Annotated in this window: 61 protein-coding genes and 1 riboswitch (2 of these 62 running past the window's edge); of the genes, 9 read left to right on the forward strand and 52 right to left on the reverse strand. The window is 46.7% G+C overall.

The annotated features are described in order from the left end of the window. Positions 1 to 100, reverse strand: partial view of an arginine ABC transporter substrate-binding protein ArtP gene (locus tag BTA31_RS18430; RefSeq protein ID WP_043927819.1) — the 5' end (the start) only. Its footprint begins 668 nt before the window's first position; 100 of the gene's 768 nt are visible here — the first part of the coding sequence; the start codon lies at positions 98 to 100; its stop codon lies beyond the left edge, outside the window. 226 nt (positions 101 to 326) lie between these two features. Further along, positions 327 to 764: a BrxA/BrxB family bacilliredoxin gene (locus BTA31_RS18435; RefSeq protein WP_043927820.1), complete on the reverse strand. Its 438-nt coding sequence runs from the start codon at positions 762 to 764 to the stop codon at positions 327 to 329. Between the two features lie 183 nt (positions 765 to 947). On the opposite strand from BTA31_RS18435, the gene BTA31_RS18440 reads away from it, so the two are divergent. Then, positions 948 to 1,850, forward strand: a complete 903-nt coding sequence (locus BTA31_RS18440) for a YegS/Rv2252/BmrU family lipid kinase (protein WP_043927821.1) — start codon at positions 948 to 950, stop codon at positions 1,848 to 1,850. 26 nt (positions 1,851 to 1,876) lie between these two features. Here the strand turns inward: BTA31_RS18440 and BTA31_RS18445 are convergent, their stop codons facing one another. From BTA31_RS18445 to BTA31_RS18480, 8 genes are all read right to left on the reverse strand, one after another. Further along, positions 1,877 to 3,157, reverse strand: coding sequence for a dihydrolipoamide acetyltransferase family protein (locus BTA31_RS18445; protein ID WP_076793456.1), 1,281 nt, complete (start codon positions 3,155 to 3,157; stop codon positions 1,877 to 1,879). Positions 3,158 to 3,180: 23 nt separating this feature from the next. Then, a complete protein-coding gene (locus tag BTA31_RS18450; RefSeq protein ID WP_076793457.1) occupies positions 3,181 to 4,164 on the reverse strand; it encodes an alpha-ketoacid dehydrogenase subunit beta in 984 nt (327 codons plus the stop codon). A 12-nt stretch (positions 4,165 to 4,176) separates the two neighbouring features. Further along, entirely contained in the window at positions 4,177 to 5,169 is a 993-nt protein-coding gene (locus BTA31_RS18455) for a thiamine pyrophosphate-dependent dehydrogenase E1 component subunit alpha (RefSeq protein ID WP_094777452.1), read from the reverse strand. Between the two features lie 22 nt (positions 5,170 to 5,191). Beyond that, the gene (gene lpdA / locus BTA31_RS18460; RefSeq protein ID WP_043927825.1) at positions 5,192 to 6,613 is read right to left on the reverse strand and encodes a dihydrolipoyl dehydrogenase; all 1,422 of its coding nucleotides are present in this window, start codon (positions 6,611 to 6,613) and stop codon (positions 5,192 to 5,194) included. Next, positions 6,603 to 7,709 carry a butyrate kinase gene (buk, locus tag BTA31_RS18465; RefSeq protein ID WP_043927826.1) on the reverse strand — a complete coding sequence of 369 codons (1,107 nt, stop codon included), beginning with the start codon at positions 7,707 to 7,709 and terminating at the stop codon, positions 6,603 to 6,605. Before buk ends, lpdA begins: the two co-directional genes overlap by 11 nt. Positions 7,710 to 7,747: 38 nt before the next feature. Next, entirely contained in the window at positions 7,748 to 8,842 is a 1,095-nt protein-coding gene (gene bcd, locus BTA31_RS18470; protein ID WP_043927827.1) for a branched-chain amino acid dehydrogenase, read from the reverse strand. Positions 8,843 to 8,845: 3 nt separating this feature from the next. Then, positions 8,846 to 9,757, reverse strand: a complete 912-nt coding sequence (gene yqiS, locus BTA31_RS18475) for a phosphate butyryltransferase (protein WP_043927829.1) — start codon at positions 9,755 to 9,757, stop codon at positions 8,846 to 8,848. Between the two features lie 125 nt (positions 9,758 to 9,882). Then, complete coding sequence (locus BTA31_RS18480) at positions 9,883 to 11,949, reverse strand: sigma-54 interaction domain-containing protein (RefSeq protein WP_076793501.1); 2,067 nt, start codon at positions 11,947 to 11,949, stop codon at positions 9,883 to 9,885. 153 nt (positions 11,950 to 12,102) lie between these two features. Here BTA31_RS18480 and BTA31_RS18485 point away from each other — a divergent pair, with 153 nt between their 5' ends. Continuing rightward, positions 12,103 to 12,357 carry a DUF2627 domain-containing protein gene (locus BTA31_RS18485; RefSeq protein ID WP_076793458.1) on the forward strand — a complete coding sequence of 85 codons (255 nt, stop codon included), beginning with the start codon at positions 12,103 to 12,105 and terminating at the stop codon, positions 12,355 to 12,357. A 54-nt stretch (positions 12,358 to 12,411) separates the two neighbouring features. On the opposite strand, the gene BTA31_RS18490 is transcribed toward BTA31_RS18485, so the two are convergent. From BTA31_RS18490 to BTA31_RS18645, 31 genes are all read right to left on the reverse strand, one after another. Then, on the reverse strand, positions 12,412 to 13,137 hold the full coding sequence (locus BTA31_RS18490; RefSeq protein WP_076793459.1) for a glycerophosphodiester phosphodiesterase: 726 nt from the start codon (positions 13,135 to 13,137) through the stop codon (positions 12,412 to 12,414). Positions 13,138 to 13,271: 134 nt separating this feature from the next. Beyond that, a complete protein-coding gene (locus BTA31_RS18495; protein ID WP_076793460.1) occupies positions 13,272 to 13,892 on the reverse strand; it encodes an N-acetylmuramoyl-L-alanine amidase family protein in 621 nt (206 codons plus the stop codon). 35 nt (positions 13,893 to 13,927) lie between these two features. Next, on the reverse strand, positions 13,928 to 14,248 hold the full coding sequence (locus BTA31_RS18500) for a membrane lipoprotein lipid attachment site-containing protein (RefSeq protein ID WP_043927928.1): 321 nt from the start codon (positions 14,246 to 14,248) through the stop codon (positions 13,928 to 13,930). 497 nt (positions 14,249 to 14,745) lie between these two features. Next, entirely contained in the window at positions 14,746 to 15,315 is a 570-nt protein-coding gene (locus BTA31_RS23170) for a serine O-acetyltransferase (protein WP_043927929.1), read from the reverse strand. Positions 15,316 to 15,592: 277 nt separating this feature from the next. After that, complete coding sequence (spo0A, locus tag BTA31_RS18515) at positions 15,593 to 16,393, reverse strand: sporulation transcription factor Spo0A (RefSeq protein WP_003183361.1); 801 nt, start codon at positions 16,391 to 16,393, stop codon at positions 15,593 to 15,595. Positions 16,394 to 16,685: 292 nt separating this feature from the next. Further along, the gene (gene spoIVB / locus BTA31_RS18520; protein WP_043927930.1) at positions 16,686 to 18,002 is read right to left on the reverse strand and encodes a SpoIVB peptidase; all 1,317 of its coding nucleotides are present in this window, start codon (positions 18,000 to 18,002) and stop codon (positions 16,686 to 16,688) included. 148 nt (positions 18,003 to 18,150) lie between these two features. Next, positions 18,151 to 19,881, reverse strand: coding sequence for a DNA repair protein RecN (gene recN / locus BTA31_RS18525; protein ID WP_076793461.1), 1,731 nt, complete (start codon positions 19,879 to 19,881; stop codon positions 18,151 to 18,153). A gap of 31 nt (positions 19,882 to 19,912) precedes the next feature. Beyond that, on the reverse strand, positions 19,913 to 20,362 hold the full coding sequence (gene ahrC / locus BTA31_RS18530) for a transcriptional regulator AhrC/ArgR (RefSeq protein WP_003183369.1): 450 nt from the start codon (positions 20,360 to 20,362) through the stop codon (positions 19,913 to 19,915). A gap of 163 nt (positions 20,363 to 20,525) precedes the next feature. Next, positions 20,526 to 21,371, reverse strand: a complete 846-nt coding sequence (locus tag BTA31_RS18535; protein WP_076793462.1) for a TlyA family RNA methyltransferase — start codon at positions 21,369 to 21,371, stop codon at positions 20,526 to 20,528. Next, positions 21,368 to 23,269, reverse strand: coding sequence for a 1-deoxy-D-xylulose-5-phosphate synthase (gene dxs / locus BTA31_RS18540; RefSeq protein ID WP_076793463.1), 1,902 nt, complete (start codon positions 23,267 to 23,269; stop codon positions 21,368 to 21,370). The genes BTA31_RS18535 and dxs overlap by 4 nt, the downstream gene beginning before the upstream one ends. 233 nt (positions 23,270 to 23,502) lie before the next feature. Then, entirely contained in the window at positions 23,503 to 24,393 is an 891-nt protein-coding gene (locus BTA31_RS18545; RefSeq protein WP_076793464.1) for a polyprenyl synthetase family protein, read from the reverse strand. Further along, on the reverse strand, positions 24,383 to 24,643 hold the full coding sequence (locus BTA31_RS18550; RefSeq protein WP_043927838.1) for an exodeoxyribonuclease VII small subunit: 261 nt from the start codon (positions 24,641 to 24,643) through the stop codon (positions 24,383 to 24,385). Before BTA31_RS18550 ends, BTA31_RS18545 begins: the two co-directional genes overlap by 11 nt. Beyond that, positions 24,636 to 25,985 carry an exodeoxyribonuclease VII large subunit gene (gene xseA / locus BTA31_RS18555; protein ID WP_076793465.1) on the reverse strand — a complete coding sequence of 450 codons (1,350 nt, stop codon included), beginning with the start codon at positions 25,983 to 25,985 and terminating at the stop codon, positions 24,636 to 24,638. The genes BTA31_RS18550 and xseA overlap by 8 nt, the downstream gene beginning before the upstream one ends. Positions 25,986 to 26,067: 82 nt before the next feature. Beyond that, entirely contained in the window at positions 26,068 to 26,916 is an 849-nt protein-coding gene (gene folD / locus BTA31_RS18560; protein ID WP_076793466.1) for a bifunctional methylenetetrahydrofolate dehydrogenase/methenyltetrahydrofolate cyclohydrolase FolD, read from the reverse strand. 16 nt (positions 26,917 to 26,932) lie between these two features. Continuing rightward, positions 26,933 to 27,322 (reverse strand): transcription antitermination factor NusB, encoded by a 390-nt coding sequence (gene nusB / locus BTA31_RS18565; RefSeq protein WP_043927843.1) that lies wholly within the window; start codon positions 27,320 to 27,322, stop codon positions 26,933 to 26,935. A gap of 292 nt (positions 27,323 to 27,614) precedes the next feature. After that, on the reverse strand, positions 27,615 to 27,998 hold the full coding sequence (locus tag BTA31_RS18570) for an Asp23/Gls24 family envelope stress response protein (RefSeq protein ID WP_031304734.1): 384 nt from the start codon (positions 27,996 to 27,998) through the stop codon (positions 27,615 to 27,617). 47 nt (positions 27,999 to 28,045) lie between these two features. Continuing rightward, positions 28,046 to 29,398, reverse strand: a complete 1,353-nt coding sequence (accC, locus tag BTA31_RS18575) for an acetyl-CoA carboxylase biotin carboxylase subunit (RefSeq protein ID WP_003183389.1) — start codon at positions 29,396 to 29,398, stop codon at positions 28,046 to 28,048. 11 nt (positions 29,399 to 29,409) lie between these two features. Next, positions 29,410 to 29,889: an acetyl-CoA carboxylase biotin carboxyl carrier protein gene (accB, locus tag BTA31_RS18580; protein WP_076793467.1), complete on the reverse strand. Its 480-nt coding sequence runs from the start codon at positions 29,887 to 29,889 to the stop codon at positions 29,410 to 29,412. A gap of 173 nt (positions 29,890 to 30,062) precedes the next feature. Beyond that, positions 30,063 to 30,698 carry a SpoIIIAH-like family protein gene (locus BTA31_RS18585; protein ID WP_193427265.1) on the reverse strand — a complete coding sequence of 212 codons (636 nt, stop codon included), beginning with the start codon at positions 30,696 to 30,698 and terminating at the stop codon, positions 30,063 to 30,065. 3 nt (positions 30,699 to 30,701) lie between these two features. Then, complete coding sequence (gene spoIIIAG / locus BTA31_RS18590; RefSeq protein ID WP_076793469.1) at positions 30,702 to 31,391, reverse strand: stage III sporulation protein AG; 690 nt, start codon at positions 31,389 to 31,391, stop codon at positions 30,702 to 30,704. Then, on the reverse strand, positions 31,384 to 32,013 hold the full coding sequence (gene spoIIIAF / locus BTA31_RS18595) for a stage III sporulation protein AF (RefSeq protein WP_076793470.1): 630 nt from the start codon (positions 32,011 to 32,013) through the stop codon (positions 31,384 to 31,386). The genes spoIIIAG and spoIIIAF overlap by 8 nt, the downstream gene beginning before the upstream one ends. Before the next feature lie 10 nt (positions 32,014 to 32,023). Then, a complete protein-coding gene (gene spoIIIAE, locus BTA31_RS18600) occupies positions 32,024 to 33,229 on the reverse strand; it encodes a stage III sporulation protein AE (protein WP_076793471.1) in 1,206 nt (401 codons plus the stop codon). A gap of 21 nt (positions 33,230 to 33,250) precedes the next feature. After that, complete coding sequence (gene spoIIIAD, locus BTA31_RS18605) at positions 33,251 to 33,646, reverse strand: stage III sporulation protein AD (RefSeq protein WP_275667507.1); 396 nt, start codon at positions 33,644 to 33,646, stop codon at positions 33,251 to 33,253. A 12-nt stretch (positions 33,647 to 33,658) separates the two neighbouring features. Beyond that, the gene (gene spoIIIAC, locus BTA31_RS18610) at positions 33,659 to 33,865 is read right to left on the reverse strand and encodes a stage III sporulation protein AC (protein WP_003183409.1); all 207 of its coding nucleotides are present in this window, start codon (positions 33,863 to 33,865) and stop codon (positions 33,659 to 33,661) included. Between the two features lie 21 nt (positions 33,866 to 33,886). Continuing rightward, positions 33,887 to 34,402 carry a stage III sporulation protein SpoIIIAB gene (gene spoIIIAB / locus BTA31_RS18615; protein WP_043927851.1) on the reverse strand — a complete coding sequence of 172 codons (516 nt, stop codon included), beginning with the start codon at positions 34,400 to 34,402 and terminating at the stop codon, positions 33,887 to 33,889. Then, positions 34,396 to 35,319 (reverse strand): stage III sporulation protein AA, encoded by a 924-nt coding sequence (gene spoIIIAA, locus BTA31_RS18620; RefSeq protein WP_043927852.1) that lies wholly within the window; start codon positions 35,317 to 35,319, stop codon positions 34,396 to 34,398. Before spoIIIAA ends, spoIIIAB begins: the two co-directional genes overlap by 7 nt. Positions 35,320 to 35,410: 91 nt before the next feature. After that, complete coding sequence (locus BTA31_RS18625; RefSeq protein ID WP_003183412.1) at positions 35,411 to 35,692, reverse strand: YqhV family protein; 282 nt, start codon at positions 35,690 to 35,692, stop codon at positions 35,411 to 35,413. Positions 35,693 to 35,856: 164 nt separating this feature from the next. Further along, entirely contained in the window at positions 35,857 to 36,414 is a 558-nt protein-coding gene (gene efp, locus BTA31_RS18630; protein ID WP_043927854.1) for an elongation factor P, read from the reverse strand. 31 nt (positions 36,415 to 36,445) lie between these two features. Further along, positions 36,446 to 37,507 carry a M24 family metallopeptidase gene (locus BTA31_RS18635; protein ID WP_076793473.1) on the reverse strand — a complete coding sequence of 354 codons (1,062 nt, stop codon included), beginning with the start codon at positions 37,505 to 37,507 and terminating at the stop codon, positions 36,446 to 36,448. A gap of 15 nt (positions 37,508 to 37,522) precedes the next feature. Continuing rightward, positions 37,523 to 37,960: a type II 3-dehydroquinate dehydratase gene (aroQ, locus tag BTA31_RS18640; protein WP_043927933.1), complete on the reverse strand. Its 438-nt coding sequence runs from the start codon at positions 37,958 to 37,960 to the stop codon at positions 37,523 to 37,525. A 79-nt stretch (positions 37,961 to 38,039) separates the two neighbouring features. Continuing rightward, entirely contained in the window at positions 38,040 to 38,576 is a 537-nt protein-coding gene (locus tag BTA31_RS18645; RefSeq protein ID WP_076793474.1) for a YqhR family membrane protein, read from the reverse strand. Between the two features lie 253 nt (positions 38,577 to 38,829). Between BTA31_RS18645 and BTA31_RS18650 the strand changes: the two genes are divergently transcribed. Beyond that, positions 38,830 to 39,783, forward strand: a complete 954-nt coding sequence (locus tag BTA31_RS18650; RefSeq protein WP_076793475.1) for a DUF1385 domain-containing protein — start codon at positions 38,830 to 38,832, stop codon at positions 39,781 to 39,783. Positions 39,784 to 39,821: 38 nt separating this feature from the next. Then, entirely contained in the window at positions 39,822 to 40,208 is a 387-nt protein-coding gene (locus BTA31_RS18655) for an SA1362 family protein (RefSeq protein ID WP_043927858.1), read from the forward strand. Here BTA31_RS18655 and BTA31_RS18660 read toward each other — a convergent pair. The 3 genes from BTA31_RS18660 to BTA31_RS18670 form a co-directional block, all read right to left on the reverse strand. Continuing rightward, a complete protein-coding gene (locus BTA31_RS18660) occupies positions 40,205 to 41,080 on the reverse strand; it encodes a patatin-like phospholipase family protein (protein ID WP_076793476.1) in 876 nt (291 codons plus the stop codon). The two genes, BTA31_RS18655 and BTA31_RS18660, sit on opposite strands and share 4 nt — an antisense overlap. Positions 41,081 to 41,212: 132 nt before the next feature. Continuing rightward, a complete protein-coding gene (mntR, locus tag BTA31_RS18665) occupies positions 41,213 to 41,641 on the reverse strand; it encodes a transcriptional regulator MntR (protein ID WP_076793477.1) in 429 nt (142 codons plus the stop codon). A 91-nt stretch (positions 41,642 to 41,732) separates the two neighbouring features. Further along, positions 41,733 to 42,569 (reverse strand): lipoate--protein ligase family protein, encoded by an 837-nt coding sequence (locus BTA31_RS18670; RefSeq protein WP_043927861.1) that lies wholly within the window; start codon positions 42,567 to 42,569, stop codon positions 41,733 to 41,735. Between the two features lie 154 nt (positions 42,570 to 42,723). Here BTA31_RS18670 and BTA31_RS18675 point away from each other — a divergent pair, with 154 nt between their 5' ends. After that, entirely contained in the window at positions 42,724 to 43,137 is a 414-nt protein-coding gene (locus BTA31_RS18675; RefSeq protein ID WP_043927863.1) for a rhodanese-like domain-containing protein, read from the forward strand. 204 nt (positions 43,138 to 43,341) lie between these two features. Here the strand turns inward: BTA31_RS18675 and BTA31_RS18680 are convergent, their stop codons facing one another. The 6 genes from BTA31_RS18680 to gcvT all read right to left on the reverse strand — a co-directional run bounded on the left by BTA31_RS18680 (position 43,342) and on the right by gcvT (position 50,622). Next, positions 43,342 to 44,226, reverse strand: coding sequence for a glycine betaine ABC transporter substrate-binding protein (locus BTA31_RS18680; protein ID WP_076793478.1), 885 nt, complete (start codon positions 44,224 to 44,226; stop codon positions 43,342 to 43,344). Next, a complete protein-coding gene (gene opuAB / locus BTA31_RS18685; protein WP_076793479.1) occupies positions 44,226 to 45,080 on the reverse strand; it encodes a glycine/proline betaine ABC transporter permease subunit OpuAB in 855 nt (284 codons plus the stop codon). The genes BTA31_RS18680 and opuAB overlap by 1 nt, the downstream gene beginning before the upstream one ends. Beyond that, a complete protein-coding gene (gene opuAA, locus BTA31_RS18690) occupies positions 45,080 to 46,336 on the reverse strand; it encodes a glycine/proline betaine ABC transporter ATP-binding protein OpuAA (RefSeq protein WP_043927868.1) in 1,257 nt (418 codons plus the stop codon). Before opuAA ends, opuAB begins: the two co-directional genes overlap by 1 nt. A gap of 364 nt (positions 46,337 to 46,700) precedes the next feature. After that, positions 46,701 to 48,158: an aminomethyl-transferring glycine dehydrogenase subunit GcvPB gene (gene gcvPB / locus BTA31_RS18695; RefSeq protein ID WP_076793480.1), complete on the reverse strand. Its 1,458-nt coding sequence runs from the start codon at positions 48,156 to 48,158 to the stop codon at positions 46,701 to 46,703. After that, complete coding sequence (gene gcvPA / locus BTA31_RS18700; RefSeq protein WP_076793481.1) at positions 48,151 to 49,497, reverse strand: aminomethyl-transferring glycine dehydrogenase subunit GcvPA; 1,347 nt, start codon at positions 49,495 to 49,497, stop codon at positions 48,151 to 48,153. Before gcvPA ends, gcvPB begins: the two co-directional genes overlap by 8 nt. A 30-nt stretch (positions 49,498 to 49,527) precedes the next feature. Then, positions 49,528 to 50,622: a glycine cleavage system aminomethyltransferase GcvT gene (gcvT, locus tag BTA31_RS18705; protein ID WP_076793482.1), complete on the reverse strand. Its 1,095-nt coding sequence runs from the start codon at positions 50,620 to 50,622 to the stop codon at positions 49,528 to 49,530. A 244-nt stretch (positions 50,623 to 50,866) separates the two neighbouring features. Continuing rightward, positions 50,867 to 50,956: riboswitch (glycine riboswitch) on the reverse strand. 242 nt (positions 50,957 to 51,198) lie between these two features. On the opposite strand from gcvT, the gene BTA31_RS18710 reads away from it, so the two are divergent. The 4 genes from BTA31_RS18710 (at position 51,199) to sinR (ending at position 54,416) form a co-directional block, all read left to right on the forward strand. After that, positions 51,199 to 52,878, forward strand: a complete 1,680-nt coding sequence (locus BTA31_RS18710; RefSeq protein WP_076793483.1) for a DEAD/DEAH box helicase — start codon at positions 51,199 to 51,201, stop codon at positions 52,876 to 52,878. 6 nt (positions 52,879 to 52,884) lie between these two features. After that, on the forward strand, positions 52,885 to 53,679 hold the full coding sequence (locus BTA31_RS18715; protein WP_076793484.1) for a YqhG family protein: 795 nt from the start codon (positions 52,885 to 52,887) through the stop codon (positions 53,677 to 53,679). A 191-nt stretch (positions 53,680 to 53,870) separates the two neighbouring features. Further along, entirely contained in the window at positions 53,871 to 54,047 is a 177-nt protein-coding gene (sinI, locus tag BTA31_RS18720) for an anti-repressor SinI (RefSeq protein WP_043927875.1), read from the forward strand. Positions 54,048 to 54,080: 33 nt separating this feature from the next. Further along, positions 54,081 to 54,416 (forward strand): transcriptional regulator SinR, encoded by a 336-nt coding sequence (sinR, locus tag BTA31_RS18725; RefSeq protein ID WP_006637528.1) that lies wholly within the window; start codon positions 54,081 to 54,083, stop codon positions 54,414 to 54,416. 104 nt (positions 54,417 to 54,520) lie between these two features. On the opposite strand, the gene tasA is transcribed toward sinR, so the two are convergent. Together tasA and sipW are read right to left on the reverse strand one after the other, a co-directional pair. Then, positions 54,521 to 55,315, reverse strand: a complete 795-nt coding sequence (gene tasA, locus BTA31_RS18730; RefSeq protein ID WP_076793485.1) for a biofilm matrix protein TasA — start codon at positions 55,313 to 55,315, stop codon at positions 54,521 to 54,523. Between the two features lie 72 nt (positions 55,316 to 55,387). After that, positions 55,388 to 55,737, reverse strand: the 3' portion of a protein-coding gene (sipW, locus tag BTA31_RS18735; protein WP_076793486.1) for a signal peptidase I SipW. It continues 235 nt past the right edge of the window; only the last 350 of its 585 coding nucleotides appear in the window; the start codon falls outside the window, past its right edge; its stop codon occupies positions 55,388 to 55,390.

The raw sequence follows: 55,737 nt of genomic DNA on the forward strand, positions 1-55,737 counted from the left end.
TCACCAATGTTTTTTTATCATCAGAGCTGCTGCTCGTCCCGCAAGCAGTCAATGCAAATGTGACACATGCTGTCACTACCAGTAACATCCATTTTTTCATGTTGTGTATCCCCCTGAACCTGTTTGTTTGAATATTTATTCGTTGTTATGTATTTTAAACATTTTCCGAGGCGGATGCAATACCATTTTGAAAAATAACTTAAAACCTTTAAATAAGCCTTTAAATACCAATTAAACGCCTGTGTCCTGATCTTTCCGATTGCATATAAAAAGCATTTTTATACACAAAAAAAGCCTGCCATATGTTTTGGCAGGCGGTATTTCCCTTATACTTCTTCACAGTATTCTTCAAACAGTCCTTGAAGCTTGGTGATGACAGCCATCGGCTCATAGCCTTCAATTTCATGGCGTTCTACCATTTTTAAAATCTTGCCGTCTTTTAAAAGGGCGAATGACGGAGAAGAAGGCGGATATCCTTCAAAATATTCCCTTGCTCTGGCCGTCGCTTCTTTGTCTTGTCCGGCAAAAACGGTGACGAGATAATCCGGGCGCTTATCATAATGAACTGCATGATGGGCGGCAGGTCTTGCAATCCCTCCTGCACAGCCGCAGACGGAGTTGACCATCACAAGCGTAGTGCCTTTTTTCGTGAGTGCTTCATCAACCTCTTCAGGCGTTTTCAGTTCGGTGTAGCCGGCAGCCGTTATTTCCTGTCTGGCCTGGCGCACGACATCGTTCATAAACAGATTAAAATCCATGTTCACTTTAAGATCTCTCCTTTTTAGCCGCTTTCAGCATCATGCTAAAGCCGCTGTTTGCTCATCTGTTCTAATGATACTTTGAAACCGTCCGGACCGCAAATCAGGCGATTCGTGTTCCTTCAGGTTTATGGCACGGGCAGCCCGGGGAAAAATAAGTAAAGACCCTATAAAATAAAGGAGTACTTTATGAATCGAAAGAAAGCAATGCTGATATACAACGGTAATGCAGGGCAAAAAAATGTTAAAAAAACACTCGGTGCTGCCGTACCGATTCTTTCACAAGCTATAGACGAACTCATCGTGAAACCGACGAGAAAAAAACGCGATGCGTTCGAATTTTGCCGGGAGATCGGGGAGGATATCGGGCAATTGTTTATATTAGGCGGTGACGGGACGGTACACGAATGCATTAACGGCATCAGTCAGCTTCACACCAAGCCTGATATCGGCATTCTCCCGGGCGGTACATGCAACGACTTTTCCAGAGCGCTCCGGATTCCCCAGAACATTGAAAAAGCGGCGGAAGCGCTCGTCAATGGAAGTCCCGTCCCGGTCGATGTTTTAAAAGCAAATGATCATTATTGTCTCAACTTTTGGGGCATCGGATTGATCACGGAAGCTTCGAGCCATATCAATCAAACGGAAAAAGCGCTGCTCGGAAGAATCAGTTATTTTACGAGTGCACTGCGGACAATCTCCAATCTTGAGCCCTTCTCTTTCCGCCTATCGATTGACGGAGAAGAGTTTACTGACGAGGCGGTCATGGTGGTCGTGCTGAACGGACCATTTATCGGAACGAACAAGATCCCCCTTCCGCAGCTGAGCATTAACGACGGAAAAGCGGACATCCTTGTCTGCCGGAATACGAATCTGGCTGCATTGAAAGAGCTTTTTGCAATGGATGATCCCGAATGGGAATCCTTTGAAGGCGAGCTCTCCTATTATCAGGGGCAAAGTGTTCAAGTTGAAACCGCCCATCCAATGGAAGCCGATACAGACGGCGAAATCAGCACAACAACGCCGGCTTCAATCGAGGTCCTAAACGGGCATCTCCGTATGCTCGCCCCCTTAGAAAAAGAAAAAAGCTGACCCTTAACGGGCCGGCTTTTTCTTTTTTAATAGATGGACGTATGATCATCGATTTGTTCCAGAATCTCTTTCACACGGGCAAGGAATCTGCCGCAAATGAGGCCGTCAAGCACTCTGTGATCGAGGGATAAGCACAGGTTCACCATATCCCTGACCGCGATCATGCCATGCTCCATGACGACGGGACGCTTGACGATCGATTCAACCTGCAGAATGGCCGCCTGCGGATGGTTGATGATCCCCATCGACTGAACCGATCCGAACGAACCGGTATTGTTGACCGTAAACGTACCCCCGCTCATATCCCCGCCGGTCAGCTTGCCGCTTCTGACCTTATGAGCCAGTTCGGAGATTTCTCTTGCGATGCCTTTAATCGTTTTTTCATCGGCATGCTTGATGACAGGAACGTATAACGCATCCTCAGTCGCTACTGCAATTGAGATGTTGATGTCTTTTTTCTGAATGATTTTATCTCCGGCCCACATGCTGTTCATTTGCGGGAATTCCTTCAGCGCCTGTGCGATCGCTTTGACAAAGAACGCGAAAAAGGTCAGGCTGAAGCCCTCTTTTTTCTTGAATTCGTCTTTTATTTTGTTACGATAGCTCACAAGACTAGTGACATCCACTTCCATCATCGTCCAGGCATGAGGGATTTCATGCTTGCTTCTGACCATGTTGGTCGCAATCGCATGACGGATTCCAGTCACAGGAATCTCGACGTCTCCGGCTGCACTTTGAGGCGGTGCAGCTTGAGGGGCGGCTTGCGCCGGTTTTTGAGCAGGTTCGCTCATTCCCCCGGCATTTGCATCCGGCTGTTTTTCCGGCGTTGCATCAGCTTGAGGAACAGCTCCGGTAGCAATGATACGCTGGATGTCTTTTCTTGTGATCCGTCCGCCCGCACCGGTACCTTCCACCTGCTCCAAATCGATGTTGTGCTCTCCGGCAAGTCTCAGCACCGCCGGAGAAAAACGTTTTTTCTGAGATGTATCTTTCGCCTCCGGTTTGGCCGGCTCCGCTTCCGCTTGATCTGGCTTTGAAACAGCCTCAGCCTCCGGTTTCGCATCTTCATTTGTTTCGACTTTGCAGATGACGTCTCCGACTTGCAGAGTTTCGCCTTCCTTCCCGACAAGCTCGGTAATCGTTCCCGTGAACGATGAAGGGACTTCAGCATTGACCTTATCCGTCATCACTTCAGCAATCGGATCGTATTTGTTGACGTGATCTCCGACGCTGACGAGCCATTTGCTGATGGTTCCCTCAGTCACGCTCTCTCCGAGCTGCGGCATTGTCATTTGTTCCACTGCCATACGATATGTCCTCCTTCGCTATATTAAAACTCGGCCAATTCTCTCATCGCTGTTTCTGCTTTATCCGGATTGACCATAAAGAATTTTTCCATTGTAGGAGCATACGGCATTGCCGGGACGTCAGGGCCCGCCAACCGCTTAATCGGCGCATCCAAATCGAACAGGCAATGCTCTGAAATGATCGCGGCTACTTCACTCATAATGCTGCCTTCCTTCGTATCCTCGGTCATCAGAAGCACTTTGCCCGTTTTGGAAGCCGCTTCAATAATCGCTTCCTGATCGAGCGGATATACCGTTCTTAAATCAAGGATATGTGCGGAAATCCCGTCTTTGGCAAGCCGCTCGGCAGCCTGAAGGGCGAAATGGACGCACAATCCGTATGTGATGACGGTAATGTCGTCGCCTTCCCTCTTCACGTCCGCCTTTCCGATCGGCAACACATAGTCGTCACTCGGCACTTCGCCTTTGATCAGCCGGTATGCACGTTTATGTTCGAAGAACAGCACAGGATCATCATCGCGGATGGCCGCTTTCAAAAGCCCTTTGACATCATAAGGCGTCGAAGGCATGACGATTTTCAGTCCGGGCTGGTTGGCAAACACGGCTTCAACCGACTGTGAATGGTACAGCGCACCGTGCACGCCTCCGCCGTAAGGTGCGCGGATGACGATCGGACAGTTCCAGTCATTGTTGGAGCGGTAGCGGATTTTTGCCGCTTCCGAAATAATCTGGTTGACAGCCGGCATGATAAAATCAGCAAACTGCATTTCGGCGACCGGTCTCATCCCGTACATGGCAGCCCCGATTCCGACGCCGGCAATTGCGGATTCCGCCAAAGGTGTGTCCATCACCCGCTCTTCGCCGAACTGGTCGTAAAGACCGGCTGTCGCCTTGAACACACCGCCTTTTTTGCCGACATCCTCCCCTAAAACAAAGACGCGGGGATCCTTTTCCATTTCTTCTTTCAAAGCCAAAGTGACAGCATCTATATATGACATAACTGGCATTGTTCTTCCCCCTTACTCCGCATAAACATGCCGCAGCGCATCTTCCGGATCTGCATAAGGTGCATGTTCAGCATAATCTGTTGCTTCATTGACGATGGTTGTGATCTCATCCGACATTTGCTTCTCAGACTGGTCATCCAGAAGCCCTGCTTCTTTTAAGTATTGTGCGAATTTGTTAAGCGGATCATTTTTCTTCGCCTCCGCCACCTCTTCGCGCTCTCTGTAGCTTCGATCGTCATCATCGCTGGAGTGCGGGGTCAGCCGGTATGATATCGTTTCGATTAATGTCGGACCTTCGCCTCTTCCGGCCCGTTCCCTTGCTTCTTTAACCGCTTTGTAGACTTCAAGCGGATCATTTCCGTCAACGGTCACGCCAGGCATGCCGTAACCGACGGCACGGTCGGAAATGTTTTCACAAGCCACCTGCTTTTCGTAAGGAACCGAGATGGCATATTTATTGTTTTCACACATAAAAATGACGGGAAGCTTATGCACGGCGGCAAAGTTCGCTCCTTCATGGAAGTCCCCCTGGTTTGAAGAGCCTTCGCCGAACGTCACAAAAGTCGCGATGTCTTTCTTGTCAAGCCTTCCGGCAAGCGCTACACCCACCGCATGCGGAACTTGCGTTGTCACCGGCGAAGAGCCCGTGACGATCCTGTTTTTCTTTTGGCCGAAGTGGCTCGGCATCTGCTTTCCTCCTGAATTCGGGTCCTCGGCTTTTGCAAACGCCGACAGCATTAAATCTTTTGCCGTCATTCCAAAAGCAAGCACAACGCCCATATCCCTGTAATACGGAAGCGCATAATCGTTCTCCCGGTCTAAAGCGAAAGCCGCTCCGACCTGGGCTGCTTCCTGTCCTTGACAAGAGATGACAAAAGGAATTTTGCCTGAACGATTTAAGAGCCACATCCGCTCATCGAGTTTTCTGGCTAAAAGCATGGTTTTGTACATGTCGATTGCTTGTTCATCTGTTAATCCCACTGCTTCATGACGGTTATTGCCCATTTTTTTCACTCCTTCATGCTTTCTAAAAATGAATCGCTTTTCCATCTACGGCAAGGGCGGCTTCTCCGATCGCCTCCGAAAGCGTCGGATGCGGGTGGATCGTTTGTCCGACTTCCCACGGGGTGGCGTCAAGCACCTTTGCCAGACCGGCTTCGGATATCATGTCTGTCACATGCGGGCCGATCATGTGAACGCCCAAAATATCATCTGTTTCGCGATCGGCGACGATTTTGACAAAGCCGTCCGTCTCTCCGTACACGAGCGCTTTCCCAATCGCCTGAAACGGAAATTTACCTACTTTGACGCTCTTGCCCTGCGCCTTCGCCTCATCCTCTGTCAAGCCGACCGATGCGGCTTCAGGGCTTGAATAGATGCATTTTGAGACAAGCGAATAATCGATGGCGTGCGGGTTCTCGTCTGCAATATGCTCAACGGCCGTAATCCCTTCGTGGGAAGCTGCATGTGCAAGCTGAAGGCCGCCGATCACATCTCCTATCGCATAGATGTGGGATTCTTTTGTCTGGTACATGCTGTTTGTCACGATAAAGCCGTTTTCCACCTGGATATCCGTGTTTTCCAGACCGATCCCTTCAACATTTGCCTGCCTTCCGACCGATACGAGCATTTTCTCAGCGGAATAGGTCTGTTTTTCTCCGTCTTTTTCCGCTTGAATGCTGACCGTATCGCCTTTTGCCAATGTGTCGGGCAGCACTTTTGCTCCCGTGATGATTGTGATGCCTTTTTTCACTAGCTGCGTCTGCATTTCTTTAGAAATATCGGCATCCTCAGTCGGTAAAATCCGGTCTGCATACTCAATGACGGTCACATCAACACCGAAATCACACAGCATGGAAGCCCACTCGATTCCGATGACACCTCCTCCGACAATCAGCATGGAAGCCGGAAGCTGCTCAAGTTCAAGCGCTTCGTCGGATGACAGAACGCTTTCCCCGTCAAGCTCAAGCCCTGGCAGCGACCTGGGCCTTGAGCCTGTGGCGATGATGACGTTTTTCGGTATGAGCATCTCATTTTCATCCCCGTTCGCCATCTCAACGGAAACCGTCCCCGGGTTCGGGGAGAAAATCGACGGCCCGAGGATCCGTCCGATTCCTTCGTAAACATCGATCTTTCCTTTTTTCATCAAGTGTTTGACTCCGTTGTACAGCTGGTCAATTATTTTTTGTTTTCTGCTTTGAACTTGAGAAAACCGCAGTCCGACTTCAGGAATGACCACTCCGAATTCGTCCGCCTTTTTTGCTGTCCTGTAAACTTCCGCGCTTCTAAGGAGCGCTTTCGACGGGATGCAGCCTTTATGAAGGCACGTACCGCCGAGTTTCCGCTTTTCAACGACGGCTGTTTTCAGCCCGAGCTGTGAAGCTCTGATGGCAGCCACATAGCCGCCTGTGCCCCCTCCGAGAATCACGAGATCGTATTCAGTTGCCATGACTATCCCTCCTCTGGTTCGGATACTGTTTTGCCTCTTCTTCGCCGTTCAATACGCGAAATGCACCTTCAGCCAATGCTTGAAGCTCATTTTCTCCCGGAAAGACGACGACATCCGAAATCCAGTCTATGTATTGTCTGATCGAGGAAATAAACGATTTTCCGTATGCCAGTCCGCCTGTCAAAATAATGGCATCGACTTCGCCTTTTAAGACGGCGCTGGCCGCCCCGATTTCTTTGGCGATTTGATAAGCCATCGCTTCATAGATGAGCGCAGCCTTTTGATCGCCTTCCTTGATCATTTTCTCAACTTTTACCGCATCCGTCGTGCCGAGATAGCCGGCAAGCCCTCCGCCGCCGACAAGCATTTTCATCAGCTCGTCTTTCGTATATTCGCCGGAAAAGCACATATCGATCAGATCGCCCGCAGGAATGGTTCCGGCCCGCTCGGGACTGAGCGGACCTTCCCCGTGAAGGCCGTTGTTGACATCGATCACCCGTCCGTGGCAATGGACGCCGATCGTAATGCCGCCTCCCATGTGGGTGATGATCATTTTCATATCTTCATACCGCTTCCCGAACTGCCAGGCCGCTTTCCTTGCGACAGCTTTTTGGTTGAGTGCGTGAAAAATACTGCGCCTTTCAATAGCCGGCGTGCCGGAAATTTTTGCGATAGGGGCCATTTCGTCCACAACAACAGGGTCAACGATAAAAGCGGGAATATTTAATCCATCGGCAATCTCCCTGGCGATGATGCCCCCGAGGTTTGATGCATGCTGCCCCGCATAGCCGTTTTTCAAATCGACGATCATCGCATCATTGACTTCATAAGTCCCGCCTTCAATCGGTCGAAGCAGCCCTCCCCGGGCGCAAACGGCATCAAATTTAGAAATATTGATTCCCTGTTCATGCAGGGTTTCGAGTATCGCCTGTTTTCTGAACGAATATTGATCAATAATGGTCTCGTATTGCTGTAACTCAGCCTCGTCATGACGGATTGATTTTTCGAAAATCGAACGGTCATCATGAAAAACGCCGATCTTTGTAGATGTTGATCCCGGATTGATGACGAGAATACGTTTTTCCTGTACCTGCATTGATTTAAAACCTCCAATAGTGAATAGGGGTTATGATATTAACGTCTGCTTAAAATGTGATGGCCGTTTTGCAAAAATTGACTTCTCGATTGGCGCATGCGCTCAATTCGTTCTTCCGCCAGGCGGTCTGCAGCCAAGTATGTCGGAATGCGGTCGCGTTTCGAAATTTCAAGAACGCGTTCAATGTTTCCGTAGATGCCTTCGACTTTTTTCAGCGCGCGCTCCGAATTATAGCCGTAAAGCTCGTCAGCGACATTGATGACGCCGCCGGCATTGATGACGTAGTCCGGGGCATAAACGATGCCCATGTCGTGGATTTGATCCCCGTGGCGGGTTTCTTTCAGCTGGTTGTTGGCTGCCCCGGCAATCACTTTTGCTTTCAGGTGTGGAATCGTATCATCGTTGATTGTCGCTCCGAGGGCACACGGCGCATATATATCGCATTCCTGTGAATAAATATCATCCGGATCGACGGCCCGGGCGCCGAATTCGGCGACTGCACGTTCGACCGCTTCTTTATTGATGTCGGTCACAATCAGTTTCGCGCCTTCTTCGTGGAGATGGCGGCACAGGTTGTAGGCCACGTTTCCGACGCCTTGGACGGCAACGGTTTTGCCTTCAAGCGAATCTGTCCCGAAGGCCGCTTTTGCCGCCGCCTTCATCCCTTTATATACCCCGTAAGCTGTTACAGGAGAAGGATTTCCTGATGAACCGAAAGCAGGTGAAATGCCTGTAACGAAATCAGTTTCGTCATGAATGATGTCCATATCTTCAACGGTTGTGCCGACGTCTTCCGCGGTGATGTATCTGCCGTTCAACCCTTGAATGTAACGGCCGAAAGCGCGGAACATTTCTTCATTTTTATCTTTGCGCGGATCGCCGATAATAACCGTTTTGCCTCCTCCGAGATTCAGTCCGGCCGCCGCATTTTTATAGGTCATTCCCCGCGCAAGGCGCAGCGCATCTTCAATTGCGGCTTCTTCACTTTCGTATGTCCACATTCTCGTGCCGCCGAGAGCTGGCCCGAGCGTCGTATCATGAATCGCGATGATCGCTTTTAAACCGGACTGTTTATCTTGGCAAAATACCAATTGCTCGTAGTCATACTGTTCCATATATCGAAATAGTTCCATTTTTTATTCCTCCTCATGTCGTGCTTCAGACGTACACAGCGCCAAAGCAATCGAATACAACTTGTTTTCTGCGGAATCGGCCCTGCTTGTCAAGGCGATGGGCGCTTTTGCCCCTGCTAAAATGGCTCCCACTTTCGCACCCGCAAAATGAATCAATGATTTGTAAAGGACATTGCCTGTTTCAATTGAAGGAACAAGCAGGATATCGGCCTCGCCTGCTACGATCCCGGAAATGTTTTTATGCCGGGCGGCAAGCGGTGATATCGCGTTATCCAACGCAAGAGGCCCGTCAACGATGCAGTTTTTGATTTGGCCCCGATGATTCATCTGCGTCAAGGCAGCTGCATTCAATGTCGTTTCCATCGCGGGATTCACCGTTTCCACCGCGGCGAGACAAGCGACTTTCGGCATTTGCACACCGACCGCTCTCGCCACGCCGACTGCGTTTTCTAAAATCTGCTTCAGCCCATCAAGCTTTGGGCTGATATTCATTGCCGCATCTGTTACATAAATCAGCCTCTCAAACCCGCTGACTTCAAATGCCGCTACATGTGACAGCACATTCGAGGAACGGAGCCCGTACTCTTTATTCAAAACGGCTTTTAATAGCACAGCTGTCGGGACATTCCCCTTCATGAGAACATCCGCATTGCCGCTTTTGACAGCTTGAACGGCAATTCTTGCCGAATCCGCCGGCGATTCCGAGTGAATGATATCAACGTGCCGTTTTGAAATGTTCTGTTCTGACATCATATGTCTAATCTTTTCTCTGTGCCCAATCAGCAAGAACCGGGCAAATTGCTTGTCGACCGCAAGCTTGACCGCTTGCAGCACTTCGTCATCTTCTGCATGTGCGACGGCGACCGTTTTATTGTCAAGCTCCGCCGCTTTTTGCAATAATTGTTTCAGCTTCATAGTACCCACCTTTCTAAGCAAACATCCGCCCACTATATCATGCAAGTTTCGTGCCAGTATGAAAAAAGCGGTTCGGTACTGTGAACCTGTTTACAGTTTGCATGATTTTGCACTCATTTTGCAATTTATTGCATGCTATCTTTTGCAAGATTGTATTTATCCATTTTGTAATAGAGATTGCGAATACTGATTCCAAGCGCTTTTGCCGTTTTCGTTCTGTTGTATTGATGCTTATCAAGCGTTTCTTTAATGACATGGGCTTCAAACCGCTCAACCGCATCAGACAGCTTTTCGTCTTCAACTTCAGGGAAAGCCGCTCCGGCTTCCACCTTTTTTTTCGGAAGGTCTGCTTCAGGCAGATGCTCGAGATCAATCCATTCCATTTGCGGTTTTAAAAAGATCATCGCCCGCTCGAGGACATTTTCAAGCTCTCTGACATTCCCCGGCCACTTCCGCGCTTTTAACGATTTGAGCGCGTTGTTTGTAAGCCCCTTTACATTGCGTCCGTATTCTTGGTTGATCTTCCCAATCAAATGCCTGCTCAAGGCTTCGATATCCTCTTTCCGCTGCCTGAGCGGCGGAATCGATATCGGATAGCGATTGATCCGGTAATACAAATCTTCGCGAAACCGGCCTTCAGCAAGCGCCTTTTCAATATTGACGTTTGTCGCTGCGATGACCCGGACGTTCACAGGGATCGGTTTAGTTCCGCCAACTCTGACGATTTCTTTTTCCTGAAGAACGCGGAGGAGCTTCGCTTGTGTGTTTTGCGAGAGCTCGCCGATTTCATCCAAGAAAATGCTTCCGTTGTTCGCCTCTTCAAAGAATCCTTTTTTCCCGCCGCGACGCGCACCTGAAAAAGCGCCTTCTTCATAGCCGAACAGCTCTGATTCAAGCAGTGATTCCGAAATGGCCGCACAATTGACGCGGACAAACTTATTATACTTTCGGTCACTTTCGTTATGTATGGCATGGGCAAAAAGCTCTTTCCCCGTTCCTGATTCGCCTCTCAGCAAAATCGTCGCAGGCGTCTTCGCCCCCAATTTCGCCTGTTCCAGCGCGACGAGCATCTGCTCGCTTGACCCGATGATGTCGGCAAATGTATATTTCGCCTCGAGTGTACGGATAATCTGGCGTGCTCTGTTCAGCTCGTTTGTGAGCGATTGAATTTCTGATACATCGTGAATGACGCCGACGCTCCCTTTTAAAATGCCGTCGACGATAATCGGCGCGACATTAACGATCACTTCTTTTTTATTGGGGCCGACTTTCATTCTGACACCTCTGACCGGGCGCCTCGTTTCAAGCACTTTCAAATGCATGCTTTCACCTTCGGAGATGTCGGTATTAGCCGGCTTCCCGATCACCTGATCTTTTGTCAGCCCCGTCATCTTCCTATACGCCCTGTTGATCATCATCCCGTTTCCGTTTTCATCAACGACAGATATCGCTTCATCGGAAGATTGAATGATCGCTTCAAGCATCGTTCTGACTTCCTTCAGGTTGGTCACCTCTTCAGCCAGCTCGACCGCATCGGTAATGTCCTTAAATATGCTGAGCGCCCCGAGCAGCGTTCCTCCGTCATCAATAATCGGAATTCGGGTCGTGACAATCTGCCTGTTCGGATGGAGAAATTGTTTTTGATGATACTCAGGCTCTCTCGTATTGAGAATGCGCGGCAGCTTCGTCGTCGGGATCACGTTTTGAATATGCTGGCCGATCGCTTCGCTGCGCTTTGTTCCGGTCATAACTTCCGCCATTTTGTTAAACAAAATGATCTCTTCGTTAATGTCGATAAAGATCATGCCGTCATTCATCGAGTTGAAAATACGGTCGTGTTTATACGTCTGCTCTTTTAACATTTGGATGAGCTGCTGCTTTTCATTCATCAGCTGAGAGATGATATAAGCGAGCGATCCCGGCACCACGATCGTTCTGTCGTGCTTTTTTCGCATCAGCTGCTTTAACACGCCGGCGTCTCCGGTCGTTTCAATGATGATATCAATCTGTTCTGTGATGTATGGTGTCCAGTCGAGTGCCGTTTCGATATCGTTTTTTTGCGCGATGAAAAGCCCGGGCGCTTCCGGATTTTTATCGATGACCGCCTCGATATGCATCGTCTTTGTTTTCAGCAACAAATCCAAGAGAGCAGTCCCCCCTTTGCCAGCACCAACGATCAGTACTTTTTGCATCATCCCTTTACCCCTTTGTATGAAAAATTTTGCACACTATCACGTTCACTTGCAACAATTTGCACAACATCTATGTTATCATGTTTTCCTTTCTTGACAAACTTTTTTTTCAAATAGACAATAAAGGTAAATCATTGTTAAGGGGATTCGTGTATGGGGAGAATGATCGCACTGCTCGTTTTGCTGATCCCGGGAGGCCTGGCTGCTCTCGGAATTAAATTGATGCGCGACACTGTTTTCGGCGTTTTGATCAGCCCGTTTCAGATCCTTTGGCTTCAGGGGCTGGCGGGGTTCATATGCTTCGGAAGCGGCCTTTATTTATTAGGCGGATTTATTCTATACAGAGACAGAAAACGCAACCAAGTAAGCCCCCGTTTCAGAAAAAAGCAGAGCGGCCGCGAGGTGTGATCTCTGTGAACGGAAAGCGAAAAGCCGCAGACAATATCTGCGGCTTTTTGTTTGTCACATCTCGGCCTTTAATTTTAACGCTTTTTCGGGAAAATCGGTGAAAAAACCGTCAATTCCCGCAGCAATCAGCTTTTTCATCTCCTCTTCTCGGTTGATGGTGAACGGCCTGACTGCTTTTTGTTTCAAATGGGCGTTTTTGATCGTGTCATCCGACATTGAACGGCGATACGGATGAAACCCTGAAGCCGGAATCATGTCAATGTACTCCTCCGGCTTGTAGATGACATCCATGTAAAGCGCGGCCAATTCGATACTTGGATTCAGCCTGCTGCATAACGCAAGGCTTTCATGATTGAATGATGAAAGAATGATCCGGTCTTGAAGGCCGTACGCTTCAATCATCGACATCACCTTTTCTTCCATTCCTTCATAGCGGATAATGCTGTTTTTCAATTCCACATTGAGAAGAAAGTCAGCATCTGCCGCCCACTCAAACACTTCTTCAAGGGTCGGCACCGGGACAGAACCGGTCTTGTCGGCAAAGCGGTGGCTTGCATCTCCACGCTTTATCTCCTCATATGTAAGATCTTTCACATATCCTTTCAGTGAAGTCGTCCTGTCAAGCTTTTCATCATGTATCACAACAAGACGTCCGTCTTTTGCCATTTGTACATCCAATTCGATGCCGTCTGCACCGATGGCCGCCGCGCGCTTAAACGCCGCCATTGTATTTTCGGGAAAAGTTCCGGAAGCCCCTCTGTGTGCAAATATTTTCGTCATTTCTGGTTCACCTCTACAAGAATTGCAAGTTTATATCTCATTATGAAGGTCTTACTGTTTTCTTTCCACACATAAGGCCTCTTTTAACATAAACATAACACAAGAACCCCGGTCATATACCGGGGCTCCTTTTGTTATTCATAATAAGATACGACAGCGTCAGCAATCGCGCCTGCAGCTTTTTCCTGATATTCCGGACTTTCGAGTTTATCTGCATCCGTTTTGTTTGTAATAAAGCCCAGTTCGACTAAAACACTCGGCATTTGAGAATTTTTGATGACATAAAACCCTGATTCTTTTACACCTCTGTCCCGAGTGCCCAGCGCATCCGGAAGCCGTTCTTGAATGTTAGACGCCAGCCGTTCGCTATCAGCGGCTTGATACGTAGAATCGAAATATGTTTCTGTACCTGACGCTTCAGGGACGGCCGAGTTTGCATGAATGCTGATCAACAAGTCTGAAGCATTCTTGCTCGCTTTGGCCACCCGGTCTTCCAGCGTCAAAAACGTATCATCCGTTCTTGAGGCAACCGTGTCGGCTCCCTCTCCCTTCAGCTTTTCATCAACCAGCTTTGCCACTTCAAGGTTGACATCTTTCTCAAGCAGCCCGTTTCCGACCGCACCGCTGTCTTCGCCTCCGTGACCTGCGTCAACATATACCGTCTTCCCGGAAAGCGGCTCAGCCGCAAAAGCAGCTGGAAAAACCGCCATAAACGAAAACAGCAGCAAAACAAAACTCCTCATTAACAGTTTCACGATTTGTTCCTCCTACAATCCCTTTTTGCAAACGATCATTCTTTCTTTTTCATATCTTCAAGCTGTAATGTTCCGTCCTCTGCTTTCGTATACTCCACTTCCACCTTTGTACCATCCTTGATCCCTTTATATCTGTCCCGTTTATCGGGAGGGACCTGAAACGTCGTTTCTTTGCCGTCAATATTGACGGCGACGGTATGCTGGTCCGCCAAACCGACAAAGGTGCCTTCTTTCACGAGCGTTTCCTCGCCTGTTCCTTTTCGGCTCTCATCGCCGCTTTGCCCCTTATGTTGCGTTGTGCCGCAGCCTGCCAATAGCAGCATAGCGAACAAAACAAGGATGACTCCTTTCTTCATGTCGACCACCTCACCCGCTGAATTTTTTACACCCCGTACCTTATCTTTAATACCCGGCGGCTGTAAAGCAGGCCGTTGCAGCAGGTTTTCGCCCGATTCCCCCGTCCAATTCCCCAAGGATTTCCGAATTGTTAGAAGCCATCCGCTCAAAAACGTCTGTGACAAACGATCTACCCAAGGCGAAAAGTGGTTAGAAATTGGAAGAAATCAGATCTTTTTCATCATTTTTATTTTTTTGTATAAAAAAACGCCTTTTTCATAAGAAAAAAGACGTTTTATGCGGCTTTCGCTTTATAGATTCAGTCTATGACAGCAATTCACAGGGCGTGAGACAAACTTTGAAAAATAGACGGATGCGCCGCAAGCCGGCTGCGTGCTATGTAGTTTTTATCAGAACTTGCAGGAATGCAAGAACAAATACTCTTTTATTTAATAAAAGCCCTCCTCCTTCATGAAGCGGATGGTCAGTGGCGCTGCTCCTTCCACAGTTCTTATGCTTAGATTTGCTGCTGCACAGCCCGCTTCCGGTCCCTTGTTGACGGCGCCTCTTTAATCTTTTTGGCAGGCACACCGGCTATTGTAATGTTTTCCTCAGTGAAAGATTTGTTGACTACGGCGTTTGCGCCAATCGAAATGCCGTCGGCAATGTGAATGCCGCCAAAGAGTTTTGCTCCCGGCCCGATCCAGACATTGTCTCCGATTGTGGGAACATCGTGGTGAGCGTGATTTTGTCCGATGTTAACTCCTTGATGAATGTCACAGTTTGCACCTATTTTTGCATTGCTGTTTACGATGAGCAAACCGTAATGGTTGATCCTCAACCCCGGACCGAAAACATTCACCGGGATGTCAAACCCGAGCTTCAATCCTCTCTTTTTATGCAGATACCGGTAAACATGCTTGAACACCTTGGAGTTGACATTTGTGTAATATTCATGTTTGCGCAAGGCTATCTGATACTTCCAAATATCATCACCAAACCATTTAGGCCTTTTTCGACTTGAGATTCCTAACGCTTTCTTGTCTTGTTCGAGATAATAGCGAAGATCTGTTTTCGAAAAGATCATCATACCACCCGCTTTTTTCATACTTTTAACTCGAGATTGGCTTCGAAGGCCTCTTAAATCCTCCGTTTCCCATATTTCATCGTATAATAGTTAAACTTGTATAAAAAGTGTCTAATTTCCAATATATTGGTACTCTCAAAGCGAGGGATGATTTTACATCATATGCACTGTTTTTGCAGCTCTCATTGTAACCAGAACATTTTCGCAAAAAAATAACCTCGTCTACAAAGACGAGGTTCACTTGCACAAATTCAGCAAATGCCGAATAATCACCTGTTTAAGAAGCCTTATGCTCCAGTCTCAGCTTATCTGCGACCATCGCGATGAACTCACTATTGGTCGGCTTTGCTTTTGACATGCTGACTGTGTAGCCGAAAAGTGACGAAATCGAGTCGATGTTGCCTCTGCTCCATGCGACTTCGATGGCGTGGCGAATCGCCCGTTCGACGCGGCTTGCAGTCGTGTTGAATTTTTTGGCGATATCAGGATAAAGCACTTTTGTAATGCTCCCGAGCAGTTCGATGTCGTTATACACCATGGAGATGGCTTCTCTTAAGTATAAATAGCCTTTTATATGAGCGGGTACGCCGATTTCGTGGATGATAGTCGTGATGCTGGCATCCAGGTTTTTCTTCGGCGATTCCGGCTGCGGCCGAAGCACACTGCTTTGAGAAGACGGGGCACGGTGTGTCAATTGAGATCCGTTTCCGCTGACCTGGCGGATATGGCCGACTAAGTTCTCCATATCAAAAGGCTTCAAAATAAAATACGACGCGCCCAAATCTACAGCTTTTTTCGTCACGTCTTCCTGGCCGAACGCCGTCAGCATGATGACATTCGGCTGCTTTTTAAGCTGTGATTCCCTCAGCCTCTCAAGAACGGCCAATCCGTCGAGATGAGGCATGATAATATCCAGCACAAGCACGTCGGGCTCTTTGTCTTTAAACAAAGAAAGGCATTCCTGTCCGTTGTATGCGACACCAAGCACTTCCATGTCGCTTTGTCCCTCGATATATTCGCTTAATAGGCCAACAAGCTCCCTGTTATCATCAGCAACACATACTTTAATTTTCTCCACGTTTCTTCCTCCCCAATGTGTATGTTGATAAATTTCATCATTCTTTTTCTAATATGTTTAATTCGACAGCACCACTTTATTCCCTTTTTTAAAAAAGGATTTTTCCAATAATAGTGGTATGTCTAGCTTTTTCTCTGTTTTTTTCTGATTTTCTCGATTTTTCGACTTAAAATGCGACTTGACAAACCGGGGAACGTGAATTTGTCGAAAAATCTTTTCTTCTTTCATTTTAACGCACAACGCTCAAGAAAAAAAGGCGAAAACAAAAACTGCCGGAGGAATCCGGCAGCAGTCAGCTTGCTTTTTCTTTTTTATAAATATCGATTCCCGCTTCAGACAGCATCCATTCAATATGCACGCCGTATCCGCTCGTCGGATCATTGACGAAAACGTGGGTTACGGCGCCAATGATCTTTCCGTTTTGGATGATCGGGCTTCCGCTCATCCCTTGAACGATGCCTCCTGTTTTACTCAACAGCCTCGGGTCGGTGATTTTCAGCACCATGCCTTTTGTGGCCGGAAACTTCTGAGGTGTCGTACTGACGACCTGAATATCGAATTTCTCGACTTTATCGTTTTCAATAACCGTTAAAATTTGGGCAGGACCTTCTTTTACTTCATCTGAAAATGCAATCGGAATGGCTTTGTCAGCGATGCGGTTTTTGATTGACTCGTGAAGCGTCCCGAAGATTCCGAATGGACTGTTTCTGTTGATATCGCCGATCACTTTTCGTTCTGATGCGAAACGGGCCAGTTTTTCTCCGGGATTTCCACCTGTTCCTTTTTCAATCGAGGTGACGGTCGATTTCACAATTTGCCCTTTTTCAACAACGATCGGTTTTTTCGTATCCATGTCTGAAATCACGTGACCAAGCGCTCCGTATTTTTTCGATTTCGGCTCGAAAAAAGTCATTGTGCCGATTCCTGCGGCAGAGTCCCTGATATATAAGCCGATTCTGTATTTGTCTTCAGCCTGATCTTTTTTCGGAACGAGCTTCGTTTTGATTTCCTGTTTATCTCTTTTAATCGACAGATGTAAGGTTTCTCCTGTTTTCCCGGCCTTTTGAATAAAAGGGGTAATGTCATTCATTTTTTCGATTTTCGTGCCGTTGATTTCGGTGATAATGTCGCCTACCGCGATTCCGGCTGCTTCACCGGGCGATTTTTTGCCTTCAGAGGTATTGATTTGATGAAAACCCACGACCAATACACCAACGGAATGAAGCTTTACACCAATGGACTGCCCGCCGGGAACCACTTTCAAATCAGGCAGGACATTTACTTTCGTTTTTTTAACTGGAAATCCGGCAAAATCATAAACGAGTTCTGCCTTTCCATTCTTTTCACCTTTTATTTCCACTTCGTTTTGATTTTCTTTCAATGTGAATGCTTCCGATGATCCATCTTTCGGAGTACTGACGGATAAGCTCGTTTCAACCGCACGGGTACCCGTCTCAAAAATGTTCAAGTTTTTTGGTATTACAATGTATTCTTTCACCGGTTTGTAAAATCCTACACTTATTAAAGAAACAAGGAGAATCATACCCACAGCTTTTCTGATTTTTTCAACATCCACCTTTTCACTCTCCTCGCACCTAACCCACACCATATAAATTTCTTTCGCTACATTCATTACTTTTGCCTTCCGGACAGCGATTTATAACTGTGAACGGAAGAAAAACATTGGATAAAATGATAAGAATGAGTTTGTATAAGAAAATGCCGACAAAAAAAATAAGCTGTTCAAGATGAACAGCTTATCCGCTGGTCTTGACGAGCTTAGCTTGATTCAAAAGTTCTTTCGCATGACGCTTCGTCAAATCCGTTACTTCAACGCCGGCGATCATCCGGCCGATTTCCGTAATTTTTTCCTGTTTTGACAAAGGTGTGACGCTTGTCGTCGTTCTCCCGTCTTTCGACTGTTTCGTGATCAAAAGGTGAGTGTCAGCCATCGCGGCCACCTGCGGCAAGTGGGTAATGCATAAAACTTGAGAGCCGATCGAGACGCGGTGTATTTTTTCAGCGATCGCCTGTGCGACTCTTCCGCTTACACCTGTGTCCACTTCATCAAAAATGATCGATGTGACATCCTGCTGAGCGGAGAAAATGCTTTTCATCGCCAGCATGATTCTTGACAGCTCTCCTCCCGAAGCAACCTTTGACAAAGATTTGAGCGGTTCTCCTGTGTTTGTGGAGATCAGGAAACGGACGGTGTCAATGCCGTGTTTTGTGAGCTGAACCGGCATTCCGTTGACGACGGGTGCATCATCATCCCGTTCCGCTTTTTTCACATGAAATTCCGTATCGAATGTCGATTTTTCCATATACAGATCTTTCAGTTCCTGCTGAATCTGTTTGGCCAGTTTTTTCGCCCATTTTTTTCTGATTTCGGACACATTGGCAGCTTCAATCGCCACATCCTTGCCGATTGATTCGAGTCGGAATTTTAAAGCCTGCAAGTGGCTGTCCCGGTTTTCGATCCGGTCGATCTCTTCCTCTATCTTAGCCGAATAGGCTTGGATGTCTTCGACAGTAGCGCCATATTTGCGTTTCAGCTGTTTGATTTCGTTTAAACGCGATTCGATATAATCGAGGCGCTCTGGGTCGTATTCGAGTTCATCCAGCATATTTCTGATCTGAAAGGTTGAATCTTCGAGAATGTAGTAAGCATTGGCTACGGATTCAGATACTTTATTGAGCCCTTCATTGATGCCTGAGACGTTTTCAAGCTCGCTTGAAGCCATGCCGACCCAGTCAAGCCCGGCCTGCTCGTTGCGAAGCGCATTATAGGCATTTTGCAGCGCTTCATATATTTTTTCGAAATTTGCAATTTGACGGCGCTCTTCCTGAAGAAGTTCATCCTCTTTCGGCTCAAGGTTTGCAGATTCGATTTCATCAAGCTGGAATTGTATTAAATCGAGCCTGTGAGCCATTTCCTGCTCGCTTTCAGAAAGCTCTTTCACCTTTTTCATGACATCCATGTAGCGGCTGTAAACTTCCTGATACGCTTTTAAAGCATTCTCGATTTCTTCTCCCGCAAACCTGTCCAGAAGCTGAAGATGGTGCTCGTCCTCCATCAGCAGCTGATTGTCGTGCTGCCCGTGAATGTCAAGCAGCAGTCTGCCGACTTCCCGCAAAGCGGCAATGGTGACAAGTTTCCCATTGACGCGGCAGATGCTCTTGCCGTTTGCGTTAATATCTCTCCTCATGACGATCATGTCGTCTGAGGCTTCAATCCCCAGTTCTGTGCACAAATCAAAAACCGGATGGCCCCCGTCGAGGAGGAAAAGCCCTTCCAATTCGGCCCTTTTTTCGCCATACCTGACATATTCGGACGATCCGCGGCCTCCGACAAGCAAAGAGACGGCGTCGATGATGATCGATTTTCCGGCCCCGGTTTCACCGGTTAGAACCGTCAGTCCTTTTTCAAAGGAAACGGTTAATTCTTCGATAATGGCAAAGTTTTTGATCGTTAATTCAGCTAACAAGCTTTCATGACACCTCTTTTCAGGCCTTCGTTTATAAAAGCTCCAATATTTTCTTCTGTACGACTTTGGTATCATCATGCGTCCGGCAGATGATCAAAATCGTATCATCTCCGCAGATCGTTCCCATGATTTCTTCCCAATCCAAATTATCCATCAGCGCCCCGATCGCCTGCGCGTTGCCCGGCATTGTTTTTAAAACTATCAGATGGCTGGCGGAGTCGATTTTGACAAATGCGTCCATCAATGATCTTTTTAATTTGGAAAGAGGATTAAAGCGCTGATCAGCAGGCAGGCTGTATTTGTAGGAACCGTTGTTTGTCGGCACCTTGACCAAATGAAGCTCTTTAATGTCCCGCGAGACGGTGGCCTGCGTCACATTATAGCCGTCTTTCTTTAAAATATCGACAAGCTCATCCTGCGTTTCAATTTCATTGGCGGTGATAATCTCTCTGATTTTAATATGCCTTTGACCTTTGTTCATTTTACACCTCGTTTTATACACAAATTGTGTATGTTTATACATTTATGTTAAATGATTTTGTCGGAAAAGTACATGTTTGCAGTAAAAAAGGAATAATAGCCCACTATTATTCCTTTTTGCGTGCCGGCCAAACCCTCGCATTCCGTCTGACCTGCAAGGGTTTTTAATCACGCTGATCCGGTTTTTTCGCTTTTAATGTCTTGTGAGCCTCTTCGACAATATGATTGATCGTCTCTTCTGCTATCGGTGTTCCGGGTTGCGCCTCTCCGCCCCAATGCAAATGGAGAAGGAATTCGATGTTGCCGTCGCCGCCGGTAATCGGAGAAAACGAAGCGTTTCGGCAGTCGTATCCTTCTCGGGCCGCAAACCGGCTGATATCATCAAGCACAGCTTGATGGACGAGGGGATCGCGGACGATCCCTTTTTTCCCGACGGATTCCCGCCCTGCTTCAAACTGCGGTTTGACGAGAGCGATGCACTCGCTTCCCGGCACTAAAATATTCTTAAGGACAGGCAGGATGATTTTCAATGAGATAAAAGAGACATCGATTGTCGCGAACTCCGGCAGTCCTTCCGTAAAATCGGCAGGTGTGCAATACCGGAAATTGGTGCGTTCCATCACAACAACCCGCTCATCCTGCCTCAGCTTCCAGGCGAGCTGATTATAACCGACATCAACGGCATATGAGCGGAGAGCGCCGTTCTGCAGCGCGCAGTCTGTAAAGCCGCCGGTGGACGAGCCGATGTCAATCATCAGCTTTCCTTGAACGGAGAGCTGAAACTCTTTTAATGCTTTTTCAAGTTTTAATCCGCCTCTTGAGACGTATTTTAACGGGTTTCCTTTAACGGTCAGCGGAATCGTGCGGTCAACCTTTTCGCCCGGCTTGTCCAGTCTGTTTTCATTTGTATAGACGATGCCGGCCATGATGGCTCTTTTCGCTTTTTCCCGCGTTTCCATTAACCCTCTTTCTACTAATAAAACGTCGAGCCGTTCTTTTTTTCCTGTCATGATCCAATTCCTTTATGAGTCTTTACGGGCGTCAAGAGTCTTATTCGTCTGATGACGTCTTCTTTTGTCATTCCGATCTCTTCCAGAAGCTTGGCGACGCTGCCGTGTTCAATAAATTGATCAGGTATCCCCATTCTGTCAATGATCGGACTGTAAGACTGATGTTCATGGGCATACTCAAGGATCGAGCTGCCGAATCCGCCTTGAAGCACAGCCTCTTCGATCGTTAAAATCGGAAGCCCCTCGTTCAGGATTTCCTTCAGCATGTTTTCGTCAAGCGGCTTGATAAAACGGGCGTTAACCACTCTGACCGAACGGCCTTCTTTTTGCAGCTCCTCAGCAGCAGCAAGCGCCATCGGAATGGTGGTGCCAAACGTTAAAATGACCGCGTCTGTCCCAGGTCTCAGCACTTCCCACGTTCCGATCGGGATCGTTTTCAACTTTTTATCCATTTTGACGCCGAGTCCGTTTCCGCGCGGAAAGCGCATGGCAATCGGGCCATCGTCGTATTTGACAGCCGTGTTGACCATGTGCTGGCCTTCGTTTTCGTCTTTCGGCATCATGAGAACCAAATTCGGAATATGCCGTAAATAAGCAATGTCAAACACGCCCTGGTGTGTTTCCCCGTCAGCGCCGACGAGGCCTGCTCTGTCAATGCCGATAAATACATTTAAGTTTTGCCGGCAGATATCATGGACAACCTGGTCATAAGCGCGCTGAAGAAATGTCGAATAGATCGCCAGAAACGGCTTCATATTTTGAGTCGCGAGCCCCGCCGCCATCGTTGCCGCATGCTGTTCCGCAATGCCGACATCAAACATGCGCTCCGGAAACTCGCTTGCAAAACCTTCAAGTTTTGAACCGACAGGCATGGCCGGAGTAATCGCCACAATCCGTTCATCCTCGCGGGCAAGCTTCCTGACCGTTTCGCTTACGAGCGCGCTCCATGATGGTGCAGCAGCTTTCGGTTTGACAAAGTCACCGGTATCGATTTTATATGGGCCGGTTCCGTGCCATGTACCGGTTTTATCGGTTTCCGCAGGCTTGTAGCCTTTTCCTTTTTTCGTAATAACGTGGAGGAGTACCGGGCCTTTCGTTTTCTTCGCATACTGCAAGTTCTCAAACAGTTCATCATAGGAATGACCGTCTACAGGCCCTAAATACGTAAATCCAAGTTCTTCAAAGAACATCCCGGATACGAGCAGATATTTAAGGCTGTCTTTGATCCGCTCGGCTGTAGCGGCAAGCTTCCCGCCAACAGCAGGAATCCGCTTGAACAAATACTCGAGCTCATCTTTGACCCATTGGTATTTTCCGGCTGTGCGCAGCCGTCCGAGCATGGAATGAATCGCTCCGACGTTTGGAGCGATACTCATTTCGTTGTCATTCAAAATGACAATCATATCTTTTTGTTCATGGCCGATATGGTTAAGCGCTTCAAGTGCCATGCCGCCGGTCAGTGCACCGTCTCCGATGATCGGGATGATATATTCGTTTGTGCCTTTTAAGTCTCTCGCAGCCGCCATCCCCATCGCACCGGAGAGAGAAGTCGAACTGTGGCCCGTTTCCCAGACATCATGTTCGCTTTCATTCCGCTTTGGAAAACCGCACAGTCCTTTATGCTGACGCAGCGTGGCGAAGTCCTTTCCGCGGCCTGTCAGCAATTTATGGACATACGATTGATGCCCCACATCCCACAAAAACTTATCTTTCGGGCTGTTAAATTCTTTATGCAATGCAAGGGTAAGCTCGACAACGCCGAGATTCGGACCAATGTGCCCTCCGGATTCGGAAAGCGTTTCAATTAAAAAACGGCGAATTTCAGCGCTCAAGCTTTCCAGTTCTTCATTTGAAAGGTTCTTCAAAAATGCAGGGTCCTTTATCGATAACAGATCCAATCGGATCAACTCACTTTCAGCATGATTTCTGCAAGTATGCGCCTTGCTTCGTTTTAGGTTTTCAGCTTGAATTATTATATGATGAATTCATCCCCATGCGCAAACTTGCATATGCGGACGCTTCGTTTGAAAAAACAGCCGCTAACACAACGTGATAACGGCGCGGCGTTTTAAAGTTCAACTCTCTACATTTTATCATAATAAGCCTTTGATGCTCAAATGGAAGCCCTGTATCAATGATCCCTAGCGGCAATCATATCGCACAACTCGTAAAGAAGCTCTTTTTCAAGCGGAAGCTCTGAAATCAGCTGTTTTGCTTTTTCAATATGTTCATCAAGCTTTTTGTTGGCGCCCTCAAGCGAAAGGAGCGACGGATAGGTCGATTTTCCGTTTGTCGCGTCAGATCCGATCCGTTTGCCGATTTTATCCTCTGAGCCTTCAAGGTCCAGAATGTCATCTCTGATCTGGAAGCCGATGCCGATATGATGGCTGAATTCGCGGAGCTTTTCGATCTCTTTTTCAGATGCATCCGCAAGAATCGCCCCCGCGATGACGCTGAAGCTGAGGAGTTTAGCCGTTTTCCCTTCGTGAATCCGCTGCAGTTCATCAAGAGATACAGACTTTGATTCCGCTTCCATATCTAAAATCTGGCCGCCGACCATGCCTTCAGCCCCCGCTGCCGAAATCAGCTCATTCACCAGTCTGATGCGTTTTTCAGCGGATACATCAGAAGGCATATTGGAAGTGATCATTTTGAAGCTTTCGGTTAATAAGGCGTCTCCGGCGAGAATGGCCGTCGCCTCCCCGTAAATTTTGTGGTTTGTCAGCTTTCCTCTTCTGAGGTCATCGTCATCCATACAAGGAAGATCATCATGGATTAATGAATACGTATGGATCATTTCAACCGCGCATCCGACCGGAATTCCGGCTTCTTCGTCTTTTCCGTACGCATGAAGAAGCGCAAGAACCAAAATCGGTCTCAGCCGTTTCCCCCCGGCTTCCAATGAGTACAGCATGGATTCCTTGAGGATGGACGGCGCTTCCAGGTCTTTAATATACATCGGAAGGCGCTCTTCAATTACTGTTTTTCTCGAAATTAAAAATCCGTCAAGTTTACCGGTCACCTTTTTCCTCCTCCCGAACACTGAAAGGAGCTAATTCTCCATTCTCCCGCAAAATGTAGTCCATCTGCTTTTCGACATTTTGCAGTTTTTCGTGGCACATTTTCGAAAGAGCCATCCCTTCCTGAAAATAGTCAATCGCCTTTTCCAAAGGCACGTCCCCTTCTTCAAGTTTTGATACGATCTGTTCCAGACCTTTCATCGCCTCTTCAAATGTCAGGTTCTCCCGGTTTGTTTTGTTTTCTTCAGCCATTTGTTTCGCCTCTCTTTTGCAGTACCTCACAGGTCAGTGTCCCATCGTTTAATGTGACGCGGATCTCGTCTTTTGCATGAACCTGTTCAATACTTTTAATCAATTCGTTTTCTTTATATGTCAAACTGTACCCTCTTTCCATCACTTGGAGAGGGCTTAATGCATTCAGTTTACCAAGAACCGTTTGAAACTGCGAGTGAATCTGCTTAAGCTGCACATTCATATTCCGCTTCAGCCGGACTGTTTGCTCTTCATGCCTCTTTCTCGCTTGTTTAAGCTGCTCCTCTGGATGAAGCATCTCCAGCTTGTATGTCTGCTCGTTCAGTTTTTGCTTTTTGCGGTCGACGGTCATCGCCAGCTGTTTTTGGAAGCGGTCGAATATCAGGTCGAATTCCTGTTCCTTTTGGGCATATAGCCGTTTCGGGTATCGGAAGGCATAGGAAGACTGAAGGTTTTTCAGCCGCTCCTGCCGCTTTTTTAAATCCTGCTGCATCGATTTTGTCATTCTCGCTTCGAGCGTTTTCAGACGCTCCAGCAAATCAAGCATATTAGGTACGGCCAGTTCGGCCGCTCCTGTCGGGGTCGCCGCGCGCAAATCCGCGACAAAATCGCTGATTGTAAAATCCGTTTCATGCCCGACAGCGGAAATGACCGGAATGTCAGAAGAAAAAATGGCCCTGGCGACAGCCTCTTCGTTAAATGCCCACAGCTCTTCGATTGATCCTCCTCCGCGTCCGACGATTAATACATCGCATAACTCTCTGCGGTTAGCCTCTTTGATGCTGCTTACGATGGACTCGCCCGCGTTTATTCCTTGAACAAGCGTAGGAAGGACGATCACTTTTACAAGGGGGTATCTTCTTTTAATGGTGGTGATCACATCGCGTACAGCCGCTCCAGTTGGAGACGTGACAACACCGACGACGGATGGGAACGCGGGGATGGGTATCTTGTATTTTTCATCAAACAAGCCTTCTTGCGATAGCTTTTTCTTAAGTTCCTCATACGCGAGATGAAGCGCACCTATGCCGTCCGGCTGTATTTCTTTTGCATAAAGCTGATAGTTGCCGCTCGGTTCATATACCGAAATGCCGCCTCTCACCAATACTTTCATCCCGTTTTCAGGGGTAAAGGCGAGATTTCTGTTTTGTCTGGCGAACATGACGGATTGAATGCGGGCATTATCATCTTTCAGTGTAAAATAAATATGGCCTCTGCTATGTATTTTAACATTTGACAGCTCGCCCTTGATCCAAATATCTTCAAGATGGGGGTCCACGTCAAATTTGCGCTTAATATATTTTGTCAAAGCCGTGACCGTGACAAATGATATTTCACTCATGGCACAGTCTCCTTTCTAAGAAGGCACAAGAACGTTCATCCGCCGGCGCGAGACCAGGCGGATGAACGGTTGTACATTAAAGTTAAATTGTACGCTTCGCTGATTTAACCGTGTTATGGGCCAGCATTGTAATCGTCATCGGACCGACACCGCCCGGTACAGGTGTAATATAGGAAGCCTTTTCCTTCGCTTCTTCAAAATCAACATCACCGACGAGCTTTCCGTTGTCAAGGCGGTTGACGCCGACATCGATGACAACGGCTCCCTCTTTCATTTGATCCGCTTTAATGAAATTCGCCTTTCCGACAGCGACAATCAGAATGTCGGCTTTTTTTGTATGAGCCGTAATGTCGGCCGTTCTTGAATGGCAGTACGTAACGGTTGCGTTTTCGTTCAAGAGCAGCTGCCCTACCGGCTTTCCGACGATATTGCTTCGCCCGACGACAACAACCTCTTTTCCCGACAGATCAATTTCGGTTTTCTTTAAAAGCTCCACGATGCCCGCAGGTGTGCAAGGCAGAAATGTATCTTCGCCAAGCAGCATCTTCCCTACGTTTAATGGATGAAAACCGTCAACATCTTTGTCAGGGGATATTCTTTCGATCACCGCTTGTTCGGAAATATGATCCGGAAGAGGCAGCTGGACAAGAATTCCGTGAAAGTCGTCATTTTGGTTGTACTGGTCAATCACTTCAAGCAGCTCCTGTTCAGAGAAGCTTGCATCGAAATGATCCAGCTGAAAACGAATCCCCATTGCTTCAGCTGCTTTTTTCTTTCCCCGTACATATGAAAGAGACGCCGGATCATCACCAATTAAAATAACGGCCAGTCCCGGGGTAACTCCTTGTTTTTTCAGCTCTTCAACTTCCTTGGCCAGCTGCCCGCGCTTTTCCTTTGCTGTTTCTTTCCCGTCGATGATGGTTGCTGTCATTTGCTCTCCTCCTAGATTATTCAAGATCGGATTTAATGTTAGAAAGAACACCGTTTATAAACTTCGCCGACTTGTCATCACCAAATTGCTTTGCCAGTTCAATCGCTTCATTCATAGAGACGTTGACAGGTATGTCATCTAAAAAGATCATTTCGTAGGCGGACAAACGCAAAATCGCGCGGTCGACATTCGCCAGCCTGTCAAGCTTCCAATTGACGAGATGCTGTTTGATCATCTCATCGATTTTCTCTTTGTTCTCTAAGACCCCGTAAACAAGCTGCTCGAAAAAAGCGTCGCTCTCCTGCCCGTCCAAGGCATGCTGCATCGCTTCATTCGGTTCAATATCACTGACATCAATCTGGAATAGTGACTGCAAAGCCTTTTCTCTTGCTGTTCTTCTTTTCATTCTTTCTTTTTCTCCTTTAACCCTCTTTGCTGCTTGCCGTTTAAGCCACAAAGAGATCATATCATATTTTTAGTCTTTCCGCATGCAAAAATCGCGGTTTTATCGTCAATAACCGAATAATAAGAAACAATCATTTATTATCATTCGTTTTTCGAACTTCTTAACAAACTTTCCGGTTTCTCTTATTTTTGATCGATAACGGCGGAAAGATGCCTTTAAACGTTATTTTTTAAAACGGAACATGAAAAAACCAAAGGGCCGTCATTCCCCTTGGTTCTTCCACTTCACCGCACTACATCTCTTGATCGACTTCCACCTCGTGCGTTTTTGAATCGAATTGAATGCCAACGATGTGAATATTGATTTCATTAATCGAAAGAGCTGTCATATTGAGAAGCGTCTGGCGGATATTATCCTGAACGGCATTTGCAACTTTAGGAATCGAAACGCCAAACATCATCACGCAATAAACATCAATGATAATTCCGTCATCGGACAAATCAACTTTGACGCCTTTGCCGTGATTCTTTTTTCCAAACCGTTCCACGACACCTGTCGCGAAATTGCCGCGCATTTCAGCTACGCCCTCAACTTCGGAAGCTGCGATTCCGGCAATGACTTCGATGACTTCCGGAGCGATCTCCACTTTTCCTAAATGATTGTCTTCATGGCTCATTTCCAATAAGCTGTTGTCGTCTTTCAATATGTTCACCTCCGTTAAAATTACGACCCCATTACATCATATATTTCTAAAAACTTCGTATTAAATTCTCCGCTTACGAATGTTTCGTGCTCAAGCAGCTTCAGATGGAACGGTATCGTCGTATGAACGCCTTCGATGACGAATTCGCTCAACGCTCTTTTCATCCTTGAAACAGCTTCTTCCCTCGTCTTCCCGTAAGTGATGACTTTTGCAATCATGCTGTCGTAATAAGGGGGAATCGAGTATCCCGGATAAGCCGCGGAGTCCACTCTGACGCCGAGCCCGCCCGGAGGCAGATACATCTCGATTTTTCCCGGAGAAGGCATGAAGTTTTTCTCAGGGTTTTCCGCATTAATCCGGCATTCGATTGCCCAGCCGTTAAAGGTGACTTCATCTTGGGTGAGGGTTAATTTTTCGCCTGACGCCACTCTGATCTGCTCTTTAATCAGATCAACGCCCGTCACCATCTCTGTCACCGGATGCTCAACCTGAATGCGCGTGTTCATTTCCATAAAATAGAACTTCTGCTCGCGGTAATCGTAGATAAATTCAACCGTTCCCGCGCCCGTGTACTTCACGGCTTCAGCCGCTTTTACGGCCGCCTGCCCCATCTGCTCCCTGATTCCCTCATCCAGAGCAGGTGAAGGGGTTTCTTCAAGCAGTTTTTGGAGCCTTCTTTGGATTGAGCAGTCGCGCTCACCCAAGTGAATCGTGTTTCCGTGTGTGTCTGCAAGCACTTGGATCTCGACGTGCCTGAAGTCTTCAATGTATTTTTCAATGTACACACCCGGGTTGCCGAAAGCGGTGGCAGCTTCCTGCTGGGTGATTTTAATGCCGTTGATCAGTTCTTCTTCCGTACGGGCGACCCTGATTCCTTTTCCGCCGCCCCCGGCAGTTGCCTTTATAATGACAGGATACCCTATATCGCGTGCCAATGAAACCGCATCTTCAATATCTTCTATAATTCCTTTGGAGCCCGGTACGATCGGAACGCCGGCCTGCTGCATTGTTTCCCTTGCAACATCCTTCGTTCCCATCTTAGAAATCGCGTCTGCTGTCGGACCTACGAAGGTTACGTTTACCTCTTCGCAAAGCTCGGCAAAATCGGCGTTTTCCGCCAGGAAGCCGTATCCCGGGTGAATCGCATCAGCACCGGTCATTTTAGCGACGCTGACGATGTTCGTTATATTCAAGTAGCTGTCTTTTGAAAGCTTAGGTCCGATGCAAAATGCTTCATCAGCCATCTGAACATGGAGCGCCTCTCTGTCGGCCTCGGAAAAGACGGCTACTGTTTCAATCCCCAGTTCTTTACAAGCTCTGATAATTCTGACAGCAATTTCTCCCCTGTTCGCAATTAATAGCTTTTTGATCATCTTATTGCTCCTTACTCTGCTTTTACTAAAAATAAAGGTTGTCCGTATTCAACCAGCTGGCCGTTTTCAACTAATACTTCAACGATCTCGCCTTTCACTTCGGCTTCGATCTCATTGAAGAGCTTCATCGCTTCCACAATGCAGACGACAGAGGATTCTGATACCTTTGAACCGACTGTTACGTAAGGGTCGGCTTCAGGCGAAGAAGACTCATAAAACGTTCCGACCATCGGAGAGGTGATTTTGTGGAAGTTCCCGCCGTCTTTTGCCGCTTCTTCTGCCGCAGGCGCACCCTGAACTGGCGCTTGCTTTGCCGGAGCTTCCGGAGCCGGTGTTTGAACAGGAGCCGCAGCCACTTGCTGAATGGTTTGCACGGTTCCGCTTTGTTTTTTCAGTTCAACCTTCGATCCTTCGTTTTCGTATGTAAATTCATTTATCGAAGATTCATCAATTAATTTTATCAACTGTCTGATTTCATCAATGTTTAACATGCTATCGCACCCCTAATGAAAAAGATTTTACGCATTTATCAGTTAGTACTAAAAGTACATACTATGTTCATCTTACAGGAGAGGGATGCCGAATTCAACTACAATCATGAGCGCCCTGCCTCAACAGGGGCCTTAGGCATAAAAAAATCCCGCTTTTTGCAAGCGGGTCATGTTTAATCTGCTGGCTCGAACGTCACAGCCACATCGTTTAAGTTTTTCACTTCTTTTGCGACGATGTCGATGATATCGGTGGCAGCGGCTTTTGAGTGCTCTTTCGCCTTTACCGTAATATTGACTTTATCGCCGTCGGCGTTGACCAAGGCGTCTTTATAGCCTTTTGTTTTGATCAGGGTTTCAAGCGTCTTTTCCGTTCCTTCAGCTTCGCTGAGCTCTGTCATCTTGTCGTAAGCTTCGCTTTTTTCTTTTGCCGTCGCTTTATCGCTTCTGACGATTTCGGTTAATTCCTCTCTCTCCCTGCTGCGCTGATCGTCCATTTCCATGCGGTATGTTGTGAATAAATCTTCACCACCGGATGATTCTTCTGTGACAACCTCTCCGTTCTGCTCACTCGCAGACGTTTCTTTACCTTTTCCGTCTTTCCCTTCAGTTTTGTCTTTAGCAGGCGCGGTGTCTTCTTTGCCATCCTTGGCAGGCTCCTCTTTCATCGGTTTTTCTTTTTCAGCGGCAACTTGTTCTTTGTCATCAACCGTGACGACATTTTCTCCTTCAGGCGACATAATGTAGTAGACACTCAGCACAACGACGAGACTTAACATGGTTAAAAGCCAAACCGTTTGTTTTTTCAGCATCATTTATGAATCCTCCTTCATTTTTTTAGGGGCAACAGCGACGCGGTGGCTCGGAACATCAAGAACCCTTGTCACTGCTTCAATAATGGTCTTTTTTATTTGAACGTTGTCGACTCCCTGAGCGACAACGAGAACACCCCTGATATCGGGCTTTTTCGTCTGAACGACGACAGGCGTCTCTTTATCTCCGTTTTTAATCATGACGATTTCTTCGTCTGAAGACATTTCAGACACCGTCCGCTTGCCTCCCTGTTTATCTGTCTCATTCGTTGAAGTCTCCTGGGTTTTTCTGTTTTTCTCGAATATTTTCAATGAGGTTGCATCAACATTGACGACGATTGACACGTCCTCAACGCCGATGATTGTTTCCAATATGTCTTTGAGCTGATTCTCATATTCCTGTTCGTAATCTTGGATCGAGTCCTTCGGCTTGTCATCTGAGGCGGGCTTAAACACTTCTTTTTCACCTTCACCGCTCTGTCCGGCGCTTTGAGCTTTTTGTGAAGCTGCCGGCTGATCTGCCGTTTGATCTTGAGAAGGTTCGGAAGAGAAGATCTGACTGACGAGCATGAAGGAAACGCCGAGAACAAAAAGCAGCAGAAAGTAGTGATATTTCGTCAGCTTTTTTCCGTCTTTCTCTTCTTTCGGCAGCAGGTGGCCGATCAGCTTTTCGATCCAGGTTCTTTTATTCATTGCCGCTTCGTTCTCCCCCTTCGATATGAACTGTAATCTTGTCGGGGCTTATTTCCCATATGCCTGCTAGCTGTTCTCTGACTTCCCCCGTCTCTTTCTTTTCCCTTTCTCGCATTGACTGGTAGCGGCGATCGGTATTGATCTCGACAGGAGCGACGGCTTGGACCGTTTTTTCCGATGCTGGTTGCAAGAATACCGAGACTTCCGCATACTTACTGAGATCTTTCTCTGTTTTCAGCTGGCTGTCAGAAGAGACCGCGACTCGGTCTATCTTGTATTTGTCACTTGTAAACCTGCCCTCTGCGTTTTTTTCCAATTGAACAGCCATCTGTTCTAAGATATATGCTTGTTGTGAGGCTTGTATTTCTTTTTTTTCTGAATTCAGCTGATTTTTTATTTCGTTTGACTGAACTTGTCCGTTTTTTGTAAGCTTCTCAAAAATCACATCCGGATCTGTCCTGAATAAAGAGAAGATCGGGTTCAGTATCACAATGATCAAGAGCAGGCTGATCACCATTTTCGCGTATTTTTGCATGCTCGAATTCGGCAGAAGCATATCGATGACGATCGCCATCAGAATAAATAGAATAATATTTGTGAGCCACTCTGTCAGAAATTCCATCTCATCCCCCCTACTTCATCATCATCGTCAGATTCCCCGCTGTAATGATCACGGTTAAGCTTAAGAAAAACATCAGCGAAACGATGGCCATGGCAGCGAAAATGTAGATGACGCTTTTACTGATGACATCCAGGCAGCTGATAACCGGACCGCCTCCGAGAGGCTGGAGAACCGCTGCGGCAATTTTGTATATGAGCGCGAGAGAGAGGATTTTGATCGCGGGAAAAGCTGCGATGCAAATTAAGATCGCCACACCGAGTATCCCGACGGTGTTTTTCAACAGGAGAGACGCGCTGATCACCGTGTCCGTCGCTTCGGTAAACATGCGGCCCAACACGGGGATGAAGTTTCCGGTGATGAATTTTGCCGTCCGCAAAGTAATGCCGTCCGTCACTGCGGCTGAGGCGCCCTGAACCGAGATAACACCAAGGAATACGGTTAAAAATGCAGCCAGCGTGCCGATCGCCGCATTTCTGAGGAGCTGGGCCAGCTGTGTGACTTTATATTGGTCCGTCATCGTGCTGACAATGCTTAAAATCGCTGATAAAAATAAAAGCGGCAGCACGATATATTGGATAAATAAGCCGCTCGTGTTCATGAGAAAGAGAATGACCGGATGAAAGAATGCGGCTGAGGCGGCTCCCCCTGAAGTCGCCATCAGCGCCAGAAGCAGAGGTACGAGCGACAGGATAAAGCTTGTCATCGTCTGGATCGCTTCATTCGCATATGTGACAGCAACCCGAAAGCTGTTGAGCGCAAGAATGATCAGCACCATGTAGACAATTGCATACGCCACTTTGCTGACGGTGCTTTGCTGAAATGCGTTTTGCAAAAGCTGAAGCAGCACACAGAAGATGGTCAACAGGATCAGCGTCCCGAGCAGTTTCCCGTTAGCCAGCACTTCATGGAACAAGTAGGAAAACAGCGCTTTGCCCCATTCCTCAGGCGAAAAGTGCTTTTCACCTTTGACAAATTCAAGCAGGCTTCCTTTTTGACTTTCGGGAAGGTGTCCCCCATACTCTGTCAAAATGTTGTTCCAGAACTCCCCGACCCGGTCAAGCTCCAAATCTTCAGCCTGCTCTCTTGCCATTGCTTCAGCCGATTCTTCTGCGGCGGTTTCCCCAGCCGGCTCCGCTTCTTTTGGCGAAGCTTGTACATCACGCGCTCCAAAGCATACGATTCCGATGATCAAGAGCCAGAACAGAAAACGCTTCACTCAGAAAATCCTCCTTTCTGACTAAGACATGGAAGGGATGAGTTCGATGATCGTTTCGATAATCACGGTTAAAATAGGAACGGCCATGACTAAGATGAGGATTTTGCCTGCCAATTCGATCTTCGAAGCAATCGCACCCTGTCCGGCATCCTTTGTCAGCTGGGCGCCAAACTCCGCAATATAAGCAATCCCGATAATCTTCAAAATCGTTTCGACATACATCATGTTGATGTTGGCATTGGCAGCTATTTTTTCAATCATCCGAATGATTTCGTAGACCTGATCTACTAGGAATAGAAAAATTGTGCAGCCGGCAAAAACGATAATCATAAAAGCAAACGTCGGTTTTTGCTCTTTCACAATCAAGCTGAGGAAGGTGGCGATCATTCCCAATCCTACGATTTGAACGATTTCAATGAGTAAGCCCCCCTATCCTTGAAATAGAAAGACAGCTTTTATCTTTTGGAATAGATCATCGACAACAGTAGCCACCATGAACAAAATATAAATGAATCCTAAAAGCGTGACCCATTGGGCATATTCCTTCTTCCCCATTTGATCCAGTATGGTGTGAAGAAAAGCGACGACGATCCCGACGCCGGCAATTTGAAAAATAATATTTACGTCTACTCCCATTTGTGTATGCTCCCCTCTTCATTACATCAATAGAAGAATCAGCAGCAGTCCCGACAAAAACCCAAGGCTCTTCACCATTTTTTCATTTTTCGCCTGGGCGAGATTTGCTTCAGCTTCCTCTGTCTCTAAATGGGTTAACGCCAGTTTGATATGTTTTTGCTGAGAAATCAGATCATGACGGCCAAGCGTTTCGCCGAATTGCCGTAAAATCTCGTATTCTTTCTTTTTGAGAGCCGTTTCAGGCCATACTTTCTCCAGGCTGTCTTCCCATGCCGTCCCTGCTGAAGCGCTGCCTTTTTCCAGCTGTTCTGCAAATGTCTGAAACAAAGAGGCTACCGGCTCGGAAAGCTGGTGTGCGATCTGTTTTGATGCCTGAAGGAGCGGCGTGTGCCCGTACATGATTTCAGCCTCCAAAGACTGCAAAGCGGCCAACAGCTGGCGGATTTGCTTCGGTCTTTCCCTGAAAGGCTTCGCCATTTCAAACCCTGTCCATGTGGCTGCTGCCAAAATAAGCACGGCACCTAAAAGCTTCAGCATGATAACATCCTCTTCGCCGCACCGAGCGGCTCTCCGTTCCCGTTTAAAATGCGGCTCAGGCTGCCGGGACCGTTCTTTCTGGAAAGTTCCACGATTCTCTCAAAAACCCGGTGCTCCTGAAGCATTTTCAATGATGGACGCCTGGAGAGATCGGCATATGTGTAGCCGTGAGCCGAAACGATGACAGACACCCCTGCATGGACCGCTTCCAAGAGTGCTTCTGCGTCTTCCATTCTCCCGATTTCATCGGCGATCATCACCTCCGGACTCATCGATCTGATCATCATCATCAGGCCTTCCGCTTTTGGACAGGCGTCAAGGATGTCTGCCCGGTCGCCGAGCCGATATTGCGGGATGCCGTTTACACACCCTGCGATTTCAGACCTTTCGTCAACAATTCCCACCTTTTTGGCAGGCACGTTGCCGCTTCCTGAGCTGATCAGCCTAGCGAGGTCTCTGAGCAGGGTTGTTTTTCCGGTTTGCGGCGGACCGATAATCAGCGTGTTCAGCCACGAGTTTTGAAATAAATGGGGGACATACGGTTTGGAAATGCCGATTTTTTCTTTGGCAATCCGGATATTAAATGATGATATTTCCCTGATTCCTTTGACAGCCCCGTTTTCGACGACAACCCGGCCGGCAAGCCCCACGCGGTGTCCGCCTCTGATCGTGACATATCCTTTTTTCAATTCCTCTTCCAGTGTATACATGCTGTAATTTCCCAGCCTGTTTAAAAGAAGCGCCGAGTCTTCAGGCGTCGCCGCATAAGGAAGAAAGCGCGGCTTTCCTTTGTTCACCAGTTCCAGCGGACGACTTGTCCGAATCCGAATTTCTTCTATCTGATCGATTTCATGGTCGCCAAGACCGCTGAGCGCGCGTTTGATCGTATCGGGGAGAATCTCTGTGATGTGATGCAAAAACACTCCCTCCTCTTTTTGCTTGTCTTCTATAAAAATGTATGATCAAAGGAAGACATTATGACAAGTCGGTCTCTCTTATCATGTGTCACTATTTATAGATCCCTGCGATGATCAAAACCACTCCCATAAAGATCAAAATCAGCTTTGCGTAAGAAAGCTGCCCTGCAATCTGATAGATGCCGATTGTCATTGTAATAATAAAGATGAGCGGCCCGACCATGGCCAGCACGCTGTTGACCGCCACGGCTTTTCTGACGTCGTTTGTCAAAAGCATCACGACAGCAGCCGTCAGTTCGATCAAAGATGATACCACCCTTAACGCCGCCATTGTCAAAACCGTCGGATTAACTTGTCCAAAGAAAAGCTTCATGATCTTAAACCTCCAGTAACACTTCCTCTTTTTTTACAATCTATGCTCTCCCTTGAAAAAGTAGTCTTCCGATTTTTCTATTTGGCATGTGAGAGGTAAAAGATTCAGACAGCAAAAAAAAAAGAGCCGGCTTCAGTGAAGCCGGCTCTTTCCCGCTGTTACCTTTATGCTCTTGATACGTAAGATCCGTCAGAAGTATTGACAACAAGCGTATCTCCTTCGTTTACGAAGAACGGCACGTTGACAACAAGGCCTGTTTCTGTTTTTGCTGGTTTTGTTCCGCCTGAGGCTGTGTCGCCTTTGATGCCCGGTTCTGTTTCAACAACTTTCAGTTCGACCGTATTCGGAAGTTCGATTCCGATCGTCTCTGTCTGATACATCATGATGTGGACAGACATATTTTCAAGCAGGAATTTGAGCTCGTATTCGATTTGCTTCTCGTTCAGCTCAAGCTGCTCGTAAGATGTCGTATCCATAAAAACGTGCTGGTCGCCGTTGGCATACAAGTACTGCATCGTTTTTGTTTCAATTTGGGCGCGCGCCACTTTTTCACCTGCGCGGAATGTTTTTTCCTGAATCGCACCTGTGCGAAGATTTCTCAGTTTGGAACGGACAAATGCCGCACCTTTTCCCGGCTTAACGTGCTGGAAGTCAACAACGCGCCAGATGCCTCCGTCTACTTCAATCGTTAAACCTGTGCGAAAATCGTTTACTGAAATCATGATTATCCTCCTATTGCTCCAATCAAACGGATTATAAAATAATTAAATCTTTCGCGGAATGGGTAAGGGATTCGTTTCCTTCCTCTGTCAGGACAATATCATCTTCTATCCTGACCCCGCCTTTGCCCGGTATGTAAATTCCCGGTTCAACCGTTACAACCATGCCTTTTTCAAGCATCTGGTCAGAACGTGCTGAAAGCGCCGGACTTTCATGAACTTCCATGCCGAGGCCGTGGCCTGTTGAATGGCCGAAATAATCGCCGTAGCCTTGTGAAGATATGTAGTCCCTTGTATAAGCGTCAGCCTGTTTCCCGGTGATTCCCGGCTTGATGCTCCGCATGCCGATAGCCTGCGCCTCAAACACGGTTTGATAAATGCGTTTCAGCTCATCATCCGGCTCTCCTACCGCGACCGTACGCGTAATGTCCGAGCAGTAACCTTTATAGTAAGCCCCGAAGTCCAATGTCACAAGGTCGCCTTTCTCAATCGCTTTTCCGCTTGCCACTCCGTGCGGCAGACTTGAGCGTACGCCTGACGCCACGATCATATCGAAGGACGAATGATCAGCTCCCTGGCTCCGCATATAAAACTCGAGCTCATTGGCGACTTCAATTTCGGTGATGCCTGGCTTTATGACCGTCAGAATATGGCTGAATGCATTATCTGCAATCTTTGCAGCTTCCTTTAATATCTTAATCTCTTCACTTGACTTAATCAAGCGCAACTTTTCCACAGATTGAGAAACAGGAACGAGTTCAGCTGCGCCAAGCTGCTCTTTGTAGGCGGCATACGTTCCGTATGTCATTTTATCCTGTTCAAAACCGATTTTGTTTATCCCCATCTCTTTGATCACTTCGGCGGCCTTTTGAACGATTCCGCCGGCATGCTGAACAATGTCAAAGCCTTTGATTTGATCTTTCGCCTGTTCTGTATAGCGGAAATCCGTAATAAAGACTGCTTGATCGCCGGAGATGACCGCCAATCCAGAAGATCCGGTAAATCCGGTGATGTACCGCAGATTAACGCTGCTCGTCACCAACATACCGTCAATGCCCAAACCGCTGAAAAGCTCTCTCAATTTGTTTAGTTTCATTGTCCACTAGTCCCCCTATTTGTTATTTGTGTTCATAAAATAACAGATGGCCAGCTTATAACCTTCAAAGCCGAGTCCGGTGATCTGGCCTCTTGCAACCGGAGCGATGACCGAGCGGTGCCGGAACTCTTCCCTTGCATGCGGGTTTGAAAGATGAATCTCAATCACCGGTATGCTGATTGCAGCCACCGCATCGCGGATCGCATAGCTGTAATGGGAGAAAGCCCCCGGATTCAAAACGATTCCATCGTATTGTTCCTCTGCCTCATGAAGCGCATCAATCAGGTCCCCTTCGTGGTTTGATTGAAAAAAAGTCAATTCAGTCTGAATGCCTTCGGCAAATTGAAAAAGTTTTTGTTCCAAATCGGTTAATGTGTCTGTCCCGTATACATCGGGTTCGCGTTTTCCAAGCCGGTTTAAATTCGGTCCGTTCAAAATTAAAATATGTGGCAACTCTGCCTCCCCTTTCTCATCACGCAAAAAAATGTCCACTTACAGTGAACATTTTATCATATTGCTTCCTGATCAGGCACTATTCTCTTGTTTCTCCAAAGGCTCGCGTCAGCTTTTCAGAATTGAGTTCATTGTATTCAAACGAAATAGAATAGCCGACGAATAAACCGTAAAGCAGATAAATGCACAGCGTCGTCACAACCGTTTCCCTCTTTAATTCAGCCACAGTCTGAACATCGGGGAACATCGGATTGAACAGATAAAACACGACAGCCCACAAAACGGCTCCATATACAACGCCTGCCCACATGCCTCTGACCTGCTTCAAAGTGCCGTAGTAAAGCAGGGCAGCCCCGATGGAAATAACACCGATCAATAAGATGCTGATAAACGTTCCAAGAAATCCGTTTTTCCAGTCGCCGATGACAAAAGGCTGGAGAATCATGTTCGCATTGACCTCGGAGAACTTAAAAAGGTACGCCAGCTCACCGAGTGCACTCCAGAGCACTCCGCCGACAAAGCCTGTCGTGATCACCCTTCCGGTGAAAGTCATCGGAGTTTCACGCTTATTTTGCTCAAGCTCTTCCGGCTGTTTTTGATTGTCTTCATTACCCATACAGTCCAGATCACCTCCATTTCCAGTATGTCCAAAAACAACCTCACCAACATCAGCTTTCCCAGATTTTTTAAGATCCGAGTGTAAAAAGCATGAAAAAGGGTATACTTTAATTAGATTTGGCTTTGTAAGAGGTTCGAATTTCTTAAATTTTTTGAGCCCGTCAATCTAGAGGTTTCAGCGGTTTTCCTGTACAATAGGTGTAAGGAAATGGTTAATGTACTCATAGATTGATACAGATAGGTTGATGCAAATGTCAAATCAAACAAAACAGCCCGCATACGGAGGGCAGGCAGTCGTCGAAGGCGTCATGTTCGGCGGCAGGCGCCATTATGTAACCGCGATCCGCAGAAAAGACGAAAGCATTGAATTTTTCAAGCTGCCTCGGAAAAGCAATCCGACGCTTGAAAAATTAAAGAAAATTCCTTTTCTCAGAGGGATTATCGCGATTGTTGAAGCCAGCGCGAACGGCACCCAGCACTTGAATTTTTCGAGCGAACGCTATGACCTCGATCCTTCTTTAGACGATCAATTGAAAGAAGAGAAGCCGTCCAAGCTGACGATGATTTTTGGTCTCGCCGCAGTCGGCGTCCTGTCTTTTTTGTTCGGCAAGTTTATTTTTACGCTCGTGCCCGTTTTTTTAGCGGAGCTTACCCGTCCGGTCTTTCAGTCGGACGTCGCGCAGATTATGATCGAAAGCTTTTTTAAGCTGCTCCTTCTCTTAAGCTATATTTACGCCATATCATGCACTCCTTTTATTAAAAGAGTTTTTCAATATCACGGAGCAGAACACAAGGTCATAAACTGTTACGAGCAAAATCTGCCGGTCACGGTTGAAAACGTTCAGCGGCAGTCAAGACTGCACTACCGATGCGGAAGCAGCTTTATTCTATTCACCGTCATCGTGGGCATGTTTGTTTACTTGCTTGTTCCTACTGACCCTCTCTGGGTTCGTATTTTGAATAGACTTGCACTGATACCCGTCGTTCTCGGCATTTCATTTGAAGTCCTGCAGCTGACAAATAAACTGAGAGACATCCCCGTCTTGAAGGTGCTCGGCTACCCGGGCTTATGGCTGCAGCTTTTAACAACGAAAGAGCCGTCTGACGATCAGGTGGAAGTGGCAATCGCAAGCTTCAATGAGCTTCTTCATATGGAGACCAAAGCAGAGGACGAACAGAAGGAACCTTCTAATATCGTAATGTAATGTAACGAATAGGTTAATTTTTTGGGAGGTGGACAGTTATGAAGCAACGCGTACATCCTGTCTCAGCTTTAATTATTGCGTTTGGAATTTTTGGGTTTGTTTATTTCGCCGTCACAAGTCCGGGCCGCCTGCTCCAATACTTGCTTGTTTTTGCCGCGGTCGGCGCCATCATTTATTTCGTGATCAGGCGAATTTCCAATCGCACTATGGGCAGTGAGGGAGCCGCTTTTAAGAAAGCAGCCAAACAATCCAACAGGCGTTTTCAGGATCACAAAAAACGCCCTTTAAAAGGCAGGGTCAATCATCTGAGAAGCGTACCGTCTATCAATAAATCGAAGCCGGTATTGGTGAAGAAAAAAAGCCAGACCCAGCTGACAGTGATTGAAGGCAAAAAAAGCAAAAAGAAAAACAGGGCTTTCTTTTAATACGTCCACTGTTTCAAAAATAATTCTGTTCGTTTTTTTCCTAGCTCGATTAGAGCTAGTTTTTTTTCTGCCGACATCGCGAATTCAGTCGACAGGACTTCCTCAACAGGCAAAAAAATGATGTTCCGCTCATGTTTCGTGGCAATGTGCCTGGCGTCATGCGCCTCTTTCATCGTCTCAAACAGCGCCCCGAACAGCTCGAACGCATTTTTAATCGTATTCTTCGGCCTCTCTTTTTCATTGGGCATCAGCGTGATGCCCAGTACCGGCCGTTTTTTTTCTGTTGTAAACAGCCACATCGGAAAATTGCTTAGAACTCCGCCGTCTACGACGACGCTGATGCCGCTCGCGGACTTGAGTTTCACCGGCTCAAAAAAATAAGGGATGCTGCAGCTCATCCGGACCGCCCTGGCGACGGAAAAACGCCTTGGATTCAAGCCGTACCTGTTTAAATCGTCAGGCAGGACAAGCATCTTGCCGTTCGATAAGTCGGAAGCGATCAATTTCAGCTTTCCCTGTTCAAGATCCCCGAACACTGAAATGCCTTTCGCTTTCAACTTCTCGGAAATCCAGTTTTCCAGTTTATCTCCTTTATATAAACCGAGCCGCCAATAAATCGATGCCCATTGCAGCATTTTCAAAGGCAGGAGTGAAAACCTCGGGTCAAGGAGCTCGCTTTCGTTTAATTCTTCCATCATTTGGCGGATCTCCGCACTTGTATAGCCGGCCGCGATAAACGAGGCAATAATTGAACCGGCGCTCGTTCCGGCCAGCCTTTTAAATCGAAAGCCCCGTTTCTCAAGCGCTTCGTATGCTCCTACAAGCGCAATCCCTTTCATGCCGCCGCCTGAAAAAACCCCGTCGATGTACATCGCGGTCTCCCCCCCCTTAAAAGATGGCTCTACACCATTTTAAGAAACGGACAGAAAAAAAAGACCATGAGACAAAGCGACAGCCGGAAAAACTGATACGGAAAGAAAAAAACCGCCGTTACCCGGCGGCTTTTATTGATTTTCCTGTTCGTTTCTTTTTTGGACGCTTCTTAAATCGGTGACTCTTTTGCTGTCGTCTTCCAAATACTGCACAAGATCTCCGATACGGTCAATGCTGTTCCAGCTTAAATGATGTTCGATTCCTTCAACATCATCATAAATTTTCTCTTCGTCAACACCAATGATTCTTAAAAACTGCTCCAATAATTCATGTCTGTATACTAAACGCTTGCCTATTTTCTTTCCTTTGGGCGTCAGCACGAGGCCACGATACTTTTCATAAATCAAATATTCGTCTTTATCGAGTTTTTGAACCATTTTTGTAACCGAGGAGGGATGGACGGCCAGAGCTTCGGCTATATCTGAGACTCTTGCATATCCTTTTTCTTCAATCAGCATATAAATTTGTTCTATGTAATCTTCCATACTCGGTGTTGTCATCAAATCCCTCCAAATCACACCTATTCAAATCATAACAAGTTTACACTATGTGCATGTAAAAAACAAGCAACGGGATAACGTTTTCACCCGATTACCTTCTATAATTCCATTCATCTGCCGCATACTTCGTCTTGGCGAGATCGGCGACAAATTCCGTTTCCTCTTCCGTCAGTTCATAAGGCTCCAAATGAATGTTAAGCCCTTTTTCGAACCCTTTTTTAAAAGCTTCGCTCGCTTCTTCAATCGTGACTTTGTCTTTCGTCAACTCATTGATGGCGACCGCTTTTTGTTTGAAGTTTCTCTGCATGCGCTCTCTGAGGCGGTCATTTTTGTAAATAAACAAATCAAAGAGCTTGTCCTCATCCAGGTCAAGAAGGATCGAACCGTGCTGAAGAATGACGCCTTTCTGCCTCGTCTGGGCGCTTCCTGCGACCTTTCTGCCTTCGACAACGAGCTCGTACCACGACGGCGCGTCAAAACAGACGGAAGATCTCGGATTTTTCAAGCTCTGTTTCTCTTTTTCCGTTCTTGGTATGGCGAAATACGCATCAAGTCCCAGCTCTCTGAAGCCTTCAAGAATACCTTCAGAGATGACGCGGTACGCTTCCGTCACCGTCTTCGGCATTTCCGGGTGTTCTTCAGACACAATGACGCTGTAGGTCAGCTCTTGATCATGAAGCACGCCTCTTCCTCCGGTCGGCCTTCTCACAAAGCCCAAACCGTGTTTTTTGACGGCATCCAGATTGATTTCCTTTTCGATATTTTGAAAATAGCCGACTGAAAGCGTTGGCGGATTCCAGCCGTAAAAGCGGATGGTCGGCGGAATTTTATTTTCGCTGTGCCAATAAAGGAGCGCCTCATCGAGCGCCATATTAAAAGCGGGATCCTGTCGTCCCGAATCGATAAAACGCCATGTTTCTTTTTCCATAACCTACCCTCTTTTTCTTTGGTATAAAATAAGTCTACCATTCCCTCTTAAAATTGAAAATAAATTCGGCGAATCAGATGACAGATTTCTGAGGCTTTACTATAATAGTACTTGTCTTAACATATCGTTAAAAATCTCCCGCTGATCAGGCGGGATGAATTCAAAAAGGAGTCGGATCAGATTGTCTACCAGCAGCATTATCGTTCTCTTGATTTGCGCCGCGCTCATCATCTACGCGGTCGTTTCATACATCTATCAGCAGCGCATTATGAAAACCTTGACAGAAGAAGAATTCCGGGCAGGCTATCGCAAAGCGCAGCTCATCGATGTGCGCGAGCCAAACGAGTATGAAGGCGGCCACATTTTGGGTGCGAGAAACATTCCGCTTTCACAGCTTAAGCAAAGAAAAAGCGAAATCCGGCCTGACAAACCGGTTTACCTGTACTGCCAAAACAACGTCAGAAGCGGAAGAGCCGCCCAAACGCTCCGCAAACACGGCTGTAAAGAGATTTACAACCTGAAAGGCGGATTCAAAAAATGGGGCGGAAAAATTAAAACGAAAAATTAATAACCGAAGCTGTCTCTCCTATGAGAAAGCTTCAGTTGAGTCCAGCATCCTAAAGCGGTTTAACGTTTTAGGATGTTTTTTTAGCATATCCGGCAGGCAATCAAGAACAGGCAGGAGAAAAAGTTTGTCAGAGGATTCGGGTGATGAGCCGTTATCCTTGCAGACAAAAATAAGCCGGCGAAATGGGTTCGCCGGCTTTGTTCGTTATTTTTTCAAGTCTTCGATTGAATTGACATCTTTCATATATGTCGGAACGACAAGGCCAATTTTTACGCCTGTCATGTTTGTACCGATATCTTCGTATTTGCCTTTGTATTTTTCAGCATATGTTTTATGTGTCTGCGGCAGCCATGCAGCAAGTGAAGCATCAACGCTTCCTTTTGCAATACCAGTCCACATCGGACCTGCTTCTACTTGGCTGAGCGTAACGTTGTAGCCTAAGTCTTCAAGAACTTTTGCGATGACATTCGTGCTCGCAATTTCACTGTCCCATGCCACATAGCCGAGCTTAATTTTTTCGCCGTCCGCTTTATCGACGCCTTTTGTCCATTTCTTAACAAGATCTTGATGTTTTTTCACGAAATCTGCTGCAGCTTTTTCCGGTTTTTTGCCTTCCTGAACGGCAAGCATGACTTCTCCCATATCATCCTCTGTCCAGCTGAATTGGCTGAGCAGTTTGTTAGCACCCGGATGATCGTCCTTGAATCCTTTGCGCGTAACAGTATGGATTTCTTCGGCATCACCGTAGGAACCTTTTGGATCTTTCAAGTATTTCAGATCGTATTTTGCAAACATCCAATGCGGTGTCCAGCCCGTAATGATGATCGGTTCTTTTTTATCATAAGCTTTTTTCAATGCGGCTGTCATCGCTGAGCTTGATCCTGATGTTACAGTCCATTTGCTGAGATCGTAGTCCTTGAGCGCCTGGTCCGTTGCATTCATAATGCCCGCTCCAGGATCAATGCCGGTAATTTTATAATCGACTTGATCGCCTGCTGACGCATTTTCATTATTATTGCTGCTTCCGCAGGCAGCCAGACCCAATGTCAGTACTGCTGCGGTGCCGATTCCCGCTATCTTTTTCCACATTATGCATTCCCCCTGCTTTTTTTCAATTTTATATTTTGTGTAACCCGGTCAAGTACGATCGCTATAATAACAATCGCAAGCCCGGTTTCTACACCGGTACCCGTTTGCAGCTGGGTAACAGCCCGGTAAACTTCTTCTCCGAGTCCAGGCGCACCTACCATTGATGCAATAACGACCATTGACAAAGCAAGCATGATGCTTTGATTAATACCGGCCAGAATGGTTTTCGTCGCGAGCGGCAGCTGCACTTTAAAGAGCCGCTGACTTGTCGTTGAACCAAATGCTTCTGTAGCTTCAATCAGATCTTCAGGCACCTGCTGGATTCCCAAGATCGTCATCCGGATTGTCGGAGGCATCGCAAAGATAACGGAAGCGACAACACCCGGCACAACCCCGATATTGAAAAAGAAGATGGCCGGAAGCAAATAAACGAAAGCCGGCATCGTCTGCATTAAGTCAAGGATGGGTGTGACGATCCTCCGAACCGTTTTCTTTTGGGAGCCCCAGATTCCGACCGGAATGCCGATAATGACAGAAATCAGAACGGATGTGACGACAAGCGCCAATGTCTGAAGCATGGCGTCCCAATATCCTAAATAATCAATGATAAAAAATCCGATCAAAGTAAACAGCGCAATGCCTCTTTTGCTGATCACCCAGACGAGCGCGGCAAAAATAACAGTCAAAATAACCGGCGGAACAAGACCCAAACCTTGGACAATCGCATCAACAAACGATTCCACACCGCTGGCAATTCCGTCAAATACCCCGCCGAATGACACCGTCAGCCAGTCAACAAACTGATCGATCCAATCGGCTAAAGGGATGCGGGGAAGCGATGATAAAGTAAACATTATCTCACCTCCTGAATAACAGCTTCATGTGATGGTTCATGATCTGAATTTGCATTAATATACCGGTCATTTCCGGCAAGCGCTCCGATTAATGCGCCCTTGACGATGATCCCTTTCATCCGCTGTTTTTCATCGACGACAGCAATCGGGATGCTGGCATCAGAGACCAATTCAAAAATATCCGTCAGGACAGCATTCTCTTCTACGGTTGTGATGTCTCTTGAGATGACGCTCTCCAGCGTCTGGCTTTTTTCGGCTGCTTGTTTAGCTGTTTCAGCATCAACTGATCCGAGGAGCCTATTGTGTTTGTCAACGGCGTAAATCGAGGAAATCCCCAGGTTTTTCATCAGCGTCAGTGCAACGCGCGGCCCTTTGTCTACGCGCACGGTTTCAGCCCGTTTCATAATGTGACCGGCCGTCAGCACTTTAGATAAGTCGACATCTTCAACGAATTTTTCAACATATTCGTTCGACGGATTCATTAAGATCTCTTCCGGCGTACCGATTTGAACGATGTTTCCGTCTTTCATCAATGCGATTCGATCGCCGATTCTCAGCGCTTCATCAAGATCGTGGGTGATGAAAATAATCGTTTTTCCTACTGATTCATGCAAATCGAGGAGTTCATCCTGCATATCCTTGCGAATCAGCGGGTCAAGCGCGCTGAACGCTTCGTCCATCAGCAGAATGTCCGGATCATTCGTCAATGCGCGGGCAAGCCCGACGCGCTGCTGCATCCCGCCGCTCAGCTGATCCGGATATTGCTGTTCATATCCTTCAAGCCCGACAAGCTTTAATGATTCCATCGCTTTTAGCCGGCGTTTTCTTTTATCCACTTTTTGCAGTTCCAATCCGTACTCGGTGTTTTCAAGAATCGTTTTGTGCGGAAACAGAGCAAACTTTTGAAAGACCATGCTGATTTTTTTCCGGCGGATTTCCCGCAGCTGGTCTTTGGACATATTTGTTATCATGTCACCATCTATGTACACATGTCCTGCAGTCGGTTCAATCAGCCGGTTTAAAAGCCGCACCAAGGTTGATTTACCGCTCCCTGATAGACCCATGATGACAAATATCTCACCTTCATAAACGCTAAAATCTGCTTGGTTCACCCCGACGGTCGCCCCGGTTTCTTTCAGAATTTCTTTTTTGGTTTTGCCATCGGCAAGCAGCTGCGTTGCTTTCTTTGTATTCTTTCCAAACACTTTGGACACTTTTTCTACTTTTATCTTGATTGGCTTTTCGTCTGAATTCATATTTCTCCTCCCGTATGAAGCAATCTAATATACCGTAACATTCATGTAACATATGAGACAAACGGCATATTCGCTGTCATTTTGTATCATTACCTTCATATTCATCGTTGTCACTCTCTACCCTTGTGATTCCTTCTAAATGCTCCATAATCCTCTGCTTTCAAGGTAAATTAAACCATTATCTCTCAATAAAACATTGAAACTATCACGTTTTGCAAAGTAATTTTTATTTTTAATTTTAAATTTGATGAATTTACTATTTAATACGTGGGAAATCCTTCTCATTCAATTAGTAAAACGTTTACATAAAGATGTTATTTTTCTCATAAAAAAAGCCGGCGAAATCGATCCGCCGGCTTTCTTATCATTTTTCATAGCGCAGCACGGGCTTCCGCGCAGCTTTTGTTTCATCCATGCGTTTCACAACGGTTGTATGCGGTGCTTCCTGAACGACTTCAGGCGTTTCCTCCGCTTCTTTTGCGATCTGGATCATCGTATCGATAAACGCATCGAGCGTTTCTTTCGACTCTGTTTCTGTCGGTTCAATCATGATGCATTCCTCGACATTGAGCGGGAAATAGATGGTCGGCGGATGGAAGCCGAAGTCCAAAAGGCGCTTTGCAATGTCAAGCGTTCTGACTCCCAGCTTTTTCTGGCGCCTTCCCGACAGCACAAATTCGTGCTTGGAGTGGCGGTCAAACGGCAGATCGTAGTAAGGAGCAAGCTTTCTCATCATATAATTCGCATTTAAAACGGCGTTTTCCGTCACTTCTTTGAGGCCATCCGGTCCCATTGAACGAATGTACGTATAAGCCCTCACATTGATGCCGAAGTTTCCGTAGTAAGGTTTCACCCTGCCGATCGATTGCGGACGGTCATAGTCAAAGGTATAGCGGTCGTCTTTTTTCACCAGTACAGGCTTCGGCAAATACGGAATCAATTCCTTCTTGACACCGACAGGACCTGACCCGGGTCCCCCGCCTCCGTGCGGCCCTGTAAAGGTTTTGTGAAGGTTCAAATGAACGACGTCAAATCCCATGTCACCCGGTCTTGCTTTGCTGAGTACGGCGTTCAGGTTTGCTCCGTCATAGTACAGCTTTCCTCCGGCTTTATGGACGATTTCAGCCATTTCCAATATATTTTCCTCAAAAAGGCCGAGCGTATTTGGATTGGTCAGCATTAACGCGGCTGTTTCTTCATCTACGACACGCTTTAAATCTTCAAGATCAACAAGGCCGTCGTCATTCGATTTGACGGTGACTGTTTCAAATCCGGCAACAGTCGCAGACGCGGGATTTGTGCCGTGGGCCGAATCAGGAACAATGACCTTCGTCCTTTTATGATCGCCGTTTGCCTCATGGAACGCGCGGATCATCATCAGCCCGGTCCACTCGCCGTGCGCGCCCGCAGCCGGCTGAAGGGTGACCTCATCCATCCCTGTGATCTCTTCCAAATGCTCGCTCAAGTCATACAAGAGTTCCAGCGCCCCCTGTACGGTTCTTTCATCCTGAAGCGGATGGATTGCAGAAAATCCCGGAATTCTCGCGATTTTTTCGTTAATCTTCGGATTGTACTTCATCGTGCATGAACCGAGCGGATAAAAGCCCGAATCCACTCCGTGGTTACGCCTTGATAAAGCCGTATAATGGCGCATAATATCAAGCTCAGACACTTCGGGGAGATCTGCCGGTTCGTCTCTGAGATACGCTTCATCAAGGACGTCTGTCACATCTGTTTCAGGAACGTCAAGCTCAGGAAGGCTGTAGCCGACCCGTCCTTCTTTTGATACTTCAAAAATAAGCGATTGATCCTGATTATTCATGGCGATCCCCCAATTCATTCATGAGTGTATCGATTTCCTCTTTTGTTCTGAGCTCTGTCACGGCGATCAGCATGTGCTGTTTTAAATCCGGATATGAAGCGCCGAGATCGTAGCCTCCGATAATATTCTTCTCAAGCAGGCGTTCGTTCGCTTTTTTGACAGGTTCATTGAGCCTGACGACAAACTCGTTGAACATCGGCCCCTCAAACGCGACTTCAAGACCGGCCCGTTTAGCTGCTTCTTTTGCGTAAACCGCTTTTTGCAGGTTCTGCCATGCGATTTCCTTGACGCCTTTTTTGCCGAGCGCCGTCATAGCGACTGATGCTGCAAGCGCATTGAGCGCCTGGTTGGAGCATATATTTGATGTTGCTTTATCCCGTCTGATATGCTGCTCACGAGCCTGCAGAGTGAGAACGAATCCCCTTTTCCCATTTTCATCTTCCGTCTGACCGACTAGACGGCCCGGCACTTTTCTCATCAATTTTTTCGTGGCGGCAAAGAATCCGCAGTGCGGCCCTCCAAAAGCAGCCGGTATTCCGAACGGCTGGGCATCTCCGATAACGATGTCAGCCCCCAATGCCCCGGGCGGTGTTAAAAGCCCGAGAGCCAGCGGATTGGCGGAAACGATGAACATGCTTTTCCCTTTATGGGCGATCGGTTCAATGTCTTTCAGCGGCTCAATTCGCCCGAAAAAGTTGGGGTATTGGACGATCACTGCTGCTGTATCTTCGCAGACGGCTTCATTAAGAGCCGCAAGATCCGCTGTTCCATTTTTGGAAGGGACTTCAACCACGTCGATGTACTGTCCTTTCGCATACGTTTTTAAAACCTCGCGCGATTCGGGATGGACGGTTTCCGAAACGACGATTTTTTTCTTTTTTGTATGTCCTGAAGCAAGCATTGCCGCTTCGGCTAACGCCGTTCCCCCGTCATACATCGACGAGTTGCTGATATCCATGCCCGTCAGCTCGCAAATCATCGTTTGAAATTCGAAAATCGCCTGGAGCTCCCCTTGAGAAATTTCAGGCTGATACGGTGTGTAAGCCGTGTAAAACTCTGACCGCGAAATCACGTGGTCTACAATGACGGGCTGGTAATGATCGTATACGCCCGCTCCCAAAAAAGAGGCGTACGTTACTGTATCTTTATTTTTAGCCGCGAGTTTCGTCAGCTCTTTTGTGAGCTCAGTCTCAGACTTTGCCTTTTTAATTTGGTATTCCCCTTTAAATCTGACGCTTTCGGGTATATCGGAGAATAGCTCGTCGATTCTCTCGACTCCAATTGCCTCAAGCATCTCCTTTTTATCCTGATCTGTAGCTGGCAGGTAACGGTGCTTCATCTTCAGTCTCCTTTCACGGTCTTAGCAAACTTACGGCTGCCGTTTGTAAAATGGGGTTTTCACGATTTTCGCTTTCAAACGCTTATTTCTGATTTCCACTTCAACTACGGTGTCAAGGGCGCAGGCTTCTTTTTTCAGCAATGCGAGGCCGACGTTTTTCTTTAAGGTCGGCGACTGTGTGCCGGTTGTCACCTCGCCTGCTTGTTCGCCTTGATAATAGACGGCGTATCCGTGTCTTGGAATGCCTTTATCGATCATTTCAAGGCCGACCAGTTTTCTGTCCGCTCCATGTTCCTTTTGGCTTGCCAGGACGGCTTTTCCAAAGAAATCCGAGGCTTTGTTTGTTTTGACGGCGAATCCGATGCCGGCTTCGATTGGCGTAATGTCTTTTGAGAGCTCCTGTCCGTACAGCGGCAGCTTCGCTTCAAACCTCAGCGTATCCCTAGCCCCAAGGCCGCACGGCACCAATCCCGAATCCTTTCCCGTATTAAGGAGCAGCTTCCAAATGTAGGCTGCACCTTCATTCCGGCAGTAAATCTCAAAGCCGTCCTCTCCCGTGTATCCCGTTCTGGACACAAGCGCCTGCACGCTGCCGATCGCTGCATCATCCCGGAACGTAAACGGCTTTAATCCGGCAAGATCGATATCTGCGACCTGTTTTATAATCGCTTCTGCCTTCGGCCCTTGAAGGGCAAGCAGCGCAATCTCGTCAGACACATTCCGAACCGAAACGTCTCCTTCTATGTGCTGGTTCATCCAATCGACGTCCTTGTCGATATTGGCTGCGTTAATGACGAGCATGTAGACATTGACCGCTTTTTTATAGACGAGGAGATCGTCGATCGTTCCGCCGTCTTCATAGCACATCGCCGTATAATGGGCGCCGCCTTCTTTCAGCGTCGAAACATCGTTTGTCAACAGCTTTTGCAAAAACGGAAGGCTGTCTGTTCCTGTGATTTCGACCTCCCCCATGTGTGAGACGTCAAAAAGCCCCGCTTTCGTTCTGACGGCTTCATGCTCTTCTTTAATTGAAGAAAACTGAACAGGCAGTTCCCAGCCGCCAAAATCAATCGTTTTCCCGCCATATTCCTTATAAAGGTCAAATAAAGGCGTTCGTTTAAGCATTCTGCTTCCCCCTTCGCTTTTCAAACTAAAAACAAGTTTGCCAATCATCAGAAAACAAGAAAGATTTCAACACCAATCGGATGGTTGCGCCCCTTTGGACGGCACAAAAAAGGACAGAGAAGCCCCTTTGTCAGTTCGGAGGCTCTCTGTCCTGGCACCTGAAAGTTTACTTTGCATCAAAAGCAAAGATGTCCCCTTTGGTGGTTTGCTAAACATAATATGATACAAACTCTCTCCAGAGTTGCGTCAAGCAAGAGTTCTTTTGCCTGAGAGATTCACTGTTTCCCCAGCTTGCTCCTTCGGCGCCTCTATCGGTCTCTCCCCTTGCCGTCATTCGCTCATATTCATTTCTTTTCATGGACATACTATATAAAGCTTACGTTTTTTTACTGATGATCTACAAATATCCTACCATCATCACAACGATTGGGCAACAGAAAAAATCATTAACAATTTATTATTCCAGAATAAGAACGTTCGTGTTTTGTTTATTTCTTAATAAAATCCGTTTTTTTCACGCAAGATTTTCTTTTAAAAAAGAACATTTGAATCTCAGAAGAGAAAGGCGGCATTACGATGAGACCAGACATTCATTTCGACAACGAGTGGCCGGAACAGTTCAAAAAGCACCTTGATGAAGACGGACCGTGGGCGAATTGGGAGCTTTACAAGCTTTCCTGTGAAGTACAGAAAAGGCTTGCGATTCCGACGTTTGAAGGCTTGCAGGCTCCTTATCACCTCCCCGGCTTCACACCGCTTCCCCACCAGCTTGAAGTCGCCCGGAAGGTGGTCGAGCAGATGAACGGAAAAGCCATCTTGGCGGATGAAGTGGGCCTCGGCAAAACGGTCGAGGCGGGGCTGATATTAAAAGAATACATGATTCGCGGGCTGGCCAAAAAAATATTGATCCTCGTCCCCGCCTCGCTCGTCTCGCAATGGGTGAAGGAACTGCGGGAAAAGTTTTTAATTCCGGCCGTTGAACAGAAAAAAAGCTATGTATGGGAGCAGTGCGATGTGGTCGTCTCCTCCCTTGACACGGCAAAGCGGTCGCCTCACAGGGAGACGGTTTTGTCGATCCAGTATGATGTTGTGATTATTGATGAAGCTCACAAACTGAAAAACAATAAAACAAAAAATTACGAGTTTGTCCGCAGCTTAAAGAAAAAATATTGCCTGATGCTGACGGCGACGCCGATCCAAAACAAGATCGACGAAATATTTAATCTCGTTTCCTTGCTAAAACCCGGACACTTGGGAAATGAAAGCAACTTCAACAAAGATTATACAAAACAGATCAATTCAGCTGAAGCGCACGAGCGCTTGAAGTCCCTTATCAATAAAGTCATGATCAGAAACAGGCGGCATGATACCGGCATCACCTGGACGAAGCGCCATGTCGAAACCGTGCCCATTTCCTTTTCTCCTACAGAACAGGCTTTGTATGACGAGATTAAAAAGCTGAAGACAAATCATCAGCATTCATCAAGCATGTTCTCAATCATGACATTGGAGCGCGAATGCTGTTCAAGCAGAGAGGCGGTCTATATGACGCTGAAAAACATGCTTGACCGAAAGGATCGCGAAGCACCGGTGATAAGTGAACCTGTCATCCACCATTTGATCGACAAGGTCAACGAGGTCACGCAAAATTCAAAAGCGCTGAAAGTCGTTGAACTCATTCAAGAACTCGATGACAAAGTCATCATCTTTACTGAATACAGGGCGACGCAGATTTATCTGCAATGGTTCCTCCAGCAGAACGGCATCAGTTCCGTACCGTTCAGAGGTGGATTTAAAAGAGGAAAGAAAGACTGGATGAAAGATTTGTTCAGAGGCAAAGTGCAAGTTCTGATCGCGACTGAAGCAGGCGGTGAAGGGATCAACCTTCAATTTTGCAATAAAATTATCAACTACGACCTTCCGTGGAACCCGATGCGTCTCGAGCAAAGGATCGGCCGGATTCACCGGCTCGGCCAGGAACGCGATGTCTATATTTACAACATGGCAACAAAGCATACCGTAGAAGAGCATATTTTAAAACTTCTCTATGAAAAGATCGATTTGTTCGAAAAAGTCGTCGGAGACTTGGATGATATTTTAACAAAAATCGAGGTCGGCAATTTTGAAGATCACCTCCACGATATTCTCTTTTACTCTGCGACAGACGAAGAAATGAAAATCAAAATGGAAAACTTAACCTCTTTCATTTCATACGGAAATGAAGCCGTTTCAAACCAAAAACAGATCGGAGGCTAAAATCAAATGCGTCAGGAAGAAATATACCTGTTTTTAGAACGCTTTTTCACCGCAAACGGCTGCACGATCACCGACAAAAGTCCAGGCCACATGACCGTGCAGCTGACGGTTGAGATTGATAAACAGATCATGAACAGGCCGTTTTACTGGCACTGGCTTGAAAAGACGGGCGGAGAGCCGAATCCGATGAAAATCACGCTGATCACGAATGAAGACGAGGCCCCTTCCGATATCGAAGGGGAGTTTATTCATTTTGGATCACCAAGACTTTTTCAAATTTTCCAGGCAGTGCAAAAGAACGGCAAATTTATTCGCCTTTATGAGAGAATCCGTTCTGAAGGAGCTCATATTCCCCTTGAACCGTGGCTCGGCATGAATGTGACGATCTCGTACCAGTCCGACATGAAAAAAGATAAGCTTTTGTCCCTCGGCCTTCATTTAATCAGCGGTCAGCTGGTCGAATCGTTTCAAGAACAAATGGAAGCCCGCAAGCTCTCTTCGCAGATCTCTGACTACTGTTACACGATGTCGCCGTTGATTAAGCCGGAAAGCGGCATTAAACGGCTTGAGCGCTATATCGAACAGGCGGCCAGAAGCGAGCCGCTTGATTGGGCTGAAGCATCCCTGAAACGTTGGAATAACGACCTGTCACTCTTAAACCAATTTTACGAGGATACTGAAGAAAAACCGGAGGAATACGAAATTGAGAAAAAGGCCCTCCAAACGCTTTACGAGCCTAAAATCGATATTAAAGTTCAAAACGGGGGATTATTTTATCTGCACAAAAAAAAATCAGGATAATTTTTCCGATTCGACACCGTTCTTGTTTTTATTCAGAGAGCTGGAATTATAATAGAACTAAAGAGATAAGAGAAACTTTCGTAACGCCATTTGGACAAGCTTGGAAAAGTGTTGAGTCTCGGGGTTTATCTTTGTTTATCACAACACGGTTGTCTGAAATACATAAACAAGTATTTTGGGGGGGGAAATGTATGAATAAAGATAAAAATGAGAAAGAAGAATTGGATGAGGAGTGGACAGAACTGATTAAACATGCTCTTGAACAAGGCATTAGTCCAGAGGAAATACGTATTTTTCTCAATTTGGGAAAGAAGTCTTCAAAACCTTCCGCATCAATTGAAAGAAGTCATTCAATAAATCCTTTCTGAATGTGCTATAATATCGAAAGGAAGGTGATGACATTGATTGGCCAGCGTATTAAACAATATCGAAAAGAAAAAGGCTACTCACTATCTGAACTAGCTGAAAAGGCTGGGGTAGCGAAGTCTTATTTAAGTTCAATAGAAAGAAACTTGCAAACAAACCCCTCCATTCAATTTCTAGAAAAAGTCTCCGCTGTTCTGGACGTCTCGGTTCATACCCTGCTCGATGAGAAAGATGAAACCGAATACGATGGTCAATTAGATAGTGAATGGGAAAATCTAGTTCGTGACGCTATGGCATCAGGGGTTTCTAAAAAACAATTTCGAGAATTTTTAGATTATCAAAAGTGGAAGAAAAGACAGGAAAAGGAGTAAGGGAAACAGATCTTACTCCCTTTGGCATTTTTTACGCTGAATAAGCCGATTCCTCATGAACATAAAAAAACGGATCACAAAGATCCGTTTTTTAAATTGCACCATTATTTATCTTCACTGTGCGCTCTTTCGTTCTCTTTTACATAACCTTTTTCATCGGCATGTTTTTTGCCGTCGATTGTCAAGCCGTTCCATTGAGTAGCTTCGAATGAGAAGTCAAGCTGCACAGAATCACCTTGATATTTGTTCTGTACCATTCTGCCGCTGGCGTCTGTTGTTTTGTCATTGACAAATTCAATCACCAATTGAACTTTATCAAAGTCATATGGATCTTTCGGAATGCCGTCGTATTCAGGCGCAGTTTTTCCGTTGATTGTTGCTACATTGATTTTGCCATTGTCATGCAGGAAATCTGGCTCAATTGCTTTCTTCACTTTTTCGTACGCGCTCTTATCTTTTTTCGCGGACATATTGTACAGATCATAAAGGTTGGCTTCATCTAAAATGATGTTTTTAGGATAGCCGTTTCCGCCTTCAACTCCGACAGTCAGAACGCTGACTTTAAATTGTTTCAGGAAATCTTCCGCTGTGCTTTTTCCGCCGTTTTTCGCGTTTCCGTCAACGAAATTGCTGTAGCCTACCTGCATCAGCACTTCTTTAATCGCAAGTGATCCGTCATTTTTGAATTCGAAATCTTTAGTGAATTTGTCGCCTGGTTTTAAGTTGGACAAGTTCACTCTTGCAGATGTATCTTTCGCATTTAAGTCAAGCGTACCTGCTGCATAAGTGGCTTGAGTTGTTTCGATGTCGTTAAACGCAGCCCAGGTTCCTCCTCCTACTAATGCCAGTCCAAGCGCAGCAGACGCAACGCCTAATCCGAGTTTTTTCTTTGTACCCATTGATAACTCCTCCTTTTATAATAAGAAAATCTGTATATATGGAGACCTGAATGTTCAGGTGACCAACGAAGATTACATGGAAACTGATTGATCTTTGCCGGCGGCTTCAATTGCTTTAGTTTTTTGGTCAATCTCTCTTAAAGCCGCGGATACAGTAATCACTGCATAAAGAATCAACAAGAGTCCCGGCACGATCAGCAAAATGGCTGTGCCGATCGGTTTACTTGCAAAATCCAGCAAATACCCGGCATACGGAACCGTAATGCCCGAATACTTAGCGACAACATTTTCCGCCAGTACCGGATCAGAATCAGGGTTTTGGTTATTGTCACCCTTTGTCTTAAACATGAGATTTGATTTATTTTTTGTTATACCGATAATTCGGTGGGTAACCATGGTGTTTTCGTCTTGCATGAATGTAA

It is taken from the genome of Bacillus haynesii, assembly GCF_001969855.1.
GTDB classification, from domain to species: domain Bacteria; phylum Bacillota; class Bacilli; order Bacillales; family Bacillaceae; genus Bacillus; species Bacillus haynesii.

What these genes read in the sequence shown, in the direction of transcription:
- BTA31_RS18440 (WP_043927821.1), top strand. Translation starts at nt 948, where the DNA reads ATGAATCGAAAGAAAGCAATGCTGATATACAACGGTAATGCAGGGCAA.
- BTA31_RS18445 (WP_076793456.1), bottom strand. Translation starts at nt 3,157, where the DNA reads ATGGCAGTGGAACAAATGACAATGCCGCAGCTCGGAGAGAGCGTGACT.
- BTA31_RS18450 (WP_076793457.1), bottom strand. Translation starts at nt 4,164, where the DNA reads ATGCCAGTTATGTCATATATAGATGCTGTCACTTTGGCTTTGAAAGAA.
- BTA31_RS18455 (WP_094777452.1), bottom strand. Translation starts at nt 5,169, where the DNA reads ATGGGCAATAACCGTCATGAAGCAGTGGGATTAACAGATGAACAAGCA.
- lpdA (WP_043927825.1), bottom strand. Translation starts at nt 6,613, where the DNA reads ATGGCAACTGAATACGATCTCGTGATTCTCGGAGGGGGCACAGGCGGC.
- buk (WP_043927826.1), bottom strand. Translation starts at nt 7,709, where the DNA reads ATGCAGGTACAGGAAAAACGTATTCTCGTCATCAATCCGGGATCAACA.
- bcd (WP_043927827.1), bottom strand. Translation starts at nt 8,842, where the DNA reads ATGGAACTATTTCGATATATGGAACAGTATGACTACGAGCAATTGGTA.
- yqiS (WP_043927829.1), bottom strand. Translation starts at nt 9,757, where the DNA reads ATGAAGCTGAAACAATTATTGCAAAAAGCGGCGGAGCTTGACAATAAA.
- BTA31_RS18480 (WP_076793501.1), bottom strand. Translation starts at nt 11,949, where the DNA reads ATGCAAAAAGTACTGATCGTTGGTGCTGGCAAAGGGGGGACTGCTCTC.
- BTA31_RS18485 (WP_076793458.1), top strand. Translation starts at nt 12,103, where the DNA reads ATGGGGAGAATGATCGCACTGCTCGTTTTGCTGATCCCGGGAGGCCTG.
- BTA31_RS18490 (WP_076793459.1), bottom strand. Translation starts at nt 13,137, where the DNA reads ATGACGAAAATATTTGCACACAGAGGGGCTTCCGGAACTTTTCCCGAA.
- BTA31_RS18500 (WP_043927928.1), bottom strand. Translation starts at nt 14,248, where the DNA reads ATGAAGAAAGGAGTCATCCTTGTTTTGTTCGCTATGCTGCTATTGGCA.
- BTA31_RS23170 (WP_043927929.1), bottom strand. Translation starts at nt 15,315, where the DNA reads ATGATCTTTTCGAAAACAGATCTTCGCTATTATCTCGAACAAGACAAG.
- spoIVB (WP_043927930.1), bottom strand. Translation starts at nt 18,002, where the DNA reads ATGGTGTGGGTTAGGTGCGAGGAGAGTGAAAAGGTGGATGTTGAAAAA.
- ahrC (WP_003183369.1), bottom strand. Translation starts at nt 20,362, where the DNA reads ATGAACAAAGGTCAAAGGCATATTAAAATCAGAGAGATTATCACCGCC.
- BTA31_RS18535 (WP_076793462.1), bottom strand. Translation starts at nt 21,371, where the DNA reads ATGACAGGAAAAAAAGAACGGCTCGACGTTTTATTAGTAGAAAGAGGG.
- BTA31_RS18550 (WP_043927838.1), bottom strand. Translation starts at nt 24,643, where the DNA reads ATGGCTGAAGAAAACAAAACAAACCGGGAGAACCTGACATTTGAAGAG.
- xseA (WP_076793465.1), bottom strand. Translation starts at nt 25,985, where the DNA reads ATGAGTGAAATATCATTTGTCACGGTCACGGCTTTGACAAAATATATT.
- folD (WP_076793466.1), bottom strand. Translation starts at nt 26,916, where the DNA reads ATGACAGCAACCATCATCGACGGGAAAGAAACAGCAAAGGAAAAGCGC.
- nusB (WP_043927843.1), bottom strand. Translation starts at nt 27,322, where the DNA reads ATGAAAAGAAGAACAGCAAGAGAAAAGGCTTTGCAGTCACTATTCCAG.
- BTA31_RS18570 (WP_031304734.1), bottom strand. Translation starts at nt 27,998, where the DNA reads ATGAGCCATGAAGACAATCATTTAGGAAAAGTGGAGATCGCTCCGGAA.
- accC (WP_003183389.1), bottom strand. Translation starts at nt 29,398, where the DNA reads ATGATCAAAAAGCTATTAATTGCGAACAGGGGAGAAATTGCTGTCAGA.
- accB (WP_076793467.1), bottom strand. Translation starts at nt 29,889, where the DNA reads ATGTTAAACATTGATGAAATCAGACAGTTGATAAAATTAATTGATGAA.
- BTA31_RS18585 (WP_193427265.1), bottom strand. Translation starts at nt 30,698, where the DNA reads ATGCTGAAAAAACAAACGGTTTGGCTTTTAACCATGTTAAGTCTCGTC.
- spoIIIAG (WP_076793469.1), bottom strand. Translation starts at nt 31,391, where the DNA reads ATGAATAAAAGAACCTGGATCGAAAAGCTGATCGGCCACCTGCTGCCG.
- spoIIIAF (WP_076793470.1), bottom strand. Translation starts at nt 32,013, where the DNA reads ATGGAATTTCTGACAGAGTGGCTCACAAATATTATTCTATTTATTCTG.
- spoIIIAC (WP_003183409.1), bottom strand. Translation starts at nt 33,865, where the DNA reads ATGGGAGTAGACGTAAATATTATTTTTCAAATTGCCGGCGTCGGGATC.
- spoIIIAB (WP_043927851.1), bottom strand. Translation starts at nt 34,402, where the DNA reads ATGCTGAAGCTTTTAGGTGCCGTGCTTATTTTGGCAGCAGCCACATGG.
- BTA31_RS18625 (WP_003183412.1), bottom strand. Translation starts at nt 35,692, where the DNA reads ATGAAGCTTTTCTTTGGACAAGTTAATCCGACGGTTTTGACAATGGCG.
- efp (WP_043927854.1), bottom strand. Translation starts at nt 36,414, where the DNA reads ATGATTTCAGTAAACGATTTTCGCACAGGTTTAACGATTGAAGTAGAC.
- BTA31_RS18635 (WP_076793473.1), bottom strand. Translation starts at nt 37,507, where the DNA reads ATGAAACTAAACAAATTGAGAGAGCTTTTCAGCGGTTTGGGCATTGAC.
- BTA31_RS18645 (WP_076793474.1), bottom strand. Translation starts at nt 38,576, where the DNA reads ATGGGTAATGAAGACAATCAAAAACAGCCGGAAGAGCTTGAGCAAAAT.
- BTA31_RS18650 (WP_076793475.1), top strand. Translation starts at nt 38,830, where the DNA reads ATGTCAAATCAAACAAAACAGCCCGCATACGGAGGGCAGGCAGTCGTC.
- BTA31_RS18655 (WP_043927858.1), top strand. Translation starts at nt 39,822, where the DNA reads ATGAAGCAACGCGTACATCCTGTCTCAGCTTTAATTATTGCGTTTGGA.
- BTA31_RS18660 (WP_076793476.1), bottom strand. Translation starts at nt 41,080, where the DNA reads ATGTACATCGACGGGGTTTTTTCAGGCGGCGGCATGAAAGGGATTGCG.
- mntR (WP_076793477.1), bottom strand. Translation starts at nt 41,641, where the DNA reads ATGACAACACCGAGTATGGAAGATTACATAGAACAAATTTATATGCTG.
- BTA31_RS18670 (WP_043927861.1), bottom strand. Translation starts at nt 42,569, where the DNA reads ATGGAAAAAGAAACATGGCGTTTTATCGATTCGGGACGACAGGATCCC.
- BTA31_RS18675 (WP_043927863.1), top strand. Translation starts at nt 42,724, where the DNA reads ATGAATTCAAAAAGGAGTCGGATCAGATTGTCTACCAGCAGCATTATC.
- BTA31_RS18680 (WP_076793478.1), bottom strand. Translation starts at nt 44,226, where the DNA reads ATGTGGAAAAAGATAGCGGGAATCGGCACCGCAGCAGTACTGACATTG.
- opuAB (WP_076793479.1), bottom strand. Translation starts at nt 45,080, where the DNA reads ATGTTTACTTTATCATCGCTTCCCCGCATCCCTTTAGCCGATTGGATC.
- opuAA (WP_043927868.1), bottom strand. Translation starts at nt 46,336, where the DNA reads ATGAATTCAGACGAAAAGCCAATCAAGATAAAAGTAGAAAAAGTGTCC.
- gcvPB (WP_076793480.1), bottom strand. Translation starts at nt 48,158, where the DNA reads ATGAATAATCAGGATCAATCGCTTATTTTTGAAGTATCAAAAGAAGGA.
- gcvPA (WP_076793481.1), bottom strand. Translation starts at nt 49,497, where the DNA reads ATGAAGCACCGTTACCTGCCAGCTACAGATCAGGATAAAAAGGAGATG.
- gcvT (WP_076793482.1), bottom strand. Translation starts at nt 50,622, where the DNA reads ATGCTTAAACGAACGCCTTTATTTGACCTTTATAAGGAATATGGCGGG.
- BTA31_RS18710 (WP_076793483.1), top strand. Translation starts at nt 51,199, where the DNA reads ATGAGACCAGACATTCATTTCGACAACGAGTGGCCGGAACAGTTCAAA.
- BTA31_RS18715 (WP_076793484.1), top strand. Translation starts at nt 52,885, where the DNA reads ATGCGTCAGGAAGAAATATACCTGTTTTTAGAACGCTTTTTCACCGCA.
- sinI (WP_043927875.1), top strand. Translation starts at nt 53,871, where the DNA reads ATGAATAAAGATAAAAATGAGAAAGAAGAATTGGATGAGGAGTGGACA.
- tasA (WP_076793485.1), bottom strand. Translation starts at nt 55,315, where the DNA reads ATGGGTACAAAGAAAAAACTCGGATTAGGCGTTGCGTCTGCTGCGCTT.